The 56,938-nt window shown below is 72.0% G+C and carries 56 protein-coding genes and 1 pseudogene (2 of these 57 only partly in view); 41 read left to right on the forward strand and 16 right to left on the reverse strand.

Annotation, left to right across the window (positions count from 1 at the left end; translation table 11 throughout):
- The 5 genes from VT52_RS03085 to ftsH all read left to right on the forward strand — a co-directional run.
- Positions 1-250: the final stretch of an ammonium transporter gene (locus tag VT52_RS03085; RefSeq protein ID WP_046427319.1), read on the forward strand. The gene continues 1,139 nt to the left of window position 1, outside the view; only the last 250 of its 1,389 coding nucleotides appear in the window; its start codon lies beyond the left edge, outside the window; it ends in the stop codon at positions 248-250.
- Positions 247-585, forward strand: coding sequence for a P-II family nitrogen regulator (locus tag VT52_RS03090; RefSeq protein WP_046427317.1), 339 nt, complete (start codon positions 247-249; stop codon positions 583-585). Before VT52_RS03085 ends, VT52_RS03090 begins: the two co-directional genes overlap by 4 nt.
- Positions 586-631: 46 nt before the next feature.
- Positions 632-3,091: a [protein-PII] uridylyltransferase gene (locus VT52_RS03095; protein ID WP_046427315.1), complete on the forward strand. Its 2,460-nt coding sequence runs from the start codon at positions 632-634 to the stop codon at positions 3,089-3,091.
- A 97-nt stretch (positions 3,092-3,188) separates the two neighbouring features.
- Positions 3,189-4,739: a signal recognition particle protein gene (gene ffh, locus VT52_RS03100; protein WP_046427313.1), complete on the forward strand. Its 1,551-nt coding sequence runs from the start codon at positions 3,189-3,191 to the stop codon at positions 4,737-4,739.
- Positions 4,740-4,837: 98 nt separating this feature from the next.
- Positions 4,838-6,781, forward strand: a complete 1,944-nt coding sequence (gene ftsH / locus VT52_RS03105; RefSeq protein WP_079174800.1) for an ATP-dependent zinc metalloprotease FtsH — start codon at positions 4,838-4,840, stop codon at positions 6,779-6,781.
- A gap of 13 nt (positions 6,782-6,794) precedes the next feature.
- On the opposite strand, the gene VT52_RS03110 is transcribed toward ftsH, so the two are convergent.
- Positions 6,795-7,634 carry a methyltransferase type 11 gene (locus VT52_RS03110; protein WP_046427311.1) on the reverse strand — a complete coding sequence of 280 codons (840 nt, stop codon included), beginning with the start codon at positions 7,632-7,634 and terminating at the stop codon, positions 6,795-6,797.
- Positions 7,635-8,159: 525 nt separating this feature from the next.
- Here VT52_RS03110 and VT52_RS03115 point away from each other — a divergent pair.
- The 17 genes from VT52_RS03115 to VT52_RS03195 all read left to right on the forward strand — a co-directional run bounded on the left by VT52_RS03115 (position 8,160) and on the right by VT52_RS03195 (position 21,338).
- On the forward strand, positions 8,160-8,756 hold the full coding sequence (locus VT52_RS03115) for a hypothetical protein (RefSeq protein ID WP_037654570.1): 597 nt from the start codon (positions 8,160-8,162) through the stop codon (positions 8,754-8,756).
- A 343-nt stretch (positions 8,757-9,099) separates the two neighbouring features.
- Positions 9,100-9,519 (forward strand): 30S ribosomal protein S16, encoded by a 420-nt coding sequence (rpsP, locus tag VT52_RS03120; protein WP_046427309.1) that lies wholly within the window; start codon positions 9,100-9,102, stop codon positions 9,517-9,519.
- 5 nt (positions 9,520-9,524) lie between these two features.
- Positions 9,525-9,764 carry an RNA-binding protein gene (locus VT52_RS03125; protein WP_029385578.1) on the forward strand — a complete coding sequence of 80 codons (240 nt, stop codon included), beginning with the start codon at positions 9,525-9,527 and terminating at the stop codon, positions 9,762-9,764.
- A gap of 104 nt (positions 9,765-9,868) precedes the next feature.
- Positions 9,869-10,465, forward strand: a complete 597-nt coding sequence (gene rimM / locus VT52_RS03130) for a ribosome maturation factor RimM (RefSeq protein WP_046427305.1) — start codon at positions 9,869-9,871, stop codon at positions 10,463-10,465.
- The gene (gene trmD / locus VT52_RS03135; RefSeq protein WP_046427304.1) at positions 10,465-11,298 is read left to right on the forward strand and encodes a tRNA (guanosine(37)-N1)-methyltransferase TrmD; all 834 of its coding nucleotides are present in this window, start codon (positions 10,465-10,467) and stop codon (positions 11,296-11,298) included. Before rimM ends, trmD begins: the two co-directional genes overlap by 1 nt.
- A gap of 135 nt (positions 11,299-11,433) precedes the next feature.
- On the forward strand, positions 11,434-11,784 hold the full coding sequence (gene rplS, locus VT52_RS03140; RefSeq protein WP_037654561.1) for a 50S ribosomal protein L19: 351 nt from the start codon (positions 11,434-11,436) through the stop codon (positions 11,782-11,784).
- 45 nt (positions 11,785-11,829) lie between these two features.
- Entirely contained in the window at positions 11,830-12,528 is a 699-nt protein-coding gene (gene lepB / locus VT52_RS03145; RefSeq protein WP_046427302.1) for a signal peptidase I, read from the forward strand.
- Positions 12,521-13,612, forward strand: a complete 1,092-nt coding sequence (gene lepB / locus VT52_RS03150) for a signal peptidase I (RefSeq protein WP_046427300.1) — start codon at positions 12,521-12,523, stop codon at positions 13,610-13,612. Before lepB (VT52_RS03145) ends, lepB (VT52_RS03150) begins: the two co-directional genes overlap by 8 nt.
- Entirely contained in the window at positions 13,500-14,507 is a 1,008-nt protein-coding gene (lepB, locus tag VT52_RS03155) for a signal peptidase I (protein ID WP_079174801.1), read from the forward strand. The genes lepB (VT52_RS03150) and lepB (VT52_RS03155) overlap by 113 nt, the downstream gene beginning before the upstream one ends.
- Positions 14,508-14,618: 111 nt before the next feature.
- Positions 14,619-15,401: a signal peptidase I gene (gene lepB / locus VT52_RS03160; protein ID WP_046427298.1), complete on the forward strand. Its 783-nt coding sequence runs from the start codon at positions 14,619-14,621 to the stop codon at positions 15,399-15,401.
- Positions 15,391-15,909, forward strand: a complete 519-nt coding sequence (locus tag VT52_RS03165; protein WP_046427297.1) for an NUDIX hydrolase — start codon at positions 15,391-15,393, stop codon at positions 15,907-15,909. The genes lepB (VT52_RS03160) and VT52_RS03165 overlap by 11 nt, the downstream gene beginning before the upstream one ends.
- Before the next feature lie 56 nt (positions 15,910-15,965).
- Positions 15,966-16,274, forward strand: coding sequence for a DUF2469 domain-containing protein (locus VT52_RS03170; RefSeq protein WP_003965949.1), 309 nt, complete (start codon positions 15,966-15,968; stop codon positions 16,272-16,274).
- Positions 16,275-16,369: 95 nt separating this feature from the next.
- Positions 16,370-16,762: a YraN family protein gene (locus VT52_RS03175; RefSeq protein WP_107481225.1), complete on the forward strand. Its 393-nt coding sequence runs from the start codon at positions 16,370-16,372 to the stop codon at positions 16,760-16,762.
- The gene (locus VT52_RS03180; protein WP_046427286.1) at positions 16,763-18,388 is read left to right on the forward strand and encodes a YifB family Mg chelatase-like AAA ATPase; all 1,626 of its coding nucleotides are present in this window, start codon (positions 16,763-16,765) and stop codon (positions 18,386-18,388) included.
- A complete protein-coding gene (dprA, locus tag VT52_RS03185) occupies positions 18,385-19,560 on the forward strand; it encodes a DNA-processing protein DprA (RefSeq protein WP_071387351.1) in 1,176 nt (391 codons plus the stop codon). The genes VT52_RS03180 and dprA overlap by 4 nt, the downstream gene beginning before the upstream one ends.
- Before the next feature lie 315 nt (positions 19,561-19,875).
- Entirely contained in the window at positions 19,876-20,718 is an 843-nt protein-coding gene (gene whiG / locus VT52_RS03190) for an RNA polymerase sigma factor WhiG (protein WP_046421046.1), read from the forward strand.
- 65 nt (positions 20,719-20,783) lie between these two features.
- Positions 20,784-21,338 (forward strand): TetR/AcrR family transcriptional regulator, encoded by a 555-nt coding sequence (locus VT52_RS03195; protein WP_046421047.1) that lies wholly within the window; start codon positions 20,784-20,786, stop codon positions 21,336-21,338.
- Between the two features lie 12 nt (positions 21,339-21,350).
- Here the strand turns inward: VT52_RS03195 and VT52_RS03200 are convergent, their stop codons facing one another.
- Positions 21,351-21,920 (reverse strand): murein hydrolase activator EnvC family protein, encoded by a 570-nt coding sequence (locus VT52_RS03200; protein ID WP_046421049.1) that lies wholly within the window; start codon positions 21,918-21,920, stop codon positions 21,351-21,353.
- Between the two features lie 270 nt (positions 21,921-22,190).
- Here VT52_RS03200 and rpsB point away from each other — a divergent pair, with 270 nt between their 5' ends.
- The 11 genes from rpsB to VT52_RS03255 all read left to right on the forward strand — a co-directional run bounded on the left by rpsB (position 22,191) and on the right by VT52_RS03255 (position 34,117).
- Entirely contained in the window at positions 22,191-23,102 is a 912-nt protein-coding gene (rpsB, locus tag VT52_RS03205) for a 30S ribosomal protein S2 (RefSeq protein WP_046421050.1), read from the forward strand.
- Positions 23,103-23,261: 159 nt separating this feature from the next.
- Complete coding sequence (tsf, locus tag VT52_RS03210; protein WP_046421051.1) at positions 23,262-24,098, forward strand: translation elongation factor Ts; 837 nt, start codon at positions 23,262-23,264, stop codon at positions 24,096-24,098.
- A gap of 204 nt (positions 24,099-24,302) precedes the next feature.
- On the forward strand, positions 24,303-25,061 hold the full coding sequence (pyrH, locus tag VT52_RS03215; protein ID WP_046421052.1) for a UMP kinase: 759 nt from the start codon (positions 24,303-24,305) through the stop codon (positions 25,059-25,061).
- A gap of 183 nt (positions 25,062-25,244) precedes the next feature.
- Positions 25,245-25,802 (forward strand): ribosome recycling factor, encoded by a 558-nt coding sequence (gene frr / locus VT52_RS03220; RefSeq protein ID WP_046421122.1) that lies wholly within the window; start codon positions 25,245-25,247, stop codon positions 25,800-25,802.
- Complete coding sequence (locus tag VT52_RS03225; RefSeq protein ID WP_079174802.1) at positions 25,802-27,100, forward strand: phosphatidate cytidylyltransferase; 1,299 nt, start codon at positions 25,802-25,804, stop codon at positions 27,098-27,100. Before frr ends, VT52_RS03225 begins: the two co-directional genes overlap by 1 nt.
- Before the next feature lie 218 nt (positions 27,101-27,318).
- Positions 27,319-28,095, forward strand: coding sequence for a VOC family protein (locus tag VT52_RS03230; RefSeq protein ID WP_046421054.1), 777 nt, complete (start codon positions 27,319-27,321; stop codon positions 28,093-28,095).
- A 155-nt stretch (positions 28,096-28,250) separates the two neighbouring features.
- Positions 28,251-29,357: a dual-specificity RNA methyltransferase RlmN gene (rlmN, locus tag VT52_RS03235; RefSeq protein WP_046421055.1), complete on the forward strand. Its 1,107-nt coding sequence runs from the start codon at positions 28,251-28,253 to the stop codon at positions 29,355-29,357.
- Positions 29,358-29,559: 202 nt separating this feature from the next.
- Entirely contained in the window at positions 29,560-30,630 is a 1,071-nt protein-coding gene (locus VT52_RS03240) for a thiamine ABC transporter substrate-binding protein (RefSeq protein ID WP_046421057.1), read from the forward strand.
- A 47-nt stretch (positions 30,631-30,677) separates the two neighbouring features.
- Positions 30,678-32,279, forward strand: a complete 1,602-nt coding sequence (locus VT52_RS03245; RefSeq protein ID WP_046421125.1) for an ABC transporter permease — start codon at positions 30,678-30,680, stop codon at positions 32,277-32,279.
- On the forward strand, positions 32,276-33,295 hold the full coding sequence (locus VT52_RS03250) for an ABC transporter ATP-binding protein (RefSeq protein WP_046421126.1): 1,020 nt from the start codon (positions 32,276-32,278) through the stop codon (positions 33,293-33,295). The genes VT52_RS03245 and VT52_RS03250 overlap by 4 nt, the downstream gene beginning before the upstream one ends.
- Before the next feature lie 24 nt (positions 33,296-33,319).
- Positions 33,320-34,117 (forward strand): maleylpyruvate isomerase family mycothiol-dependent enzyme, encoded by a 798-nt coding sequence (locus tag VT52_RS03255; protein WP_046421058.1) that lies wholly within the window; start codon positions 33,320-33,322, stop codon positions 34,115-34,117.
- A gap of 88 nt (positions 34,118-34,205) precedes the next feature.
- Here the strand turns inward: VT52_RS03255 and VT52_RS03260 are convergent, their stop codons facing one another.
- From VT52_RS03260 to VT52_RS03280, 5 genes are all read right to left on the reverse strand, one after another.
- The gene (locus tag VT52_RS03260; protein WP_046421059.1) at positions 34,206-35,354 is read right to left on the reverse strand and encodes an LOG family protein; all 1,149 of its coding nucleotides are present in this window, start codon (positions 35,352-35,354) and stop codon (positions 34,206-34,208) included.
- Positions 35,355-35,452: 98 nt separating this feature from the next.
- Complete coding sequence (locus VT52_RS03265; protein WP_046421060.1) at positions 35,453-36,766, reverse strand: hypothetical protein; 1,314 nt, start codon at positions 36,764-36,766, stop codon at positions 35,453-35,455.
- A complete protein-coding gene (locus tag VT52_RS03270) occupies positions 36,748-37,488 on the reverse strand; it encodes an ABC transporter ATP-binding protein (RefSeq protein ID WP_046421061.1) in 741 nt (246 codons plus the stop codon). The genes VT52_RS03265 and VT52_RS03270 overlap by 19 nt, the downstream gene beginning before the upstream one ends.
- A gap of 190 nt (positions 37,489-37,678) precedes the next feature.
- Positions 37,679-39,061 carry an aspartate aminotransferase family protein gene (locus VT52_RS03275; RefSeq protein ID WP_079174803.1) on the reverse strand — a complete coding sequence of 461 codons (1,383 nt, stop codon included), beginning with the start codon at positions 39,059-39,061 and terminating at the stop codon, positions 37,679-37,681.
- Positions 39,046-39,564: an Lrp/AsnC family transcriptional regulator gene (locus VT52_RS03280; RefSeq protein WP_046421063.1), complete on the reverse strand. Its 519-nt coding sequence runs from the start codon at positions 39,562-39,564 to the stop codon at positions 39,046-39,048. Before VT52_RS03280 ends, VT52_RS03275 begins: the two co-directional genes overlap by 16 nt.
- A 205-nt stretch (positions 39,565-39,769) precedes the next feature.
- Here VT52_RS03280 and VT52_RS03285 point away from each other — a divergent pair, with 205 nt between their 5' ends.
- Both VT52_RS03285 and VT52_RS03290 read left to right on the forward strand, forming a co-directional pair.
- Entirely contained in the window at positions 39,770-41,206 is a 1,437-nt protein-coding gene (locus VT52_RS03285; protein WP_046421064.1) for a gamma-aminobutyraldehyde dehydrogenase, read from the forward strand.
- A 192-nt stretch (positions 41,207-41,398) separates the two neighbouring features.
- Positions 41,399-42,562, forward strand: coding sequence for an ABC transporter substrate-binding protein (locus VT52_RS03290; RefSeq protein WP_206306427.1), 1,164 nt, complete (start codon positions 41,399-41,401; stop codon positions 42,560-42,562).
- Positions 42,563-42,586: 24 nt separating this feature from the next.
- Here VT52_RS03290 and VT52_RS03295 read toward each other — a convergent pair whose 3' ends face one another.
- From VT52_RS03295 to VT52_RS38575, 5 genes are read right to left on the reverse strand one after another with little or no spacing between them, the layout of a single operon-like run.
- Positions 42,587-43,468, reverse strand: coding sequence for a carbohydrate ABC transporter permease (locus VT52_RS03295; RefSeq protein ID WP_240509627.1), 882 nt, complete (start codon positions 43,466-43,468; stop codon positions 42,587-42,589).
- On the reverse strand, positions 43,465-44,418 hold the full coding sequence (locus tag VT52_RS03300; protein ID WP_240509628.1) for a carbohydrate ABC transporter permease: 954 nt from the start codon (positions 44,416-44,418) through the stop codon (positions 43,465-43,467). Before VT52_RS03300 ends, VT52_RS03295 begins: the two co-directional genes overlap by 4 nt.
- Complete coding sequence (locus tag VT52_RS03305) at positions 44,415-45,731, reverse strand: extracellular solute-binding protein (RefSeq protein WP_240509629.1); 1,317 nt, start codon at positions 45,729-45,731, stop codon at positions 44,415-44,417. Before VT52_RS03305 ends, VT52_RS03300 begins: the two co-directional genes overlap by 4 nt.
- On the reverse strand, positions 45,728-46,705 hold the full coding sequence (locus tag VT52_RS03310; RefSeq protein WP_046421067.1) for a GNAT family N-acetyltransferase: 978 nt from the start codon (positions 46,703-46,705) through the stop codon (positions 45,728-45,730). The genes VT52_RS03305 and VT52_RS03310 overlap by 4 nt, the downstream gene beginning before the upstream one ends.
- Before the next feature lie 30 nt (positions 46,706-46,735).
- The gene (locus tag VT52_RS38575) at positions 46,736-46,927 is read right to left on the reverse strand and encodes a hypothetical protein (protein WP_053055501.1); all 192 of its coding nucleotides are present in this window, start codon (positions 46,925-46,927) and stop codon (positions 46,736-46,738) included.
- A 717-nt stretch (positions 46,928-47,644) separates the two neighbouring features.
- On the opposite strand from VT52_RS38575, the gene VT52_RS03320 reads away from it, so the two are divergent.
- On the forward strand, positions 47,645-48,196 hold the full coding sequence (locus VT52_RS03320) for a hypothetical protein (RefSeq protein WP_046421068.1): 552 nt from the start codon (positions 47,645-47,647) through the stop codon (positions 48,194-48,196).
- On the opposite strand, the gene VT52_RS03325 is transcribed toward VT52_RS03320, so the two are convergent.
- Entirely contained in the window at positions 48,153-48,575 is a 423-nt protein-coding gene (locus tag VT52_RS03325; RefSeq protein WP_046421130.1) for an ATP-binding protein, read from the reverse strand. The two genes, VT52_RS03320 and VT52_RS03325, sit on opposite strands and share 44 nt — an antisense overlap.
- Positions 48,576-49,064: 489 nt before the next feature.
- On the opposite strand from VT52_RS03325, the pseudogene VT52_RS03330 reads away from it, so the two are divergent.
- Positions 49,065-49,469: pseudogene (locus VT52_RS03330) on the forward strand (PP2C family protein-serine/threonine phosphatase); the annotation flags it as partial.
- Positions 49,470-49,519: 50 nt separating this feature from the next.
- Here VT52_RS03330 and VT52_RS03335 read toward each other — a convergent pair.
- Together VT52_RS03335 and VT52_RS03340 are read right to left on the reverse strand one after the other, a co-directional pair.
- On the reverse strand, positions 49,520-50,203 hold the full coding sequence (locus VT52_RS03335) for a glycerophosphodiester phosphodiesterase (RefSeq protein ID WP_046421132.1): 684 nt from the start codon (positions 50,201-50,203) through the stop codon (positions 49,520-49,522).
- A gap of 20 nt (positions 50,204-50,223) precedes the next feature.
- On the reverse strand, positions 50,224-51,291 hold the full coding sequence (locus tag VT52_RS03340) for an adenosine deaminase (protein ID WP_046421071.1): 1,068 nt from the start codon (positions 51,289-51,291) through the stop codon (positions 50,224-50,226).
- A gap of 268 nt (positions 51,292-51,559) precedes the next feature.
- Here VT52_RS03340 and VT52_RS03345 point away from each other — a divergent pair, with 268 nt between their 5' ends.
- A complete protein-coding gene (locus VT52_RS03345; RefSeq protein ID WP_046421072.1) occupies positions 51,560-52,300 on the forward strand; it encodes a DUF4190 domain-containing protein in 741 nt (246 codons plus the stop codon).
- Positions 52,301-52,371: 71 nt separating this feature from the next.
- Here the strand turns inward: VT52_RS03345 and VT52_RS03350 are convergent, their stop codons facing one another.
- Positions 52,372-52,962, reverse strand: a complete 591-nt coding sequence (locus VT52_RS03350) for an NADAR family protein (protein WP_079174805.1) — start codon at positions 52,960-52,962, stop codon at positions 52,372-52,374.
- Between the two features lie 209 nt (positions 52,963-53,171).
- Between VT52_RS03350 and VT52_RS03355 the strand changes: the two genes are divergently transcribed.
- From VT52_RS03355 to VT52_RS03365, 3 genes are all read left to right on the forward strand, one after another.
- Positions 53,172-54,707 carry a gamma-aminobutyraldehyde dehydrogenase gene (locus tag VT52_RS03355; protein WP_046421074.1) on the forward strand — a complete coding sequence of 512 codons (1,536 nt, stop codon included), beginning with the start codon at positions 53,172-53,174 and terminating at the stop codon, positions 54,705-54,707.
- A gap of 105 nt (positions 54,708-54,812) precedes the next feature.
- Positions 54,813-56,060, forward strand: coding sequence for an ABC transporter substrate-binding protein (locus VT52_RS03360; RefSeq protein ID WP_046421075.1), 1,248 nt, complete (start codon positions 54,813-54,815; stop codon positions 56,058-56,060).
- 8 nt (positions 56,061-56,068) lie between these two features.
- Positions 56,069-56,938: the 5' portion of an ABC transporter ATP-binding protein gene (locus VT52_RS03365; protein ID WP_046421077.1), read on the forward strand. It continues 276 nt past the right edge of the window; 870 of the gene's 1,146 nt are visible here — the first part of the coding sequence; its start codon is at positions 56,069-56,071; the stop codon falls past the right edge of the window.

A 56,938-nucleotide genomic window follows, 5' to 3' on the forward strand; every position in this document is an offset into this window, starting at 1 on the left:
CTCCCTGATCGTCTCCGCGGTCCTCGCCTTCCTCCTCGACAAGACCATCGGGATGCGCGTCACCCAGGACGAGGAGATCTCCGGCATCGACCGCGCCGAGCACGCCGAGAGCGCCTACGACTACAGCGGGGCCGGCGGCGGCGTCCTCGGATCCGCCCTCTCCGCCGCGGCCGGCGCGGCCGGCGGGAAGCCGTCGGAGAATCAGGGCGACAAGAAGAGCGGGAAGCAGACCAAGAAGGTGGACGCATGAAGCTCATCACGGCCGTCGTCAAGCCGTACCGGCTCGACGAGATCAAGGAAGCCCTCCAGTCCTTCGGCGTCCACGGACTGACGGTCACCGAGGCCAGCGGCTACGGTCGGCAGCGGGGCCACACCGAGGTCTACCGCGGCGCGGAGTACACCGTCGACCTGGTGCCCAAGATCCGTATCGAGGTCCTCACCGAGGACGACGACGCCGAGGAACTGATCGAGACCATCGCCAAGGCGGCCCGCACCGGCAAGATCGGCGACGGCAAGGTCTGGTCGGTCCCGGTCGAGACGGCCGTACGCGTCCGCACCGGGGAACGCGGCCCGGACGCCCTCTGAGAATCAGACCTGGAACACCGGAACGGAACGGAACGGGAGTCGCTGGGTGACGGGAACGGATGAGCGGACATCGGCCGAGAGCCCGGAACCCGGCGGCTACGCGGCGGCCCGGCTGCGCCTCCTCACCGAGGGGGCGCGGACCGGGCCGCCGCGCCGCGCCGCCCTCGCCGAACTGACCGACGACTGGCTCGCCGGACTCCTCACCGCCGCGGCCGGCAAGCCGCAGGGCATCTCCCTCGTCGCCGTCGGCGGCTACGGCCGCGGTGAGCTGTCCCCGCGCAGCGACCTGGACCTCCTGCTGCTGCACGACGGCTCCGACCCCGCCGCGGTCGCCGCCCTCGCCGACCGCCTCTGGTACCCCGTCTGGGACCTCGGCCTCGACCTCGACCACTCCGTACGCACCCTCTCCGAGGCCCGGAAGACGGCCGGCGAGGACCTCAAGGTCCAGCTCGGCCTGCTGGACGCCCGCCACCTCGCCGGCGACCTCGCGCTGACCGCCGGACTGCGCACCGCCGTCCTCGCCGACTGGCGCAACCAGGCGCCCAAGCGGCTGCCCGAACTGAGGGAACTGTGCGACGAACGCGCCGAACGCCAGGGCGAGCTGCGGTTCCTCCTGGAACCCGACCTCAAGGAGGCCCGCGGCGGCCTGCGTGACGCCACCGCGCTGCGCGCCGTCGCCGCCTCCTGGCTCGCCGACGCCCCCCGCGAGGGCCTGGCCGAGGCCCGCCGCGCCCTGCTCGACGTGCGCGACGCCCTCCATCTGAGCACCGGCCGCGCCACCGACCGCCTCGCCCTCCAGGAGCAGGACCAGGTAGCGGCCGAACTGGGCCTCCTCGACGCCGACGCCCTGCTCCGGCAGGTCTACGAGGCGGCCCGCGTCATCTCCTACGCCGGCGACGTCACCTGGCGCGAGGTGGGCCGGGTGCTGCGCTCGCGGGCCGTACGCCCGCGGCTGCGCGCCATGCTGGGCGGCGGGAAGCAGCTCGCCGAGCGGTCCCCGCTCGCCGAGGGCGTGGTCGAACAGGACGGCGAGGTGGTACTCGCCCGCGCCGCCCGCCCCGAGCGCGACCCCGTCCTCCCGCTGCGCGCCGCGGCCGCCGCCGCCCAGGCGGGCCTCCCGCTCTCCCCGTACGCCGTACGACGCCTGGCCGCGGCCGCCCGCCCCCTGCCCACGCCCTGGCCCGCCGAGGCCCGCGAGCAGCTGGTCACCCTGCTCGGCTCCGGCCGCCCCACCGTCGAGGTCTGGGAGGCCCTGGAGGCCGAGGGACTGATCAGCAGGCTGCTCCCGGACTGGGAACGGGTCCGCTGCCGCCCCCAGCGCAACGCCGTCCACGTCTGGACCGTCGACCGCCATCTGATCGAGACGGCCGTCCGCGCCGCCGCCCTCACCCGGCACGTCCACCGCCCCGACCTCCTCCTCGTCGCCGCGCTGCTGCACGACATCGGCAAGGGCTGGCCCGGCGACCACTCGGTGGCCGGCGAGATCATCGCCAAGGACGTCGCCACCCGCATCGGCTTCGACCCCGAGGACGCCGCCGTCCTGTCGACGCTGGTCCGCCACCACCTCCTGCTGATCGACACGGCCACCCGCCGCGACCTGGACGACCCCGCCACCGTCCGCTCCGTCGCCGACGCCGTCGGCACCGAGGGCACCCTGGAACTCCTGCACGCCCTCACCGAGGCCGACGCCCTCGCCACCGGCCCCGCCGCCTGGTCCTCCTGGCGCGGCTCGCTCGTCGCCGACCTGGTCCGCCGCGTCGGGGCCCTGCTCGCCGGCGACCTCCCGGACGAGCCCGCGCCGACCGCGCCCACCGCCGAGCAGGAACGCCTGGCCGTCGAGGCGTTCCGCACCGGCGGACCGGTCCTCGCCCTGCGGGCCCGCAGCGAGCCGGTGCCCGCCGAGGAACCGCCCGGCGCGCCCGAGCCGCTCGGCGTCGAGCTGCTCATCGCCGTACCCGACCAGACCGCCGTGCTGCCCGCCGTCGCCGGTGTCCTCGCCGTGCACCGGCTCACCGTCCGCACCGCCGAGCTGCGCACCCTGCGGCTGCCGGGGTACGTCGGCGGCGGCGACGGATCGGTGCTGCTGCTCGACTGGCGGGTCGCCGCCGAGTACGGCTCGCTGCCCGAGGCCGCGCGGCTGCGCGCCGACCTGGTCCGCGCCCTGGACGGCTCCCTCGACATCGCCGGCCGCCTCGCCGAGCGCGACGCCGCCTACCCGAGGCGCCGCGGCCTGCTCGCCCCGCCGCCGCGGGTGACGGTGGCCCCGGCCGCCTCCCACCACGCCACCGTCATCGAGGTCCGTGCCCAGGACGCCCCCGGCCTGCTGCACCGCATCGGCATGGCCCTGGAGAAGGCGGGTGTCCGGGTCCGCAGCATGCACGTCTCGACACTGGGCGCCAACGCGGTCGACGCCTTCTACGTGACGACGGGCGCGGGCGAGGCGCTGCCCGAGCGGGACGCGGGGTCGGTGGCGAGGGTGCTGGAGGAGACGCTGCGGGCGCCGTGACGGACGCCGAATGCGACGGGCGGGGACTGATGACCTGCCGGGCCGGATACCCTGGAGGGCAGCCCAGACCCCTCCGACCCCGAGGACCGACGCCACCGTGTTCGATACCCTCTCCGACCGCCTCAGCGCGACTTTCAAAAACCTCCGCGGCAAGGGCCGGTTGTCCGAGGCGGACATCGACGCCACGGCACGCGAGATCCGCATCGCGCTCCTCGAAGCGGACGTGGCCCTTCCTGTCGTCCGCACGTTCATCAAGAACGTCAAGGAACGTGCCCTCGGCGCCGAGGTCTCCAAGGCGCTGAACCCGGCGCAGCAGGTTCTGAAGGTCGTCAACGACGAGCTCGTCACCATCCTCGGTGGCGAGACCCGCCGGCTGCGCTTCGCCAAGCAGCCGCCCACCGTGATCATGCTCGCGGGTCTCCAGGGCGCCGGTAAGACCACCCTCGCGGGCAAGCTCGGCCGCTGGCTCAAGGAGCAGGGGCACTCCCCGCTGCTCGTCGCCTGCGACCTCCAGCGGCCCAACGCGGTCAACCAGCTCAGCGTCGTCGCGGAGCGCGCGGGCGTCGCCGTGTACGCGCCGGAGCCGGGCAACGGCGTCGGCGACCCGGTCAAGGTGGCCACGGACTCCATCGAGTTCGCGAAGTCCAAGGTCCACGACATCGTGATCGTGGACACCGCCGGCCGCCTCGGCATCGACCAGGAGATGATGCGGCAGGCGGCGGACATCCGCGACGCCGTCTCCCCGGACGAGATCCTCTTCGTCGTCGACGCGATGATCGGCCAGGACGCCGTCAACACGGCCGAGGCGTTCCGCGACGGCGTCGGCTTCGACGGTGTCGTCCTGTCCAAGCTGGACGGTGACGCCCGCGGTGGTGCCGCGCTGTCCATCCGGCAGATCACCGGCAAGCCGATCATGTTCGCGTCGAACGGCGAGAAGCTGGACGACTTCGACGCGTTCCACCCGGACCGGATGGCCTCCCGCATCCTCGACATGGGTGACCTGCTCACCCTGATCGAGCAGGCGGAGAAGACCTTCAGCCAGGAAGAGGCCGCCAAGATGGCCTCGAAGCTGGCGTCCAAGAAGGGCCAGGACTTCACCCTGGACGACTTCCTGTCCCAGATGGAACAGGTCAGGAAGATGGGCTCGATCTCCAAGCTGCTCGGCATGCTGCCGGGCATGGGGCAGATCAAGGACCAGATCCAGAACATCGACGAGCGCGACGTCGACCGCACCGCCGCGATCATCAAGTCGATGACCCCGGGCGAGCGCCAGGACCCGACGATCATCAACGGCTCCCGCCGCGCCCGTATCGCCAAGGGTTCCGGCGTCGAGGTCAGCGCCGTGAAGGGCCTGGTCGAGCGGTTCTTCGAGGCCCGCAAGATGATGTCCCGGATGGCCCAGGGCGGCGGCATGCCGGGCATGCCGGGCCTCCCGGGCATGGGCGGCGGCCCCGGCCGGCAGAAGAAGCAGCAGAAGAAGGCCAAGGGCAAGCAGCGCTCCGGCAACCCGATGAAGCGCAAGCAGCAGGAGCTGGAGGAGGCCCAGCGGCGCGAGGCCGCGGCCCAGGGCGGCAACGCCTTCCAGCTGCCCCAGCAGGGCGCCGAGGAGTTCGAGCTGCCGGACGAGTTCAAGAAGTTCATGGGCTGACGGTCGTGGACGGTCGTACGGCCTGAAGGGCGCCTCCTCCTGCGAGGGGGCGCCCTTCATCATGTGCCGTGTTCCGATATCTGCCTTAACGTCCCTATATGAGCAACGCGCCGCCCCCGCGCAAGGACCCGGAGCAGCCGTGGCGCGCCGAGGGCACCCCCGAAACGCCCCGGCGGTCCGGTGGGGGAGGGCTTCGGGGCGGCAAGTGGTGGGGGCTCCTCGTCACCGCGGTGATCGTCTTCCTGCTGGCCTATCTCGGCCTGAACTACCTCGGCCAGGCGAATCAGCCGACGATCTCCTACACCGAGTTCAGCCGGCAGGTATCCGAGGGCAATGTCGCCACGATCTACTCCAAGGGCGACGCGATCCAGGGCCGGCTGAAGACCTCCCGGAGCAACCCCGAGGGCGGCGGCCGGTACACCCGGTTCAAGACACAGCGCCCCGCTTTCGCGGACGACCGGCTGTGGCAGAACCTGAGCAGCCACGGCGTCACGGTGACCGCTCGCCCGGTGGTGCAGGAGCGCAGCTTCGTCTCCAACCTGCTGCTCTCCCTGATCCCGATCCTCGTCCTGGTCGCGGTGTGGGTGTTCTTCGCCCGTCGGTTCGGCGGCTCGCTGCCCGGCGCGGGCGGTCTGTTCGGCCGCCGGGCGCCGCCCAAGCCGGTGGGGCCCGAGCCGGACACCCGGCGCACCACGTTCGCGGACGTGGCGGGGATCGACGAGGTCAAGGGCGAACTGGACGACGTGGTCGACTTCCTGGAGCACCCCGACGCCTACCGCAGGATGGGCGCGAAACTGCCCCGGGGCGTGCTCCTCGCGGGCCCGCCCGGAACCGGGAAGACACTGCTCGCTCGGGCGGTCGCGGGCGAGGCCGGGGTGCCGTTCTTCTCGGCCTCGGCGTCGGAGTTCATCGAGATGATCGTCGGCGTCGGCGCGTCCCGGGTGCGCGAGCTGTTCGCGGAGGCCCGCAAGGTGGCCCCGTCGATCATCTTCATCGACGAGATCGACACCATCGGCCGGGCGCGCGGCGGCAGTACGGCCATGAGCGGGCACGACGAGCGTGAGCAGACGCTCAACCAGATCCTCACCGAGATGGACGGCTTCTCGGGCTCGGAGGGCGTGATCGTCATCGCGGCCACCAACCGCGCCGACATCCTGGACCAGGCGCTGACCCGCCCCGGCCGCTTCGACCGGGTGGTCACGGTGGCCCCGCCGGACCGCGCGGGCCGCGAGGCGATCCTGCTGATCCACACCCGGGACGTGCCGCTGGAGCCGGACGTCGACCTGGCCCGGATGGCGCGCGCGACCCCCGGCATGACGGGCGCCGACCTGGCCAACCTCGCCAATGAGGCCGCGCTGCTCGCGGTCAAGCGCAAGCAGGAGCGGGTGACCGCCGCGGATCTCTCCGAGGCGCTGGAGAAGGTCCAGCTGGGTGCCGAGCGGACCCTGGTGATGCCGGAGGAGGACCGGCGGCGTACCGCCTACCACGAGAGCGGCCACGCGCTGCTGGGCATGCTCCAGCCGGGCGCGGACCCCGTTCGCAAGATCACCATCGTGCCGCGCGGCCGGGCGCTCGGGGTGACCATGTCCACGCCCGAGGTGGAGCGGTACGCCCATTCGGAGGAGTATCTGCGCGGTCGGATCATCGGTGCGCTGGGTGGCATGGCCGCGGAGGAGGTCGTCTACGGCGTGGTCACCACGGGCGCGGAGAGCGACCTCGAACAGGTGACGAACATCGCCCGCGCGATGGTGGCCCGCTGGGGCATGAGCGAGCGGGTCGGCCGGCTGTCCGCGCTGCCCAGCGACGCCCAGCAGGCCTACGGGCTCGCCGCCGCCCCCGGGACGCTCGACGTGATCGACACCGAGATGCGGCGGATCGTGGACGAGTGCTACGACGAGGCGCGGCGCAAACTCCGGGACCACCGGGGTCAGCTGGACGCGCTGGCGCGGGCGCTGCTGGAGCACGAGACGCTGGAGGAGGCGGACGCCTACCGGATCGCCGGGATCACACGGCTGGTCAAGGACCCCGAGGAGCCGCGCTGACCGCGCCGCACGCTCACGGGACGCGGGCGATCAGGTAGCGGAGGACATTGGGCATCCAGACGGTGCCGTCGGCGCGGCGGTACGGGTGCAGGGCCTCCGCCAGTTCCTTGTCGACCTGCTCGGCGTCGGTCGCCGCGATCGCCGCGTCGAAGAGCCCGGTGGACAGCAGTCCCCGCACCGCGCTCCCCGGGTCGGCGTACCCGAACGGGCAGGAGACCCGCCCCGAGCCGTCCGGGCGCAGCCCCGCCCGCTGGGCGGCCTCCTCCAGGTCGTCCCGCCGGGCCGGCCGCCAGCCGCCGTTGCTGCGCAAAGGATCAGCCAGTTTCGCCGCGACCCGCAGCACGGTGGAGGTGGCGCAACGTTCCTGCGGGCCCCAGCCGGCGAGCACCACGGCGGCACCGGGCGCGGCGTACGGAAGAGCCTCCGTGAGCAGGGCGGCGAGCGCCTGGGGGTCGCCCGAGGGGCAGCGGACGGGGTCGAGCGCGGTGATCAGGCCGTACGGCGCGGCGCTCCGGGCGGCCACCGGTGAGCCGCGCAGGAGCTCCGCGCGCGGGCTGCCGCCGTCGGGCGGCAGCAGCCGTTCGCGGGCGAGGGCCAGCAGGCAGGGGGAGGGGTCGACGCCGGTGACGGCGGCGCCGCGGGCGGCCGCGAGGAGGAGGGCGAGGCCGGAGCCGCAGCGCAGGCCGAGCAGGCGGGTGTCCGGGCCCACGTCGAGCCGTTCGTACACGGCCTCGTGGAGCGGGACGAGCACGCGTTCCTGGATCTCGGCCCAGTCCCGCGCACGTGCCTCCGCGTCCTCGTGGGCCGTGGGATCCACGTGCGGCGGATGCTGCCGTACGAGCGAGGCTGTCATGGATAAGCGCTCCCATCCGCCGACGGTTCGCCGCTGTGTCAGGTCGTGTGGCCCCCGTGGCCGTCCTCGCGGACGTCCCACGTATGCCAGGTAACTCCCGCGCCGCGGCCCCGTCCAGGGGTCGAGGGGGCCCGCTTGGACGCGGTGCGCCGGTGTGGCGAGAATTCACAACCCGGCAATCCCGCCGCCCTTACGGTGATCACGCCGGAGGACGGGCCGGTGCCGGGGGGCGCGGTCGCGCACGGTAACGTCGCGGCCGGCGCGGGCGCTGAGCAAGGTGGGACCCCGGAACCGAGAGCGGCCGAAACGCCCCTTGCGCATCCACGGGTCATCGTCGTCACAGGGTGTACCGGACGGATCGTAGTGCCGTCTACGCACCGGCTTGTTATGAGCTGTGAGGCTTCCTCCGCACATCGGCGCACGCGCCCTCGTCAGGACGCATCAGTGCCAACTGACGGGTACGTGCAAATTATTTGGGATGCCCCGGAATAGGAACACAGCGTGCCCTCCGCTCGTTGTCATTACGTGAGCACGACACAGACACCACCTGTTCTCGCCGCAGAGCTGGCACAGGCGTGGGCCGATATTCAGCGGTACCACCCCGATCTGCCGGATCTCGCCGCGCCAGAGTCCTTGATCGGAGAGTCGTCGTCCGCGTGCGGACACGAGCTCTCCTTCGAACGGCTGCTCCATGAGGCAGTCCACGGCATCGCCGCCGCGCGCGGGGTCCGCGACACCTCCCGTGCCGGCCGCTACCACAACCGACGGTTCCTCTCGATCGCCGAGGAGCTGGGCCTGGACCACCCCGAGGAACCGCATCCCAGCAGCGGCTTCTCGCTGGTCACGCTCAACCCCGAGGCGAAGCGGCGCTACCGTCCGACCATCGAGCGTCTCCAACGCGCCCTCAAGGCGCACTCGGCGGCCACGACGGAGGACACCTCCCGGACCTTCCGGGGTCCCGCCGCCCGCCACGGATCCTCCGGCGGCGGCGTCCGCGTCAAGGCCGTCTGCGACTGCGGTCGCAACGTCCGCGTGGTCCCCTCCGTCCTCGCCCAGGCCCCCATCGTCTGCGGTGGCTGCGGCAAACCCTTCCGCATCCCGGAGATGTCGGGCGCCGCCTGACCCTCGCCCGGCATCTCGTGGGTGCCGGACCCCACACCACGACCACACACCGCGCCCGCCGGCACCCCAGGCCGGCGGGCGCGGCGCGGCGCCCCCGGTGCGGGGCGGCGCGGCCGCCGGGACCCGGGCCGTTCGCCGGGCCCCGGTCAGGCGTGCCCGGCCGCGCTCCGTCCCCCTGGCCGAGAGGGGTCCGCAGGGTATGGCAGAATGGATGGCTGTACTCGACAGCCGCACAGGACCCCTCTCTCCTCCGGCTGACGCGTCCGTCGGGCACACGGGTACCGCAACCCCACGCGGCAACGCGCCGTGCCCCACCACGTCAAAACCAGGAGAATCCACTCCCGTGGCAGTCAAGATCAAGCTGAAGCGTCTGGGCAAGATCCGTTCGCCTCACTACCGCATCGTCGTCGCCGACTCCCGTACCCGCCGTGACGGCCGGGCCATCGAGGAGATCGGCAAGTACCACCCGACCTACAACCCGTCGGTCATCGAGGTGGACGCCGACCGCGTGGCGTACTGGCTCGGCGTCGGCGCCCAGCCGACCGAGCCCGTCCTCGCCATCCTGAAGAAGACCGGCGACTGGCAGAAGTTCAAGGGCGAGCCGGCTCCCGCGCCGCTGCTCGTCGCCGAGCCGAAGTCGGCCCGTCCGTCGTTCGAGGCCCTCGGTGGCGACGACGACGCCAAGGGTGAGGCCATCACCCAGAAGAAGAAGGCTGAGAAGAAGGACGAGGCCGCGGCCGAGTCCTCGTCGACCGAGGCCTGAGCAGCATGCTCGAAGAGGCGCTTGAGCACCTCGTGAAGGGCATCGTCGACAACCCTGACGATGTGCAGGTCGCCTCGCGCAACCTGCGCCGCGGGCGCGTGCTGGAGGTCCGGGTGCACCCCGACGACCTCGGCAAGGTGATCGGCCGCAACGGTCGTACCGCGCGCGCTCTGCGTACCGTCGTGGGCGCCATCGGCGGTCGCGGTGTCCGCGTCGACCTGGTCGACGTGGACAACGTCCGCTGACGCTTCATCGCAACCGGCTCGGGCCGGGGAGGGCCACTCGGCCGTCCCCGGCCCGCAGTCGTATGAGCAGGACACGCGCAGCAGATGACAGGAGAATTGGACAGGTGCAGCTGGTAGTCGCACGGATCGGCCGTGCCCACGGCATCAAGGGCGAGGTCACCGTCGAGGTACGTACCGACGAGCCGGAGCTGAGGCTGGCCCCCGGCGCCGTACTCGCCACGGATCCCGCCGCCACGGGTCCGCTGACCATCGAGACCGGTCGCGTCCACAGCGGCCGTCTGCTCCTGCGTTTCGCGGGCGTGACCGATCGGACCGGCGCCGAGGCCCTGCGCAACACCCTCCTGATCGCCGACGTGGACCCGGAGGAGATGCCGGAGGGCGAGGACGAGTACTACGACCACCAGCTCATGGACCTGGACGTGGTCACCGAGGACGGCGTGGAGGTCGGCCGGATCACCGAGATCTCGCACCTGCCCTCGCAGGACCTGTTCATCGTGGAGCGCCCGGACGGCACCGAGGTCATGATCCCCTTCGTGGAGGAGATCGTCTCCGAGATCGACCTCCGGGAGCAGCGGGCCGTCATCACGCCCCCGCCCGGCCTGATCGACGACCGCGCCGAGATCGCCTCCGGCCGCGAGGCGGAAGAGGCGGAACGCGCGGAAGGCGAGCCGCAGGCGGACGAGCCGGGGGAAGACGCGTGATGCGCCTGGACGTCGTCACCATCTTCCCCGAGTACCTGGAACCCCTGAACGTCTCGCTCGTCGGCAAGGCCCGTCACCGCGGACAGCTCGATGTCCACGTCCATGACCTGCGCGAATGGACGTACGACCGGCACAACACGGTCGACGACACGCCGTACGGCGGCGGGCCCGGCATGGTCATGAAGACCGAGCCCTGGGGCGACGCCCTGGACGCCGTCCTGGCCGACGGCTACGAGAGCGGCGCCCACGCCCCCGCGCTGATCGTCCCCACGCCCAGCGGCCGGCCCTTCACCCAGGAACTCGCGGTGGAGCTCTCCCAGCGGCCCTGGCTGATCTTCACACCGGCTCGCTACGAGGGCATCGACCGGCGTGTCTTCGACGAGTACGCCACCCGGATGCCCGTCCACGAGGTGTCCATCGGTGACTACGTGCTGGCCGGCGGCGAGGCCGCCGTCCTGGTCGTCACGGAGGCCGTCGCCCGGCTGCTGCCCGGCGTCCTCGGCAACGCCGAGTCGCACCGCGACGACTCCTTCGCGCCCGGCGCCATGGCGAACCTCCTGGAAGGCCCCGTCTACACCAAGCCGCCCGCCTGGCGCGGCCGGGACATCCCGGACGTGCTGCTCAGCGGCCACCACGGCAAGATCGCCCGCTGGCGCCGCGACGAGGCCCTGCGGCGTACGACCCTCAACCGGCCCGATCTGATCGAGCACTGCGACCCGAAGACCTTCGACAAGAAGGACCGCGAGATGCTGTCCATCCTGGGCTGGGAACCGGACCCGGACGGTCACTCGTGCGGCCGATTTTGGCGCCGGGCCACCGGCGTGGAAGAATAGGCCGCTGCTGTGCGCTCGTCCGGTGTGCGCCCCTGCCACAGGGGGACAAGACGCCCGACCCGACGCGCGCGGCAGCTTCCCGTACATCTTCACTCCCGTTGATGACCTGTGGCATCAGCGAAGAAAGCAGACGAAATGTCTCACCTGCTCGACACCGTCGACGCCGCGTCGCTGCGCAGCGACCTCCCGTCCTTCCGCCCGGGTGACACCGTCAACGTCCACGTGCGCGTCATCGAGGGCAACCGCTCCCGTGTGCAGCAGTTCAAGGGCGTTGTGATCCGTCGCCAGGGTTCCGGTGTCCGCGAGACCTTCACGGTCCGCAAGGTCTCGTTCTCCGTCGGCGTCGAGCGCACCTTCCCGGTGCACACCCCGATCGTCGAGAAGATCGAGCTGGTCACCCGTGGTGACGTGCGCCGCGCCAAGCTGTACTACCTCCGTGAGCTGCGCGGCAAGGCCGCGAAGATCAAGGAGAAGCGCGAGAGCTGAGCGCCTCCCCGGAGTCACAGCGGGGCCGGATAACATCTCGCCCCGATGGACACCGAAGCACAGCCGACGAAGCGCGACCGCCCCTCCCGCCCGGATTCCCCGGGCCCGGAGGAGCGGTCGCGTTTCGCGTTGCCGACGCGGATCACCGAATGGCTGCCGGGCGGCCGCGTCACCCTCACCCTCTTCGCCTGCCTGGTGTTCCTGCTCCTGCTGAGCACCTTCGTGGTGCAGCCCTTCCAGATCCCGAGCGGGTCCATGGAGCAGGGGCTGCGGATCGGCGACCGCGTCCTCGTGAACAAGCTGACCTACCGCTTGGGTGCCGGGCCCGCCCGCGGAGACGTGATTGTGTTCGACGGAAGCGGGTATTTCGGGGACGGCGACTACATCAAACGGGTCGTCGGGGTGGGCGGGGACCATGTGGTCTGCTGCGACAAACGGGGGAGGATCGAGGTGAACGGCCGCGCGGTCGACGAGTCGGCGTTCCTCTACCCCGGGGACAGCGCCTCCAGCGTGCCGTTCGACATCGTGGTGCCCCCGGGCACCCTCTTCGTCCTCGGCGACCACCGCGGCGACTCCAGCGACTCCCGGGACCACCTCGGCTCGCCGGGCGGCGGCATGATCCCGGTCGGCCGGGTCGTCGGACGGGCCGACTGGATCGTCTGGCCGTACCCCCACTGGGCCCATCTGACCCGGCCGTCCGCCTACGCGCGCGTGCCCGCCACGACGGGCGGCGCCCATGGGTAACCGAGGCAAGCCGCGCGCGGGCTCCGGACCGGCCGGCGCCGGGCCGTCCGCCGACGCCTGCCCGCGCAGCTCAGCGCCCGGCGGCGGCCGCACCCGCGCGGAGCGGCGCAAGCTCCAGCGCAAGGTCAAGCGCAAGCGCAGACGTTCAGCCGTTCAGGAGATCCCCCTTCTGGTGGGTGTCGCGGTGCTGATCGCGCTGGTCCTGAAGACCTTCCTGGTCCAGGCGTTCGTGATCCCGTCCGGCTCCATGGAGCAGACGATCCGCATCGGCGACCGCGTCCTGGTCGACAAGCTGACGCCCTGGTTCGGCGCCGAGCCGCACCGCGGCGACGTCGTCGTCTTCCACGACCCGGGCGGCTGGCTGGCGGGCGAACAGGCCGCCCAGAAACCCGACCCGGTCGTGGTCAAGCAGCTCAAGGAGGGCCTCAGCTTCATCGGGCTGCTGCCGTCCGACAACGAGAAGGACCTGATCAAACGGGTCATCGGGGTCGGCGGTGACCACGTCAAGTGCTGCGACGCGCAGGGCCGGATCACCGTCAACGGCGTGCCGCTGTCCGAGAAGGACTATCTCTACCCGGGCAACGACCCGTCCGACATGCGCTTCGACATCGTCGTCCCCAAGGGCCGGCTCTGGGTGATGGGCGACCACCGGGCCGACTCCGCGGACTCCCGCTACCACCGGGACTCCCCGTACGGCGGAACGGTGTCGGTCGAATCGGTGGTCGGGCGGGCCATGTGGATCGGCTGGCCGGTCGGCCACTGGACGCGCCTGGAGGAACCTAAAACCTTTGCAAGCGTTGCCCGTGCCGGGACGCGGACGGCTGCGGCCCCGCCCCTGTCGCATAGGGTTGACCATGAGAATCCGAACGGAATGACCCGACTCCCGACCCCTGCGGAACTCCCGCTCGTTATGGGAGTGGTGGGCCTGCGCCGTCTGTGGCGCGGGCGGCGGCACGGAGTAAGGAGTTGGCGTGGGGGATGTGGCGGTAGGCGCACGGTCGGGTCACGACGGCGAGGAGCCCCGCGGGAACGCCGCGGAGGCGGACGACTCAGGTTCGGACGGCGCTATGACCACCGGGAATGACGCGACGGGCGAGGACGGCGCACCGCGCGAGGGACAGGGCCTCGACGGCGGCACGGGCGACGCCCCGCCGCCGCCCAGGAAGCCGCGCTCCTTCTGGAAGGAGCTGCCGATCCTGATCGTGATCGCGTTGGTCCTCGCGCTGCTGATCAAGACCTTCCTGGTCCAGGCGTTCTCGATCCCCTCCGCCTCGATGGAGAACACCCTCCGGATCGGCGACCGCGTCCTGGTCGACAAGCTGACCCCGTGGTTCGGCTCCAAGCCCGAGCGCGGCGAGGTCGTCGTCTTCCACGACCCGGACGACTGGCTGGCGGGCGAGCCCGCGCCGAACCCGAACGCGGTGCAGAAGGTCCTCAGCTGGATCGGGCTGATGCCCTCCGCCAACGAGAAGGACCTGATCAAGCGCGTGATCGGCGTCGGCGGCGACACCATCGAATGCAAGGGCACAGGCCCCCTGCTGCTCAACGGCAAGGCGCTGAACGAGACGTCGTACGTCTACCCCGGCAACACCCCGTGCAGCCAGGACGACCAGGGCGGCCAGTTCAAGGTGAAGGTCCCCAAGGGCTACATCTGGGTGATGGGCGACCACCGGCAGAACTCCCGGGACTCGCGCTACAACCAGACCGACAAGAACCACGGCTTCGTGCCCGTCGACAAGGTCGTCGGCCGCGCCATCGTCAAGGCATGGCCCATCAACCACTGGGGCACCCTGCCCGTCCCGGACACCTTCGACCAGCCCGGCCTGAACAACCAGCGGTCCTCCGCTGCCGCCTCCCTGACGGTCGCCCCCGAGGGGGTCGGCGTCGCGGCCGTGGTGCCCCTCCTGGTGTGGCGGCGCAGGCGCGCGGACCGGCTGCGTTCGGACGCCCTGCAGAAGTCGGTCGGCGGACGGCGCTGATCTCCGCGCCGACGCTTTCCCGGGCCGTGTGTGAAGCTCCGGGAAAGCTGTGCCCCAGGTCGTGGAAGAGGGGCTGACCTCGCTCGGTACCGACAGGTAGGGTGCGGGTCCATGGGTGGTGAGAGTACGACGCGTACGGCCCCGCGCAGCGGCGGCACCGGGACGGCGGCGAGCGGCGGCCGGCTCGGGCAGCGGCTGTCCTCGGTGGCCGTGGCCCTGGGCCTGGTGCTGTTCCTCGGCGGTTTCGGCTGGGCGGCGCTGAGCTATCGGCCGTACACCGTGCCCACCAGCTCCATGACCCCCACCATCGACGCGGGCGACCGTGTACTGGCCCAGCGCGTGGACGGTGGCGAGGTGCGCCGCGGCGACGTGGTCGTCTTCCACGACAGCAGCTGGGTCACCGGCTCCGACGTCGTCAAGCGCGTGGTCGCGGTCGGCGGCGACACCGTGTCCTGCTGCACGGACGGCAAGCTGACCGTCGACGGCAAGCGGATCGAGGAGCCGTACCTGCCCAAGGGCACCCTGGCCGAGAACCAGGACTTCGCCACCGTGACCGTCCCCAAGGGCCGGCTCTTCCTGCTCGGCGACGAACGCCAGGGCTCCCTGGACTCCACCGCCCACCTCACCGACGCCGCCAAGGGCACCGTCGCCCGCACCGCCGTGATCGCCCGGGTGGACGCCGTCGTCTTCCCGTGGAAGGGCGGGCTGAAGCGTCCCACCGGATTCGAGGCGCTGGGCGCCCTCTCGCAGCCGGGTCCGCTGCCCACCATCGAGCTGCTGGTCGTCGTCGGCGCCGTGCTGGTGCTGGGCGGCGGCGCCTGGGGCCCGATCGCCAAGCGGGCCGGCCGCTCCCGGGCCCGTGCCGCCCGCGCGGAGGCGGCCGGTGCCCGCTGAACCCGAGCGCGGACAGCCGTACGAGGGCGGCCTGCGCAAGGTGGCCCGCGTCGTGCTGCTCGACCCCCGGGACCGCATCCTGCTGCTGCACGGACACGAGCCCGACGACCCAGCCGACGACTGGTGGTTCACCCCCGGCGGCGGGGTGGAGGGCGCCGAGACCCGCGCGGAGGCCGCGCTGCGGGAACTCGCCGAGGAGACCGGCATCACCGAGGTCGACCTCGGCCCGGTGCTGTGGCGGCGCCGCTGCTCCTTCCCGTTCGCGGGCCGCCGCTGGGACCAGGACGAGTGGTACTACCTGGCCCGTACCACCCGGACCGCGACCGCGGCGACGGGTCTGACCGAGCTGGAGCGGCGCAGTGTCGCCGGAGCGCGCTGGTGGACGTGCCGGGAACTGACCCGGGCACATGAGACGGTGTATCCGACCAGGCTCGCCGAGCTGCTGCGCACGCTGCTCGACGAGGGTCCCCCGGCCGGCCCGGTGACCCTCGACACGGAAATCGTCTGAGGGCCCGCGGAACTGGCGCACAATGGGTGGACCGCACGGCTGAAGGGGAACATGCCATGAGCGCCGAGGACCTCGAGAAGTACGAGACCGAGATGGAGCTGAAGCTCTACCGGGAGTACCGAGATGTCGTCGGTCTGTTCAAATACGTGATCGAGACGGAACGGCGCTTCTACCTCACCAACGACTACGAGATGCAGGTGCACTCCGTCCAGGGCGAGGTGTTCTTCGAGGTGTCGATGGCCGATGCCTGGGTCTGGGACATGTACCGGCCCGCCCGGTTCGTCAAGCAGGTCCGGGTGCTCACGTTCAAGGACGTGAACATCGAGGAGCTGAACAAGAGCGACCTGGAACTGCCGGGCGGCTGACGACCCGGGCGTCTCGCCCCCTGAGCCGTGCGGGTGACGAGGTTTTCCACAACCTCCCAGTGGTCCACCAAGATCCACTCGGCGGGGCGGGATGCGTGACGGTTGGCGCCGGAGGTGGTGCCGACATGAACGCACGGGAAGCGATCGGCAGGTACGGAGAGGACCTTGCCGCCCGCCGGCTGGCCGAGGGCGGGATGACGATCCTGGCGCGCAACTGGCGCGCCGGACGCGGCGGCGAGATCGACATCGTGGCCAGGGACGGCGAGGTCCTGGTCGTCTGCGAGGTCAAGACCCGCGCGGGCGGCCGCTACGAACATCCCATGGCCGCGGTGACCCCCGGGAAGGCCGCCCGGCTGCGCCACCTCGCCGAACACTGGATCCACGCCCACGGCGGCGCCCCACCGGGCGGGGTCCGCATCGACCTGGTCGGCGTCCTCGTCCCCGGCCGCGGCGCCCCCCAGGTCGAGCACGCCCGGGGGGTGGCCTGAATGGCGTTCGCCCGCACCTGTTCCGTCGCCCTCGTCGGCGTCGAGGGCGTGGTCGTCGAGGTCCAGGCCGACCTCGAACCCGGCGTCGCCGCCTTCACCCTGGTCGGCCTCCCGGACAAGAGCCTGTCGGAGAGCAGGGACAGGGTGCGCGCGGCGGTGGTGAACTCCGGCGCCCAGTGGCCCCAGAAGAAGCTCACGGTCGGGCTCAGCCCCGCCTCGGTGCCGAAGGCCGGCTCCGGCTTCGACCTCTCCGTCGCCTGCGCGGTGCTCGGGGCCGCCGAACGCGTCGACCCCCGGGTCCTCGCCGACATCGTCATGATCGGCGAGCTGGGCCTGGACGGCCGGGTGCGTCCGGTGCGCGGCATCCTGCCCGCCGTGCTGGCCGCCGCCGAGGCGGGCTACGAACAGGTGGTCGTGCCCGAGTGCGCCGCCGCGGAGGCCGCGCTGGTCCCCGGCGTGTCGGTGCTCGGCGTCCGCAGCCTGCGCCAGCTCCTCGCGGTGCTGGCCGAGGAACCCGTGCCCGAGGAGGAGCCCGACGAGCCGGGCCGCCCGGATCCGCTGCTGGCCGGACTGCGGGTGCCGGGCACCGGCGCCGCCACCGGCATGCGCGGCCTCGGCGCCGTCCAGCAGGAATCCGATCACGACCTCGCGGACGTCGTCGGTCAGACCTCGGCCCGTACGGCCGTGGAGGTGGCCGCCGCCGGCGGGCACCACCTCTTCCTGGAGGGCCCGCCGGGCGCGGGCAAGACGATGCTGGCCGAACGGCTGCCCGGGGTGCTGCCGAGGCTGACCGGGCAGGAGTGCCTGGAGGTCACGGCGGTGCACTCGGTGGCCGGGCTGCTGCCACCGGGCAGGCCGCTGATCGACGTCGCCCCCTACTGCGCCCCGCACCACTCGGCGACGATGCAGTCCCTCGTGGGCGGCGGCCCCGGCATCGCGCGGCCGGGAGCGGTGTCCCTCGCCCACCGCGGTGTGCTGTTCCTGGACGAGGCGCCCGAGTTCCACAGCCAGACCCTGGACGCCCTGCGGCAGCCCCTGGAGTCCGGGCACGTCGTGATCGCGCGCAGTGCCGGAGTGGTCCGCTTCCCGGCGCGCTTCCTGATGGTGCTGGCGGCCAACCCCTGCCCCTGCGGCCGCTTCTCCCGGCGTGACGCCCTGTGCGAGTGCCCGCCCTCGGCGATCCGCCGCTACCAGGCCCGGCTCTCCGGCCCCCTCCTGGACCGGGTGGACCTGCGCGTCGAGGTCGATCCGGTCACCCGGGCCCAGCTCACCGCGCGGGGCACCCCGGGCGAGTCCACGGCGACGGTCGCGGACCGGGTGCGGGGAGCCAGGGAGCGTACGGCCGCGCGCCTCGCCGGAACACCCTGGCGCACCAACAGCGAGGTGCCCGGCCGGGAGCTGCGCAGCCGGTTCCAGGCCGTCGGCGGCGCGATGGACGAGGCCGAGCGCAACCTGGAGCGGGGCGTGCTCACCGCCCGCGGCATCGACCGGGTGCTGCGCGTCGCCTGGACGGTCGCCGACCTCGTCGGGCACGACCGCCCGGACGCGGCCGACGTGGCCCTCGCCCTGCAGCTGCGCACCGGCGTCCCGCGCGGGGTCCCGACGGCCGTCGGCGCGCTGACATGAGCGAGGGGGCGCGGGACCCGTCCCGGGAGCCGGACGAGGAGACCCGCGGCCGGGTCTTCCTGGGGCGGGTGATCGAACCCGGGGACGAGGCCGGGGGGCGGTGGGTGCGGGAGCTCGGGGTGACGGAGGTGGTGAGGCGGGTCCGGGAAGGGGGCGGGGCGTTGCCGGGGGTGAGCGAGGCGCGGTGGGCCGGGCTCGTGGCGCGGGCCGCGCGGGCCGAGCCGGAGCGGGATCTCGCACGGGCACGGGCGGCGGGCGCCCGCTTCGTGGCGCCGGGAAGCGCCGAGTGGCCCCGGCAGCTGGACGACCTCGCGGACGCCCGCCCCCTCGGGCTCTGGGTCCGCGGCCGCCCGAGCCTGCGCATCTGGGCCCTGCGCTCCGTCGCCGTGGTCGGCGCCCGCGCCTGCACCGAGTACGGCACCCATGTCGCCGCCACCCTCGCCGCCGGTCTCGCCGAGCGCGGCTGGGTCGTCGTCTCCGGCGGCGCCTACGGCATCGACGCCGCCGCCCACCGCGGCGCGCTCGCTTCCGGCGGGGCCACCGTCGCCGTCCTGGCCAGTGGCGTCGACCGCCCCTACCCCCGCGGCCACACCACCTTGATCGAACGGATCGCGGAGCAGGGCCTCGTGATCGGCGAGCTGCCCCCGGGCGACCACCCGACGCCGAGCCGCTTCATCCTGCGCAACCGTGTCATCGCCGCCCTGACCAGGGGCACCGTCGTCGTGGAGGCCGCCTGCCGCAGCGGCTCGCTCGCCACCGCGCGGGCCGCGCAGCGCCTGGGCCGGCACACCATGGGCGTGCCCGGCCCGGTCACCAGCGCGCTCTGCGCGGGGGTGCACGAACTGCTGCGCGGCGAGGCCACCCTCGTCACCGACGCCGCCGAGGTGGCGGAGCTCGTCGGCGACATGGGCGACCTGGCCCCGCCCCGCACCGGCCCGGTGCTGCCCCGCGACCTGCTGACACCGGCCGCCAGGGGCGTCCTCGCCGCGCTGCCGGGCGAGGGCGCGGCCCCCGCCGGGGAGATCGCGGCGGCCGCCCGTACCACCCCGGACGAGGCGATCGCGAGACTGTACGAACTCCGAGCACTTGGATACGTCGAACGACACGGCGATGGCTGGAAGTTGACACGCCAGGCGGTGATCTCGGCCCGGACCGGCCGCCCCCCATGCTGACCGAGCGTGTTCGGCCGTCCGGGGGAACACCCGACGCCCTTGGGGTTTCCCGGAGTTGGCGCCCGTCGGCCATCACACAGAGCGAGCTGCGGAAGGTGATGCCGAAGGGGCCTCCGGGACCCGCGCAGGGGTGGTGCCTCGCCGTTCGCACACCGCGACTCCTCAGTCACGCTACGCTCACGAAGACGTCTCCACAGAACAGCCAACTCGACATCAGATCGACACCTCACCCAGGCGGCCCCTTTCCACCCCTCGATCCCCCCGCACCGCACTCACGGTCACGGCACTTCACGGCAGAACGGCACAAGGCGACGAATGCCCCAGCACACCTCCGGGTCCGACCGGGCGGCGATCCCCCCAGCCGCCCGCGACGGTGGCAGCGTGCGGCCGCCCGCTCCCTCGACGCTCGACGAGCTGTGGCGGTCGTACAAGGCGACGGGGGACGAACGGCTGCGGGAGCAGCTGATCCTGCACTACTCGCCGCTCGTGAAATACGTGGCGGGCCGGGTCAGCGTCGGCCTGCCCCCGAACGTGGAGCAGGCCGACTTCGTCTCCTCCGGGGTGTTCGGGCTGATCGACGCGATCGAGAAGTTCGACATCGACCGGGAGATCAAGTTCGAGACGTACGCGATCACCCGGATCCGCGGCGCCATGATCGACGAGCTGCGGGCGCTGGACTGGATCCCGCGCTCGGTGCGGCAGAAGGCGCGCAACGTCGAGCGCGCCTACGCCACCCTGGAGGCCCGGCTGCGGCGCACCCCGAGCGAGAGCGAGGTGGCCGCGGAACTGGACATGGAGGTGGAGGAGCTGCACGCCGTCTTCAGCCAGTTGTCGCTCGCCAACGTGGTCGCCCTGGAGGAGTTGCTGCATGTCGGCGGCGACGGCGGGGACCGGCTCAGCCTCATGGACACGCTGGAGGACACCGCCGCGGACAACCCCGTGGAGGTGGCCGAGGACCGGGAGCTGCGGAGATTCCTCGCGCGGGCCATCAACACGCTGCCCGACCGGGAGAAGACGGTCGTCACGCTCTACTACTACGAGGGCCTCACGCTCGCCGAGATCGGCAACGTCCTCGGCGTCACCGAGAGCCGGGTGAGCCAGATCCACACCAAGTCGGTGCTCCAGCTGCGGGCCAAGCTGGCGAGCTTCGGACGCTGAACGGACGCCGCTGCGCGCGGGCGCGTCCTAAAGTGGTCGACGTGCCAAGGATTCGAGCGGCCTCCGTGGCCGAGCACCGGTCGATGCAGCGAGCCGCCCTGCTGGACGCGGCTCGTACCCTGCTGTCCGAGGGCGGGACGGAGGCGCTGACCTTCCCCGCGCTGGCCGAGCGCACGGGTCTCGCGCGCTCCTCCGTGTACGAGTACTTCCGGTCCCGGGCGGCCGTGGTCGAGGAGCTGTGCGAGGCCGACTTCCCGCTGTGGGCGGCGGAGGTGGCCGCGGCCATGGAGCACGCGGGTTCGCCCGAGGAGAAGGTCGAGGCGTACGTCCGCCGGCAGCTGGCCCTCGTCGGGGACCGGCGGCACCGGGCGGTCGTGGCGATCTCCGCGAGCGAGCTGGACGCCGGGGCGCGGGAGAAGATCAGGGCGGCGCACGGCGAGCTGGTCGCGATGGTCGTCGAGGCGCTGGGGGAGCTGGGGCAGGCGCAGCCGCGGCTGGCGGCGATGCTGCTCCAGGGCGTCGTGGACGCGGCCGTACGGCGGATCGAGATCACCGCGGAGGACCCTGCGGCGGTGACGGAGGCCGCGGTCAGGATGGCGCTGCGGGGCGTGCGGGGCTGAGCGTCGCCGGGATCAGCCGGTGAGCACCGGCAGCAGCCTCGCCGGCCCCCGCCCCAGCAGCCACGGCGGCAGCAGGGACAAGGGGTTCAGATAGGCCGCGCCCCGCAGCAGGCCCCAGTGGACACAGGCCGCGTCACCGCAGTGCGCACCCGCCGCCACCGTCCCGACCACGTCGCCCGCCCGCACCCGCGCCCCCGCCTGCACCGAGGGGCTCACCGGCTCGTACGTCGTCCGCAGCCCCGTCCCCGTCAACTCCACCGTCACCACTCCCCGCCCGGCGACCCGGCCCGCGAAGGACACCCGGCCCGCGGCCACCGCCCGTACCGGGCTCCCGGGCGCGGCCGCCAGGTCCACCCCCCGGTGTCCGGGGCCGTACGGCGTCGCCGGCGGCTCCCAGCCGCGCAGGACCGGCGGCCGTACGCCCACCGGCCAGAGTCCGGCGAGCGCCGGCACCCCGGCGTCGGCCCCGGCCGGAGCCGGTCCCTGCGCGGGCGGCGCCCAGGCCCGGCTTCCGTACACGAGCACCGCCAGGGCCGTCACCAGGACCGCCCGTAACACTCCGCACCACACCCGTCGTCGCATGCGCCCACCGTCCCGCACATCGCCGACCCGGCCTCTTCACCTGTGGGCCACTCCCCGGTTGTGGACAGCTGCGTCACCCGGTGGCCCGGCGGTCCCGTACAATTCTTCTGGCGATCCGGGTCACCGGGTCGACTTCGCACGCCCCGGTACGGCATCCGGAAACGGTTCGTACCAGCGCCTCTCGGTCCTTCGTGGCACGGCGCACACGGGCGTCAGGCGCGGCCGCCGTCCGGCGGGCGCGGCACAACCGAGAATCTCAAGGAGATGGCAATGGCCGTCGTCACGATGCGGGAGCTGCTGGAGAGCGGCGTCCACTTCGGTCACCAGACCCGTCGCTGGAACCCGAAGATGAAGCGCTTCATCTTCACCGAGCGCAACGGCATCTACATCATCGACCTGCTCCAGTCGCTGTCGTACATCGACCGCGCCTACGAGTTCGTCAAGGAGACCGTCGCCCACGGCGGCACGGTCATGTTCGTCGGCACGAAGAAGCAGGCGCAGGAGGCCATCGCCGAGCAGGCCACCCGCGTCGGCATGCCCTACGTCAACCAGCGCTGGCTGGGCGGCATGCTCACCAACTTCTCGACCGTCTACAAGCGTCTGCAGCGCCTCAAGGAGCTTGAGCAGATCGACTTCGAGGACGTCGCGTCCTCCGGTCTGACCAAGAAGGAGCTGCTGGTCCTCTCCCGCGAGAAGGCCAAGCTGGAGAAGACCCTCGGCGGTATCCGCGAGATGCAGAAGGTGCCCAGCGCCGTCTGGATCGTGGACACCAAGAAGGAGCACATCGCCGTCGGCGAGGCCCGGAAGCTGAACATCCCGGTCGTCGCGATCCTCGACACCAACTGCGACCCCGACGAGGTCGACTACAAGATCCCGGGCAACGACGACGCGATCCGCTCCGTCACCCTGCTCACCCGCGTGATCGCCGACGCCGTCGCCGAGGGCCTCATCTCCCGCTCTCGCGTCGCCACCGGTGACAAGGGCGAGAAGGCCGCGGGCGAGCCGCTCGCCGAGTGGGAGCGCGACCTGCTCGAGGGTGAGAAGAAGGGCGAGGCTCCGGCTGCCGAGGCCCCCGTCGCCGAGGCTCCCGCCGCCGAGGCTCCGGCCGCCGAGGCCGCCGAGGCCCCCGCCGCCGAGGCCGCTCCGGCCGAGGAGAAGGCCGCCGAGGGCGAGCAGGCCTGATCCGCCGCGTCAGCGTTTGACAGCGGGGGCGGCGACATCGACTCCGCCCCCGCTGTTCACCCATAGGTCGGTACGACGTATGCGCTCTGCGCCTCCATGTGGATCGCAAACCGTGCGGATCTGAAGATCTCCCAGACTTCGAGAAAGACTCACTGACTCATGGCGAACTACACCGCCGCCGACGTCAAGAAGCTCCGTGAGCTCACGGGCGCCGGCATGATGGACTGCAAGAAGGCGCTGGACGAGGCCGAGGGCAACGTCGACAAGGCCGTCGAGGCGCTGCGCATCAAGGGCCAGAAGGGCGTCGCCAAGCGCGAGGGCCGCTCCGCCGAGAACGGCGCCGTGGTCTCCATCATCGCCGACGACAACTCCTCCGGCGTCCTGGTCGAGCTGAAGTGCGAGACGGACTTCGTCGCCAAGGGTGACAAGTTCCAGGCCGTGGCCAGGACCATCGCCGAGCACGTCGCCAAGACCTCCCCGGCCGACATCGAGGCCCTGCTCGCCTCCGAGATCGAGGCCGGCAAGACCGTCCAGGCGTTCGTGGACGAGGCCAACGCCAACCTCGGTGAGAAGATCGTCCTGGACCGCTTCGCGCGGTTCTCCGACGGCTACGTCACCGCCTACATGCACCGCACCATGCCCGACCTGCCCCCGCAGATCGGTGTCCTGGTCGAGCTGGACAAGCCGAACGCCGAGGTCGCCAAGGGCATCGCCCAGCACATCGCCGCGTTCGCGCCGAAGTACCTGGCCAAGGAGGACGTCCCGGCCGACGTCGTCGAGTCCGAGCGGCGTATCGCCGAGGAGACGACCCGCGCCGAGGGCAAGCCCGAGGCCGCGATCGCCAAGATCGTCGAGGGTCGCGTCAACGGCTTCTTCAAGGACGCCACCCTGCTCGGCCAGCCGTACGCGCTGGACAACAAGAAGTCGGTCCAGAAGGTGCTGGACGAGGCCGGTGTCACCCTGAAGCGCTTCACGCGCATCAAGGTCGGCATCTGAGTCCGTACCGCGATCGACGCGCGACCCGCGGGGAAATCCCGATAGGGTCGACAGCAGTCGTCCGCGACCACCGCCACACCCGGGTGTGGGGCGGACGGCAGCAGATCTGACGAGGAGGCCATTGCCGAGTATGGGAGCGAATAGCGACCCCACCGGCAATGGCCTTCTTCGTATGTGCAACACGTGAAAGAGGCGGGATCTCCCATGACCGACAAGGCCCAGAAGAGCGACGACGGCAAAGTACGCGGCCGGTTTCTGCTGAAGCTGTCCGGAGAGGCGTTCTCCGGTGGCGGCGGCCTGGGCGTCGACCCGGACGTGGTGCACAAGATCGCTCGTGAGATCGCGGCCGTCGTACGGGACGGCGCGCAGGTCGCCGTCGTCATCGGCGGCGGCAACTTCTTCCGCGGCGCCGAGCTCCAGCAGCGCGGCATGGACCGTGCCCGCTCCGACTACATGGGCATGCTCGGCACCGTGATGAACTGCCTCGCCCTCCAGGACTTCCTGGAGAAGGAGGGCATCGACAGCCGGGTGCAGACCGCCATCACCATGGGCCAGGTCGCCGAGCCCTACATCCCGCTGCGCGCCGTGCGCCACCTGGAGAAGGGCCGCGTGGTCATCTTCGGAGCCGGTATGGGCATGCCCTACTTCTCCACCGACACCACCGCCGCCCAGCGCGCCCTGGAGATCGACGCCGAGGCGCTGCTCATGGGCAAGAACGGTGTGGACGGGGTCTACGACTCCGACCCCAAGACCAACCCCGACGCCGTCAAGTTCGACGCCCTCGGCTACGGCGAGGTCATCACCCGGGACCTGAAGGTCGCCGACGCCACCGCCATCACGCTGTGCCGCGACAACAAGCTCCCGATCCTCGTCTTCGAGCTCCTCGCGGAGGGCAATATCGCCCGTGCCGTCAAGGGTGAGAAGATCGGCACGCTGGTGGGTGACCACGGCAGCCGGAACTGACCGGCACGCCCCCGTCGCCCGGGTACGACACCTGTCCGAGGGACGGACGGGACGCGCCTCGGCCGGGGGATGGACAATGTCCTGCCGGTCGGGAACCGTGCAGGAAGAAGACGCGACGCAGCCGGCCGGCGAACCGCTGAGGAACCGCAGCCGGGCCTTACTCAAGACACGCAGGAGCAAGTGGTGATCGAAGAGACCCTCCTCGAAGCCGAGGAGAAGATGGAGAAGGCCGTCGTGGTCGCCAAGGAGGACTTCGCCGCGATCCGCACCGGCCGTGCGCACCCGGCGATGTTCAACAAGATCGTGGCCGACTACTACGGTGCCCTGACGCCGATCAACCAGCTGGCCTCGTTCTCCGTGCCGGAGCCGCGGATGGCGGTCGTCACGCCGTTCGACAAGAGCGCGCTGCGCAACATCGAGCAGGCGATCCGCGACTCCGACCTGGGCGTCAACCCCAGCAATGACGGCAACATCATCCGGGTGGTGTTCCCCGAGCTGACCGAGGAGCGCCGTCGCGACTACATCAAGGTCGCCAAGGGCAAGGCCGAGGACTCCAAGGTCTCCATCCGTTCCGTGCGCCGCAAGGCCAAGGACGCCATCGACAAGATGATCAAGGATGGCGAGATCGGTGAGGACGAGGGCCGCCGTGCGGAGAAGGAGCTGGACGACCTGACGGCGAAGTACGTCGCCCAGGTGGACGAGCTCCTCAAGCACAAGGAATCGGAACTGCTCGAAGTCTGATGAGCGACTCTTCCTGGGGGGCGCCGCCACCGGCGGGGCAGACCGGCTACTGGGGGCCCGCCGAGGGTGGGCCCGTCCAGGGCGGGGCCGCCCCGGCGGGTCCCGCGTACGATGCGCCCGAGGCGCAGCAGACGCGCCCCATGCCCATCGTGCCCGACGTACCCGCGTATGGCGGAGACCAGGACGACACCCGGGGGGCTGCTCGGCTGAGCGGCCCCTTGTTCCGGGACGAGCCCCAGTCGCAGTACGGGACACCGCCGCGGTACGCCGCGGAGCCCCCTTACGGGACCCAGCCGCCGTACGAGCAGCCGCGGCAGCCGCCGTTCGAGCAGCAGCCGGTCGAGCAGCGGCCGCAGCACGGGCAGCAGCCCTACGGGTCGCAGCCGCTGCCCCCGTACGGGACGCCCCAGCCGACCCCGAGCCCGATCCAGAATCCGGAGCCCATGCCCGACGCCCCGCAGCCGACGCCGGCGCCGCAGAAGAAGAGCGCGGGCCGCGACCTCAGCGCGGCCATAGGCGTCGGCGTGGGTCTCGGTGTGGTGATCATCGCGTCGCTGTTCATCGTCAAGGCGGTGTTCGTCGGCGTGATCGCGGTCGCCGTCGTCGTCGGCCTGTGGGAGCTGACCAGCAGGCTCCAGGAGCGCAAGGAGATCAAGGCACCGCTCGTGCCGCTCGCGGTCGGCGGTGCGGCGATGGTGGTCGCCGGGTATGTGCGCGGCGCCGAGGGCGCCTGGGTCGCCATGGCCCTCACCACGCTCGCGGTGCTGGTCTGGCGGATGACGGAACCCCCGGAGGGCTACCTCAAGGACGTCACGGCCGGTGTCTTCGCGGCGTTCTACGTCCCCTTCCTGGCCACCTTCGTCGCCCTGCTGCTCACCGCGGACGACGGCCCCTGGCGGGTCCTGACCTTCCTGCTGCTCACCGTCGTCAGCGACACCGGCGCCTATGCCGTCGGCTGGCGCTTCGGCAAGCACAAGCTCGCTCCGCGCATCAGCCCCGGCAAGACCCGCGAGGGCCTGTTCGGCGCCGTGTCGTTCTCGATGGTCGCGGGCGCGCTGTGCATGCAGTTCCTGATCGACGGCGGCCACTGGTGGCAGGGTCTGGTGCTGGGCCTCGCGGTCGCGGCCAGCGCCACCCTGGGTGACCTCGGCGAGTCCATGATCAAGCGCGACCTGGGCATCAAGGACATGGGCACTCTGCTGCCGGGCCACGGCGGCATCATGGACCGCCTGGACTCCCTGCTGCCCACGGCGCCGGTGGTCTGGCTGCTGCTGGTGCTCTTCGTCGGCTCCACCTGACGAAACCCGCTGCCGCCCGCCGTCACGGCCGTTCGGGCCCCGCCCTGGTAACAGGGCCGGGGCCCGTCGTCGTACGGCCCTCCGCTCGTCCCGCCCCGCGGGGGTTCGTCCCCGACGGCGGCGCATCCGTGTCCCCGACGCGCGGGCGATCACGTTTGGCGACACCATGGTGACAAAGAGCGGCCCGTGGCGTGGCCCACTGGTAGGGAGAGCGAGAGATGCCCGAAGTCACCACCCCGTACGCGACCGGCACCCCCTGCTGGGTCGACCTGATGGCCTCGGACCAGCAGGCCGCGCTGGACTTCTACCGCGACCTGCTCGGCTGGCAGGGGCAGCCGGGACCGGCCGAATTCGGCGGCTACACGGTCTGCGAGCTGCACGGCAAGGCCGTGGCGGGCCTCGGTCCCAAGCCCCAGGACATGCCGGAGCCCCCGCCGACCGTCTGGACCAGCTACCTGGCCAGCACCGACGCCCAGGCCACCCAGGACGCGATCGTCTCGGCGGGCGGCACCCTGCTCGTCCCGGTGATGGACGTCGGCGGCCTCGGCCGCATGCTGATCGCCGCCGACCCGCAGGGCGCCGTCTTCGGCGTCTGGCAGCCCGGCGAGTTCCCCGGCGCCCAGGTGGTCAACGAGGCCGGCGCGCTGACCTGGAACGAGCTGCACACCAGCGACGTGCCCGCCGCCACCGGCTTCTACGGCGAGGCGTTCGGCATCGAGATCCAGCCCATGGAGGGCACGGACTCCTACTGGACGCTGACGGTCGGCGGCCGCGCGGTCGGCGGCGTCACCCAGCTCGCCGACGACCCGCCCGGCACCCCGGCCCACTGGCTGGCCTACTTCGCTGTCGACGACGTCGATTCCACCGTGGACGCCCTGGTCAAACGCAACGGCACGGTCCTCGCCCCGCCCTTCGACATGATGGCCGGCCGGATGACCGTGGTCGCCGACCCCCAGGGCGCCCCCTTCGCGATGATCAAACCGTCCCCGATGTGAGCCGCGCCCGGGTCGACCTCCGGCGGCGGACCGCGGACCCGCGGGACCGACCCTCGCGCTGTGCACGGCGTCACTTCCCGGGCCGCACCCGCCACCGGCCCAGGGCGACGGCACGCCGCAGGTCACCCGATTGGATCTGCGACACTGGTACCACCATGCCCATTCCCGGAGAACTCACCTTTGTCGCGCCGCGCGGAGCCAAGAAGCCGCCGCGGCATCTCGCCGATCTCTCGCCCGCCGAGCGCAAGGAAGCGGTGGCCGGGATCGGTGAGAAGCCGTTCCGTGCCAAGCAGCTCTCGCAGCACTACTTCGCGCGGTACGCGCACGACCCCGAGCAGTGGACCGACATCCCGGCCGGCTCCCGGGAGAAGCTGCGCGAGGCCCTGTTCCCGGAGCTGATGACGGTCGTCCGGCATCTGTCGACCGACGAGGGCACCACCCGCAAGACGCTGTGGAAGCTGTTCGACGGCACCCTCGTGGAGTCCGTGCTGATGCGGTACCCGGACCGGGTCACCATGTGCATCAGCTCGCAGGCGGGCTGCGGGATGAACTGCCCCTTCTGCGCGACCGGGCAGGCCGGTCTGGACCGCAACCTGTCCACCGCGGAGATCGTCCACCAGATCGTGGACGGCATGCGGGCGCTGCGCGACGGCGAGGTGCCGGGCGGCGCGGCGCGCCTGTCCAACATCGTGTTCATGGGCATGGGCGAGCCCCTCGCCAACTACAAGCGGGTCGTGGGCGCCATCCGCGCGCTCACCGACCCGGCGCCGGACGGCCTCGGGCTGTCCCAGCGCGGCATCACCGTCTCCACCGTCGGGCTGGTGCCGGCCATCCACCGGTTCGCCGACGAGGGCTTCAAGTGCCGCCTGGCGATCTCCCTGCACGCCCCCGACGACGAGCTGCGCGACACCCTCGTCCCCGTGAACACGCGGTGGAAGGTGCGCGAGGTGCTGGACGCCGGGTTCGAGTACGCCGAGAAGAGCGGGCGCAGGCTGTCGATCGAGTACGCGCTCATCCGCGATATCAACGACCAGGCGTGGCGCGGCGACCGGCTCGGCCGGCTGCTGCGGGGCAGGCCCGTGCACGTCAACCTCATCCCGCTGAACCCGACTCCGGGCTCCAAGTGGACGGCGTCGCGGCCCGAGGACGAGAAGGCGTTCGTGGAGGCGATCGCCGCGCACGGGGTGCCGGTGACGATCCGGGACACCCGTGGGCAGGAGATCGACGGAGCCTGTGGTCAGCTCGCGGCCACCGAGCGGTAATCTGGGCCCGTTCCATCACATCTTCATATTCCGACAGGGGAGCGCCACAGCGCTGAGAGTGCGGCAACGGGCCGCAGACCCTCTGAACCTCGCCCAGGTCATTCTGGGTAGGAAGTTCGGTCACTACTCAAGCTGTTGCGCCCTGTCCGGATTCTCCGGACAGGGCCGCGTTCTTCCTGGCCAACCCCAGGAGGACAACCAAGTGCACAACAAGACCTTCGTGGCCGCGGCGGCCGGGCTCGGCCTGCTCGCGCTCTCCGCGTGCGGCTCGACGCAGGGCCAGGACAAGGCGGACGGCAAGACCGTCACCCTGGTCAGCCACGACTCGTGGGCGGTCTCCAAGAGCGTGCTCGCGGACTTCGAGAAGCGGTCCGGGTACAAGGTCCGCGTCCTCAAGGACGGCGACGCCGGACAGGCCGTCAACAAGGCCATCCTGACCAAGGACAACCCCCAGGGCGACGTCCTCTTCGGCGTCGACAACACCCTGCTCTCCCGAGCCCTCGACAACGGGCTGTTCCAGCCCTACACCGCCAAGGGCCTGGACAAGGTCGGCGCCCGGTTCCAGCTCGACGGCAAGCACCGCGTCACGCCCGTCGACTACGGCGACATCTGCGTCAACTACGACAAGGCGTACTTCAGCCGGCACCACCTGACGCCGCCGCAGTCGTACGCCGACCTCGCCAAGCCCGAGTACAAGAACCTCCTCGTCACCGAGAACGCGGCCACCGCCTCGCCCGGCCTCGGCTTCCTGCTGGGCAGTGCCGCGCGGTTCGGGGACCAGGGCTGGCAGGACTACTGGAAGAAGCTCAAGGCCAACGGCGTCAAGGTCGTCGACGGCTGGGAACAGGCCTACTACCAGGAGTTCTCGGGCTCCTCGGAGGGCAAGAAGGCCGGCGGCGACCGCCCGCTCGTCGTGTCGTACGCCTCCTCCCCGCCCGCCGAGGTGATCTACGCCAAGAAGCGCCCCGCCACCGCCCCGACCGGCGTGGCGACCGGCACCTGCTTCCGGCAGATCGAGTTCGCCGGGCTGCTGAGCAACGCCAAGAACCCCAAGGGCGCCAAGGCGTTCATCGACTTCCTGGTCTCCAAGGAGTTCCAGGAGGACATGCCGCTGAACATGTACGTCTACCCGGTCGTCGCGGGCGCCGAGGTGCCGGCCGACTTCACGAAGTACGGTCCGGCCGCCAAGCACCCCGAGACGATGGCCCCCGGGAAGATCGCCGCCAACCGTGATCAGTGGGTCAAGACGTGGACGTCACTCGTACTGAAGTGACCGCCCGCGGGCGCGGCCCGCGCGGGAGCGCGGCGCGGCTGGGCCTGATGGCCCTGCCCGTCGCGTTCTTCGCCGTGTTCTTCGCCTGGCCCGTCGCCGCGATCGTGGCGCGCGGGCTGCGGACCGACGGCGCCTGGCGGTTCGGGCGGATCGCGGACGTGGTCACCCAGCCGGACATCCGGCACGTGCTGTGGTTCACCACCTGGCAGGCGCTCGCCTCCACCGCGCTCACCCTGCTGCTCGCGCTGCCCGCCGCGTTCGTCTTCGCCCGCCTCGACTTCCCCGGCAAACAGGTGCTGCGGGCCGTCGTCACCGTCCCGTTCGTGCTGCCCACCGTCGTCGCCGGCAGCGCCTTCCTCGCGCTCGTCGGCCACGGCGGTCTGCTCGACCAGCTGTGGGGCGTCCGGCTGGACACCACCGTGTGGGCGATCCTGCTCGCGCACGTCTTCTTCAACTACGCGGTCGTCGTGCGGACCGTGGGCGGACTGTGGGCCCAGCTCGACCCGCGCCAGGAGGAGGCCGCGCGGATGCTCGGCGCCTCGCCCCTCGCCGCGTGGCGGAAGGTGACGCTGCCCGCCCTGGCGCCCGCCGTGGCCGCCGCCGCGCTGATGGTGTTCCTGTTCACCTTCACCTCCTTCGGCGTGGTCCAGATCCTCGGCGGTCCCACCTTCTCCACCCTCGAAGTGGAGATCTACCGCCAGACCTCCGAGGTCTTCGACCTGACCACGGCCGCCGTGCTCACCCTCGTCCAGTTCGCCGCCGTCGGCACGATCCTCGGCGTCCACGCCTGGACGGTACGGCGCCGGGAGAGCGCGCTGCGCCTGGTCGACCCCGCGCTCACCGCGCGGCGGCCGCGCGGCGCCGGGCAGCGGGCACTGCTCGCCGGCGTCCTCGCCACCGTCCTGCTGCTCCTGGTGCTGCCGCTCGCCGTCCTCGTCCGCCGCTCCCTGGACGCCCCCGGCTTCGGCTACTACCGGGCGCTGACCCGCACCGACGGCGGAACGTTCCTGGTGGCGCCGGTGCACGCGGTGTGGACCTCGCTCCAGTACGCCGTCGCCGCCACCGCCATCGCCGTGGTGATCGGCGGCCTCGCCGCCGCCGCGCTGGCCCGCCGGGACGCGGGCCGCCTGGTACGGGGTTTCGACGCGCTGCTGATGCTCCCGCTCGGCGTGTCCGCCGTGACCGTCGGCTTCGGCTTCCTGATCGCCCTCGACCGGCCCCCGCTGGACCTGCGCCAGTCCTGGATCCTGGTGCCGCTCGCCCAGGCCCTGGTCGGTGCCCCCTTCGTCGTCCGCACCATGCTGCCGGTGCTGCGCGCGGTCGACACCCGGCTGCGGGAGGCGGCGGCCGTGCTCGGGGCCTCGCCCTGGCGGGTGTGGCGGGAGATCGACCTGCCGCTGGTGCGGCGGGCGTTGCTGGTCGCGGCCGGGTTCGCGTTCGCCGTCTCGCTCGGCGAGTTCGGTGCGACCGTGTTCATCGCCCGGCCCGACAACCCGACCCTGCCGGTCGCCGTGGCCCGGCTGCTCAGCCGGCCCGGCGATCTCAACTACGGCCAGGCGATGGCCCTTTCGACCATTCTGATGGTGGTGTGCGCCGCCGCCCTGCTTCTGCTGGAGCGGCTGCGCACCGACCGGACGGGGGAGTTCTGATGCTGAGCCTCCAGGGCGCGACCGTGCGCTTCGGCGGGCGGGCCGTGCTGGACGCGGTGGACCTGGAGGTCGCCGAGCACGAGGTGGTGTGTGTGCTCGGCCCCAGCGGCAGCGGCAAGTCCACCCTGCTGCGGGCGGTCGCCGGGCTCCAGGCTCTCGACGCCGGGCGGGTGTCGCTCGCCGGGCGGGACCAGGGCGGGGTGCCCGCGCACCGGCGCGGGGTCGGCCTGATGTTCCAGGACCACCAGCTCTTCCCGCAGCGCGACGTCGGCGCCAACGTGGCGTTCGGGCTGCGGATGCACGGCGTGACCAAGGGCGAACGGGACGACCGGGTGGGCGAGTTGCTGGAACTGGTCGGGCTGCCGGGCGCGGCCCGCCGGGCGGTGGCCGCGCTGTCCGGCGGCGAGCAGCAGCGCGTCGCCCTCGCCCGTGCGCTAGCCCCCCGGCCCCGGCTGCTGATGCTGGACGAACCCCTCGGCCAGCTCGACCGCTCCCTGCGCGAACGCCTCGTGGTCGAACTCCGTGAACTCTTCGGCCGGCTGGGCACGACCGTGCTCGCCGTCACCCATGACCAGGGCGAGGCGTTCGCGCTGGCCGACCGGGTGGTGGTGATGCGGGACGGCCGGATCGCCCAGTCGGGCACGCCACTCGAGGTCTGGCGGCGTCCCGCCGACGCGTTCGTGGCCGGCTTCCTCGGCTTCGACAACGTGGTCCCGGCGACGGTCGCCGGCACGGTCGCCGACAGTCCCTGGGGCGAACTGCCGGTGCCGCGGGACGCCCCGCAGGGGGCCCGGACCCTGCTCGTGCGGCCCGCGGGGGTGCGGCTCGTCCCCGCCGGCACCGGGCTGGCCTGCACGGTTTCCGCCCGCACCTTCAAGGGCACCCATGTCGCCGTCCACCTCCAGCCCCCGGACGGCCCCCGGCTGGAAGCCGCCTGCGCGCTGCGGGAGGCGCCGGAGACCGGGGACGCGGTGGGCGCGGAGTTCGACGCGGCCGAAATCGTCGTGCTCGACTGATCGTCCGCCGCCTAGGGTGGGCCCATGAGCTACCTCGCGCATGAGCGTTACTGTGACGAAATCGCCCTGCAAGTAGGGCAGTTGAGAGAGCTGATCACCGCCGGCGCGGATCTGTCGGCCACCGTGCCGACCTGCCCGGAGTGGTCGCTGGAACGGCTCGTACGGCACATGGGCGGCGCCCTGCGCTGGTCCGGCACGCTGGTGCGGGAACGGGCCCGGGAAATGCTCCCGCGGGACCGGGTCCCGCTCGGCGGCGGCCCCGAGGAGCAGGGCGACCCGGCCGCGCTGGACGCCTGGCTGGCCCAGAGCGGCGAGCTGGTCGTCGGGGCGCTGCGCGAGGCGGGACCCGAGACCGCGGTGTGGAGCTGGACCGGCATGGCCACCAGCGGGTTCTGGGCGCGCCGGATGGCCCACGAGATCACCGTCCACCGCGCCGACGCGGCGCTCACCGTCGGGGCGCCGTACGACGTCGCGCCCGACATCGCCGCCGACGCGCTGGACGAGTGGCTGGAACTGGTGGAGTGGGTGCAGCGCACCGGCGTCCGCGAGTGGGCCGCGGATCTGTACGGGTCCCCCCGCAGCATCCATCTGCACGCCACCGACGCCGAGCCGGCGCTGAACGCCGAGTGGCTGGTGGAGATGGACGAGAAGGGCGTCAGCTGGCGGCGCGGCCACGAGAAGGCGACGGTCGCCCTGCGCGGGCCGCTCACCTCGGTCCTGCTCGCCTTCTACCGCCGGCTCCCGCTGGACACCCCGGGCCTCGACGTCGTGGGCGACCGCGAGGTGCTGGAGTTCTGGCTGGAGAACTCGAACTTCGGCTGATCACGCCGGGGGTGCTTCGGCGGTGCCGGGTGCGGGCCCTGACGCGATCAGCCGCGTGCCCGCCGCATCCGGTGGCCGGGAAGTGCCCCTACGGTGATCCCTGAGGCGCCCCGTCCCCGGATCGGGCGAGTGCCTCCGGGACATCCTCGATCCGGTCCACCAGGGTGATCCGGGACTCCATGTCCCGCCCGCGCGCCAGCGATCGCAGCAACGGCCACGCCGGCAGCTCCTGTGTCCAGTGCTCCCGGTCCACGAGCACCATCGGCCGCGGCGCGCCGTACGACTCGTAGTAGTTGGGCGTCGCGTTGTCGAAGATCTCCTGTACGGTCCCGGCGGCGCCCGGCAGGAACACCACTCCGGCGGTGGAGCGGGCCAGCAGGCCGTCCTCGCGGGGGGCGTTGGCGAAGTACTTGGCGATGTGCGAGGCGAAGGCGTTCGGTGGCTCGTGGCCGTAGAACCAGGTCGGGATGCCGATCGAGGTGCCCCCCTCGGGCCAGCGGGCGCGCACCTCGAAGGCGGCCCGCGCCCACTCCGTGACGGACGGCCGGAAGGAGGGCGTCTTGGCGAGCGGCACCAGCGCCTCCTCCAGCACCGCGTCCGCGAACGGGGCGGTGTACGCACCGAGGTTCGCCGCCTCCATCGCGCCGGGGCCGCCTCCGGTGGCGACCGTGAATCCGGCGCGCGCGAGCGAGCGGCCGAGCCGTGCGGCACCGGCGTACCCGACCGTGCCCCGGGCCATCGCGTGACCGCCCATGATCCCGACCACCCGGCATCCGCCGAGGACTTCGTCCAGCGCGTCGGAGACGGCGTCGTCGTGGATCGCGCGCAGCATCGAGGCGAACACGTCGCCGTCGGCCGTCGTCCGCCTGGACCAGCCGTAGGCCCGCGCGTCCGGCGTCGCCTCGTACCCCTGCTCCAGCGACGCGAACAGCTCGTCCGGCGTGTACGGGTGGGCCCGGTACGGGTCGAAGGGCAGGCCCGGGACCGGCGGGAACACCAGGGCGCCGGACGCGCGCACCCGGGCGGCGGCCTCGGGAGCCATCGGACAGCCCAGGAAGACGGCGTCCGTGGTGTCGAGCCGGAGCAGGGCGTCGGTACGGCCCGTCAGGTCCACCGCCTGGACGCGGTAGCCGGCGAGCGAGCCGTGCTCGGCGACGGCCCGGTCGAACTCGGCGAGCGACTCGATCTCCTGGGCGCGGCCGGCGCGTCGCCGCGGCTGGGCGGGTGGGGGAGGCATCCGCCCATGCTAGGGACCGGTACCGCCCCCGCCGCGGCCGGGTCCGGCGACGTCCCGGACGGCCCCTTGGCGAGTCGGCGAGTCGGCGGGGCAGCGGGTCAGCGGGTAAGCGGGAAGGCGGCCAGGGCGGCGATCGCCAGGGTGAGCGGCGCGAAGAAGGCCAGCAGGGCGAACGCGCGCAGGGCCGCGGCGCCGCGCAGGACGGTCACGGGGGCGCCGAGGCGCAGCAGGGCGGCGGTGGTCTCGGTACGGCACTGGCGGGTTTCGACGGCCGCGGTCAGCAGAGTGGCGAAGGCGCAGCCGGCGACGACCAGCGCGCCGAGGGCGCTGAGCGGGCCGAAGGGGCGGGCGGGGGCGTCGTACAGGGTGGTCATCGCGTACCCGGCGGCGGTGACCGCGCACAGGATGCCCAGGGGGCGGCCGATCCTGGTGGCCTCGGCCATCAGGCCCCGGCCCGCGAGGAGGCGGAGGGCGCCGGGGCGGGCGCACTGCAGGAGGCGGCCGCAGAGGTGGGTGAGGCCGGGGGTGGCGAGGATCAGGCCGACGGCGGTGAGCAGCCAGCCGAGGAGGAAGAGGCCGGCGCCGCTGGGGACGGCGGTGAAGGTGAAGGCGGGGGTGGGAGGCGTGCGTCCCGCGTACGCCTGGGCGGTGAGGCCGGTGGCGACGAGGGCCACCGCCCAGGGGAGGCCGGCGGGGGCGCCGCCGTCGGTCTCGTCGGTGCCCGGCGCCGGCGCGGGCCGGGCGCCGGTCGCGCCGGCCCGCGCCCGCGGGGTGTCCTCCCCGGCGGGCGCACCCTCCGCGCCCCCCGCTTCCGCCTCGCCGGTACGGCCTTCCACGGCCGGACCGCCGGCCTGCCGGACGAACGGCAGGTACCTGCGCTGCGGCCGCGCCACCGGCTGTGGATCCCTCGGCCGCAGTGCCAGCGCCACCGCTCCCGTCGCCACCCCCGGCACCACCGCCAGTAGGGTCAGGGTCGCCGCGAGGGGCAGGGACTTGCCGGCGGCCAGGAAGGACGCGGCCGCGCCGTCGAAGGGCATTTTGGTCAGGTCGCCGCGCAGATACAGGAAGAGGGAGAGGGCGACGAGCGAGCCCAGGAGCGTGGAAAGGGCCGTGACCAGGGCGGAGATGACCATCAGCCGGGCCGGGCCGAGGCCGATGGCGGAGAGGCCGGGGCGCGGGCGGGTGCCGGGGTCGGTGCGGGCCACGGCGAGGGCGAGGTACACCGTCGCGGCGGCCGGCACCCCGCACCAGGCCAGCCGCAGCGCGCCCGAGCCCGCGGCCTCGGGGTGGTTCAGTGCGTAGCCGAGGCAGGACAGCAGCAGGAAGCCGGTGCCCGCCGAGGCCGCTGCCACCAGCAGGCGGCGCAGCTGGACGGCGGGGCGGGCCGCGCGGGTCAGACGGAGATCGAGCACGCGGCCCGGCCTTCCGCGTCGGGGACCTCCGGCAGGTGTACGGTCCGCACCGGCCTGCCGTCCAGCAGGTTCACCGTGCGGTCGGCGAGGGCGGCGGTCTCCGGGTCGTTGGTGGCGAGCAGCACGGTGATGCCGTGCGAGCGGGCGGCGCTGGTGAGGGTGCGCAGCACATGGCCGCGGTCCGCGCGGTGCAGCGGCGCCGTCGGCTCGTCGGCGAAGAGCACGGTGGGCGCCGGGGCCAGCGCGCGGGCGATCGAGACGCGCTGGCGTTCGGACTGGATCAGCCGGTGCGGGAGCTTGCGGGCCGCCTCTCCGACGTCCAGGCGCTCCAGCCATTCCAGTGCGGTGGTCTTGGCCCGGCGGCGGCTGGTGCCGCGCAGCATGAGCGGCAGCGCGGCGTTCTCCCAGGCGTTCAGCTCGGGCACCAGGGCCGGTTCGGGGCCGATCCAGCAGAAGCGGTCGCGGCGCAGCCGTTCGCGGTTCGCCGGGCCGAGGGTGTGCAGGGGTGTGCTGTTGAACCAGATCTCGCCCTCGGCCACCGGCTCCAGTCCGGACAGACAGCGCAGCAGGGTCGTCTTGCCGCTGCCCCGGGGGCCGCTGACGGCGAGGATCTCGCCCTCCCGTACGGCGAGCGTGACCCCGGAGAGCCCGGGGGAGCCGTCGGGGTGTGTGAAGTGCAGGGACCGTGCCCAGAGCACGTCGTTGTCCGGCGGAGCCTCCATGGGCGTACACCTCGGTTCTGATCCGTTTTCCCGTGCCCGTTCCTCCATACGAGGGAACGAAGGCAGGGCCGATCGGTCACTGGCACGCTAGGCAGCCGCCGCACGGTGGCCGGACAGCACACGGCCCCGGGCCCCCGTTCTCACTCGAACGGGCGGCTCCGGGGCCGGTCGCGGTCACACCGTCAGCTGATTACAGCTTGGTCCACGCCTCCGTGAGGGTGGCCCGCAGGATCTGCTCGATCTCGTCGAACGTCTCCTGGTTGGAGATCAGTGGCGGGGCGAGCTGGATGACCGGGTCGCCACGGTCGTCGGCGCGGCAGTAGAGGCCGTTCTCGAACAGCGCCTTGGAGAGGAAGCCGTACAGGACGCGCTCGGTCTCCTCGTCGCTGAAGGACTCCTTGGTGGCCTTGTCCTTCACCAGCTCGATGCCGTAGAAGAAGCCGTTGCCGCGGACGTCGCCGACGATCGGCAGGTCGTGCAGCTTCTGCAGGGTCTGGAGGAAGCTGCCCTCGTTGTCCAGCACGTGCTGGTTGAGGTTCTCGCGCTCGAACAGGTCGAGGTTGGCGAGACCCACGGCCGCGGAGACCGGGTGGCCGCCGAAGGTGTAGCCGTGCAGGAAGGTGTTGTCACCCTGGTAGAACGGCTCCGCCAGGCGGTCGGAGACGATGCAGGCGCCGATCGGGGAGTAGCCCGAGGTCATGCCCTTGGCACAGGTGATCATGTCCGGGACGTAGCCGAACTTGTCGCACGCGAACATCGTGCCCAGGCGGCCGAAGGCGCAGATGACCTCGTCCGAGACGAGCAGCACGTCGTACTTGTCGCAGATCTCGCGCACGCGCTGGAAGTAGCCGGGCGGCGGCGGGAAGCAGCCGCCGGCGTTCTGCACCGGCTCCAGGAAGACCGCGGCGACGGTGTCCGGGCCCTCGAAGAGGATCTGCTGCTCGATCTGGTCGGCGGCCCAGCGGCCGAAGGCCTCCGGGTCGTCACCGAAGATCGGCGCGCGGTAGATGTTGGTGTTCGGCACCTTGTGCGCGCCCGGCACCAGCGGCTCGAAGGGGGCCTTCAGGCCCGGCAGGCCGGTGATGGACAGGGCGCCCTGCGGGGTGCCGTGGTAGGCGACCGCGCGGGAGATGACCTTGTACTTGGTGGGCTTGCCGGTCAGCTTGAAGTACTGCTTGGCCAGCTTCCAGGCGGTCTCGACCGCCTCGCCGCCGCCGGTGGTGAAGAAGACCTTGTTCAGGTCGCCGGGTGCGTAGTCGGCGAGGCGCTCGGCGAGCTCGACGGCCTTCGGGTGGGCGTAGGACCACACCGGGAAGAAGGCCAGCTCCTGGGCCTGCTTGAACGCGGTCTCGGCGAGTTCCGTGCGGCCGTGCCCGGCCTGGACCACGAACAGGCCCGCGAGACCGTCGAGGTAGCGCTTGCCCTTGTCGTCGTAGACGTAGGTGCCCTCGCCCCGGACGATCGTCGGGACGGGGGAGTTCTCGTACGAGGACATGCGGGTGAAGTGCATCCACAGGTGGTCGTACGCGGTGCGGCTGAGGTCCTTCTGGGTCACGGTTATCGGGTTCCCCACATGTAGGTCTGCTTCTTCAGCTTCATGTACACGAAGCTTTCGGTGGAGCGCACGCCGGGCAGTGCCCGGATGCGTTTGTTGATGACGTCCAGCAGGTGGTCGTCGTCCTCGCACACGATCTCGGCGAGGATGTCGAACGAGCCCGCGGTCATCACCACGTACTCGACTTCCGACATGTCAGTCAGCACGTCGGCGATCGACTCGACATCGCCCTCGACGTGGATGCCCACCATCGCCTGCCGGCGGAAGCCCACGGTGAGCGGGTCCGTGACGGCGACGATCTGCATCACGCCCTGGTCCAGCAGCTTCTGGACGCGCTGGCGCACGGCCGCCTCCGACAGGCCGACGGCCTTGCCGATCGCGGCGTACGGCCGGCGGCCGTCCTCCTGGAGCTGCTGAATGATGGCGAGGGAGACGGCATCCAGCTGCGGGGTGCCGTTCCTGGACTCGCGGGACGAGTCCCTCTGGTCTGCGCTTCGACTGGCCACGCGCTCACTCTGCACGAGGTCTCGTCAGTTTCGCAAGCCCCGATCGATGAAATTCGTTGTCTGAGGGATCTGGGGTTGCGGATTTCGCAGATGTGGCGGCACCGGGGGTGTTGAAAACGTGGGGGTGCCGACTAGGGTGGGGTGTCTCAGTGATCGGACAGCCGCACGGGCCGTCCGGACTGGACCGCTCGAACCCTCGAACCAGATCAGGAGGCCGGCAGTGAGCACCGAGCTGCGTCGTCTGCGCAACTACATCGACGGTGAGTTCCGGGACGCCGCCGACGGACGGACCACCGACGTGGTCAACCCCGCGACGGGCGAGGCGTACGCGACCGCGCCGCTGTCCGGGCAGGCGGACGTGGACGCCGCCATGGAGGCCGCCGCCCGCGCCTTCCCCGCCTGGCGCGACGCCACGCCGGCCGAGCGCCAGCGGGCCCTGCTGAAGATCGCGGACGCGTTCGAGGAGCGGGCCGAGGAGCTCATCGCGGCCGAGGTGGAGAACACGGGCAAGCCCACCGGGCTCACCCGCTCCGAGGAGATCCCGCCGATGGTCGACCAGATCCGCTTCTTCGCCGGTGCGGCGCGGATGCTGGAGGGCCGCTCGGCCGGCGAGTACATGGAGGGAATGACCTCGATCATCCGCCGCGAGCCGATCGGCGTCTGCGCCCAGGTCGCGCCGTGGAACTACCCGATGATGATGGCCGTGTGGAAGTTCGCCCCGGCGCTCGCCGCGGGCAACACGGTCGTCCTCAAGCCCTCGGACACCACCCCCGCCTCCTCGGTGCTGATCGCCGAGATCATCGGCTCGGTGCTGCCCAAGGGCGTCTTCAACGTCATCTGCGGCGACCGTGACACCGGCCGCCTGATGGTCGAGCACGAGACCCCGGCGATGGCCTCCATCACCGGCTCCGTGCGCGCCGGCATGTCGGTCGCCGAGTCCGCTTCCAAGGACCTCAAGCGGGTCCACCTGGAGCTGGGCGGCAAGGCGCCGGTCGTCGTGTTCGAGGACACCGACATCGCCAAGGCCGTCGAGGACATCTCGGTGGCGGGCTTCTTCAACGCCGGCCAGGACTGCACGGCCGCCTGCCGCGTCCTCGTCCACGAGTCGATCCACGACGAGTTCGTGGCCGCGCTGGCCAAGGCCGCCGAGGAGACGAAGACCGGGCAGCCGGACGACGAGGACGTCCTCTACGGCCCGCTGAACAACCCCAACCAGCTCAAGCAGGTCGAGGGCTTCATCGAGCGCCTGCCCGCGCACGCGCGGGTGGAGGCCGGTGGCAAGCGGGTCGGCGACAAGGGCTACTTCTTCGCGCCGACCGTGGTGTCGGGCGTCAAGCAGGACGACGAGATCATCCAGAAGGAGGTCTTCGGACCGGTCATCACCGTCCAGTCCTTCACGGACGAGGACCAGGCCGTCGAGTTCGCCAACGGCGTGGAGTACGCCCTGGCCTCCTCGGTGTGGACCAAGGACCACGCCCGCGCGATGCGCATGTCCAAGAAGATGGACTTCGGCTGCGTGTGGATCAACACCCACATCCCGCTGGTCGCGGAGATGCCCCACGGCGGCTTCAAGAAGTCCGGCTACGGCAAGGACCTCTCGGCGTACGGCTTCGAGGACTACACGCGGATCAAGCACGTGATGACGTCGCTGGGCTAGCGGACCCGGGACGTCACCGGCGGCCCCCGCACGGGTTGGTTCACCTCCCTGTGCGGGGGCCGCTTTCCGCCTAACGGCACTGATCGACAAGGTGTCGGACAGGGCGCTCCCCGCTCGACGCAGCGTCGATTGTGTGCCCGGACGGGGGAGCGGCATCCTTCCGGGGTGCCCCAGACTTCCTCGCGTACGTCCATGTCCCGCCGTTCCCTGCTGAGCGCGCTCGGCGGCACCGCCGCGCTCGGCGCGCTGGCCGGCTGTGGAGTGCCCGCCGCCTACGTGCGGCCCGGCGATCGCCCGGTGAGCGACGAGTCCGCCACCGATCGCCGGCTGACCTGGGCGAACTGGCCGCTGTACATCGACACCGACGACAAGAACCCGAACCGTCGGCCCACCCTCGACACGTTCACGAAGCGCACCGGTATACGGGTGGAGTACGCCGAGGAGATCAACGACAACGACGAGTTCTTCGGCAAGATCAGCCCCGCGCTGATGAACCACCAGTCCGCCGGCCGCGACCTGATCGTCATCAGCGACTGGATGTGCGCCCGGTTCGTACGGCTGGGCTGGGTCCAGGAGATGGACCGCGCGCACCAGCCGAACGTGGCGAAGTACCTCGACCCGCTGCTGCGCACGCCCGCCTTCGACGAGGGCCGCAGGTTCACCGTGCCGTGGCAGTCCGGCATCACCGGCATCGCCTACAACCACAAGAAGCTCGGCCGCGAGATCCGTGCGGTCAAGGACCTGTGGGCGGACGACCTCAAGGGCCGGGTCACCCTGCTGTCCGGCCTGGACGAGTCCTTCGCGCTGCTGATGCAGGGCAACGGCGTGGACATCACCAAGTGGACCGCGCACGACTTCCACACCATGTGCGACGAGGTGGAACGGCAGGTCCGCCGGGGCCGGATCCGCCGCTTCACCGGCAACGACTACACCAAGGACCTGGTCAGCGGCGACGTCCTGGCCTGCCAGGCGTACTCGGGCGACGTCATCCAGCTCCAGGCGGACAACCCCGACATCCGCTTCGTCGTCCCCGAGGAGGGCGCCGAGCTGTGGTCGGACTCCCTGATGATCCCCGACCGGGCCGCGCACAAGGCCAACGCCGAGCGCCTGATCGACTACTACTACGAGCCCGAGGTCGCCGCGAGGCTGGCCGCCTGGGTCAACTACGTCTGCCCGGTCCCGGCCGCCAGGGAGATCCTGGCCGCGTCCGCCGACAAGGACACCGCGGCCCTCGCCGGCAATCCCCTGATCTTCCCCGACGCCACGATGCGCTCCCACCTCGCCATCGCCCGCGACATCACCTCCGTGGAACGCGTGGAGTTCGCCCGGCGCTGGAACCGGATCGTGGGTCTCTGACCCCGGCGTGTCCGCCAGGTGGCCTCACTTCAGGCCGCTGAGCACCACGCCCCGGATGTAGTGCTTCTGGAGCAGCAGGAAGAGGACGAGGACCGGGAGGACGCTCAGGACCAGGGCCGCCATGACGACCGGCATGGTGCGGGTGGGGTCGACGTGGTCCTGGAGGAGCTGGATACCGACCGGGAGCGTCATCACGCCCGGGTCGGCGGTGGAGATCAGCAGGGCCCAGATGTACTCGTTCCAGGCGTCCACGAAGGTCAGCAGGGCCAGGGTGACGAGGACCGGTTTGGTCTGGGGCAGGACGACGCGCCACCAGAGGGTGAACTCGCCCGCGCCGTCGAGGCGGGCGGCCTCCAGGATCTCGTCCGGGACGGAGATCATGAACTGGCGCATCAGGAAGATCCCGAACCCGTTGACGAGGAACGGCATCGTGAGCGCCACGATGCTCACGGTCAGCCCCGCGCCGCCCCGCCCGAGCAGGTCGTTGCCGCCCGCCAGCGGCCAGTGCACCAGGATCAGGAAGTGCGGGATGAAGAAGAGGAACGGCGGGAACATCATCGTCGTCAGCACCAGCCGGAAGATGAGGTCCCGCCCCCGGAACCGGAGTTTGGCGAGCGCGTAGCCGGCGAGCGACGAGGTGAGCAGCACCGAGCCGGTGATCAGCGCAGTCGCGGTGACGCTGTTGCGGAACAGCACCGGGAGATCCAACTGGTCCAGCGCCGCACGGTAGTTGCCGAAGCCGAAGCCGAAGCCGCGCGGGAGGAAGCGGTACGGCAGCCTCCCCGCCTCTCCCGGTCCCTTGAAGGAGGTCATCACCATGTCGAGGAACGGCACCACCATGAGCACCGCACCCGACACGACCAGGAGATACGACACCCACGGCAACCGGTGACGGCGGCGGATCACGCGTCCTCCCCCTTGCGCCGCAGCACCCACAACTGCACCAGCGTGATCACCAGCACCACCACGAAAAGCACGAACGCCGCCGCGCTCGCCGTGCCCCAGTCGCCGTACGAGAACGCCTGCCGGTACATCTCCAGCGCGGCCACCGCCGTAGCGTCGCCGGGTCCGCCCTTGGTCATCACCGTGATCAGCGCGAACGACTGGAGCCCGGTGAGGAATTGGGTGATGCACACGAACAGCAGCGACGGCCGCAGCAAGGGCAGCGTGATCTTCCGGAAGACCGTGACGGCACCGGCGCCGTCCAGTTCCGCGGCCTCGTAGTACGAGCGCGGGATCGACTTCAGCCCCGCCGTGAGGACGAGGATCGCCGACCCCGCGGAGGCCCACGCCTGGACGACCACCACGGCGGGCAGCGCCGTGTGCGGGTCCTGGAGGAAGGCGACCGAGGCGAGCCCGAGGGCGTTGAGGACTCCGTCGACGAGGCCGCCCGGCTCGTACATGTACTTCCACACATTGCCGACGGCGACCACGGTGGTGACCATCGGCAGGAAGTACAGCGTCCGCCACAGCCCCTGGAACCGCAGCCGGTCGATACAGGTGGCGACGAGCACCGAGCCCGCGAGCGCGACGGCCACCGTCCCCAGCGCGAACAGCACCGTGTTGGCGAGGATCGGCGTCAGGAACGTCGATCCGCGCGCGAACAGCCCGGTGAAGTTGTCCAGGCCGACCGGCCGGATGTCCCCGAGGTCGAACCCCGCCCAGCGCGACATCGACAGCAGCAGCGCGAAGCCGAGCGGCAGGACGAGGAAGACCGCGAAGAACAGCAGGGTCGGTGCCAGGAAGAGATAGGCGACCACCGTCTGGCGGCGGCGGGCGCGGGCGGCGAGGCCGGGTCCGGCCGGCCGTGCGCGGGACGCCGGATGTTCGGCCCGCTCCGGCGCGAGCGTGTTCACCACAGGCGCGACACCTCCTGATCGACCTGCCGGCGTGTGCTGCGCAGCGCCTCCTCGACCGACCGCTGACCGGTCCACAGCGCCTCGATGTTGGTGCGCAGCAGCGTCTTGGCCTGCTGGGCGCCCGGCACGTTCGGTTCCGGCACCGCGTACGCCAGCGCGTCCAGGAACGGCCGCAGATTCGGGTCCCCGCCCGTGCCGAGCAGCGCCCGCATGTCGTCGGCCCGGCCGGTGAGCGAGCCGACCGAGACCTGGAGGGCGCTCATGCGCGTCACGCCCTTCGCGCCCGTCCGCTCCGCGTTGAGCCAGCGCAGGAACTCCCATGCCTCGCGCGGGAACCGGCTGGCCGCGTTGACCCCGAGCAGGAATCCGGTGGACAGGGTGGCGGGCCGGTCGCCCGCGCGGGGGACGGGCACGGGGGCGACGCCGACCTCCCGGTAGGCGGCGCCCATCAGGGGCCTCAGGCTGCCGGTCCACCAGCCCGCGCTGATCACCATGGCCACCTGCCCGGCGGGGAACGCCTGGTAGACGTTGACACCGGGGGCGCTCGCTCCCTCGGCCACCAGCCGGTGCTCCAGCTCGAACACCGCCCGCCCGGCCGGCGAGTCGATCGCGGTGCCCCGGCCGTCCGCGCTGACGAAGGTGCCCCCGGCGGCGTTCAGCAGGGCGAGGGTCTGGCCGACGGTGGTGGAGTCGTCGTACGAGGAGAGGCCGAACCCCTGCACCAGCATGTTGCCGTACCGGTCGCGGCGCGTGGTGCGCAGCGCCGCCTCGGTCAACTCCGGCCAGGTGCGCGGGGGCTGATCGATGCCGGCCGCGCGCAGCAGCCGCCTGTTGTGGTACAGGGCGTACGTCTGCACCTCGGTGGGGTAGCCGTAGACGCGGCCCCCGACGGAGGCGGCGCCGACCGCGGCCGCGGTGTAGCCGCGCCGGATCTCCGCCGTGTGCTCCGGCGGGGCGGGCCGCAGCACACCGGCCCGGACGAGCTGGCCGGTCCACAGGCAGTACGGCTGGATGATGTCGGCGCCGCGTCCCGCGGCCTGCCGGACCATGAAGGTGGTCAGCAGATCCGTGAACTCCACCGCCTCCGTACGGATCTTGACCCGGTCGTGGGTGGCGTTCCACTCGTCCACCGGGTCCTGGAGCGCCTTCCTCAGCGCCCCGCTGGAGTAGTGCGAGAGCAGGGTGAGGACGATCGGGTCCCCGGGCCGGCCGGTGCCCCGGCGCGGCGCGGCACAGCCCGCGGCTAGCAGGGCGGAGGGCAGCGCGAGGGCGAAGTGCCGCCGGTCCAGGCCGTGCCGGGGCCGCGTCACCGGGCGGTCTCCCGGCGCAGGACCCGGAACACCCGGGTCGTGGTGAACCCGGCGGCGCGGTACAGGTGGCCCGCCGGTGACCGCTCGCCGGTCCACAGGAACCACGCCCCGTGCGCGCCGCGCGCTCGCATCCGGGCCAGCGCCAGGTGCAGCAGGATCTTGCCGAGCCCGGTGCCGCGCATCTCCTCCATCACCCCGAACGGTCCGAACCGCTCGACCGCCGACTCGTACGCCCCGTGCATCGCCCACCCCACCAGCCGCCCCCCGGGCTCCCGGGCGACGACGATCCGGTCCAGTGGGGCCCCGCCCGCCAGGCACTCCCGGATCGCGCGCGCCCAGTCCGGGGTGAAGCGGGTCCCGGCGAGTGCGATCAGCTCCACCAGGTCGTCGTCGGCCGGAGTGCTGAACCGGTAGCCCCGCGAGGTGAGTTCGTCGCGGCGCCGGGCGACGGGGTCCGGCATCCGGTGGCCGACGAGCGAACGGTCCATCGCGGCCGCCTCGTACAGCGTCCGGAACCCGTGCGAGTCCAGGAGTTTCGCCGCCTCCGGGTAGGTCTGGGCGTCCAGGCCGGGGAGGATGTAGTGAGGGGTGTAGGAGGAGAAGTCCACGGTGGTACGGCCTCGCGCGCGCAGCCAGTCGAGGGCCTCGGTCAGCAGCAGCCGGCCGAGCCCCCGCCCGCGGGCGGCGGGGTCGACGAAGAGGAACGGGATCCAGCCCTGCTCCGGCTCCAGGTCGGTGCCGCACATCGGGGTCAGCCGGCGCACCGCGTACGCGGCCCCGAGGACACGGCCGCCGGCCACGGCGACCCGGAGCCCCTCCGGGTCGAAGTTGGCGTCGAGCAGCACGAGGGTGCGGAAGCGGTCCGGCGTGATCGGATCGGCCGGTGCGCTCCGGCACCAGGCGGCCACCAGCGGCGGCCCGTCACCCGCCCGGAACCCGCGGATCTCCTCATGGCCGACCGGAGTCGATGTCATCGACGGGTCCGTCCTTCCCGGCGGGGCGGCTCAGGAGCACAGCGGCAGGTCGCCGCCCGCCCAGGCCGGCGGCGCGGGCGGGTCGCACAGCGGCAGCGGGTCCGCGCCCGCGCCGAGGGTGCGCCGGAGCCGGCCGGAGCCCCGGAGCGGGTCGGTGGCGTACGTGCCGTCAACGGTGTGCCGGGCGAAGGCCGGGACCTCGCGCAGATCACGGAAGCGCACCTTGGGCAGGGTGAGTTCGGCGGGCGCGGGCGCGCGGCGGGCGTCGACGCGGGGGGCGCCGACGAACCCGAAGGGCCGGGTGGTGCCACGGCGTTCATGGCGCGCCGCCGGCCGGTCGCCTCGACCACGCTCAGTACGACCGGCGCGCCCGCGTGGCGCGCCACGGCCGCGGTGGCGGAGCGGCGCGCCGGCTCACCGGTGGTCAGGCCGTGCCGTGCGGGGACGGGGACCGGTCCGGCGAAGCTCGCCCACGCGGGGCCGGGCAACGGGCCCTCGCCGACGGTCCCGCCGACGACCCCGCTGCCGGCCGGCAGTCCGTCACCGGCCCGCCCGCTCCCGTCCACTGCGTGCTCGGTCCCGAACAGCGCGGGCGTCGCGCACAGCCGCGCGATCCCGGTCACCACCGCGCCACGTCCGTCCGCGCTCATCCCATGCCCCGTCCGCCGGTCATCTCTCGAAGCGGTGGTCCGAAATGTACAGGCGTGTGGGGGAGTGTCGCGTGATTGACGGCCGGCCGGGGCCCGGCGTGGGCCGTGCGGGCCGGCGCGGCGGACCGCCCCGGGAACGGCGCCCCCGGCCGCCGTCCGCCCCGCTCGCCGGGTTTCCGTGCCGCGCCGCTGCGGCGCTCCGGCCCGTGCCGCGATTGTGTGCGACGAGTGACGCGCGTCCTTCGGAATTGAGTTTTGAACGCGTTCAATTCAAGCGTACGCTCTGCCCATGAGCGACAGAGCCGCCCTCCTGAAGGGCATTCGCGGCTGGCTGGTCTTCTTCGTGGTGTGCCTGGTGCTGAGCGGCGCCACGGCGTTTCCGCTGGTGCACGAACTGCGCTGGACGGAGGACGTGTTGCGGGCGCTGGGGATGCCGGACCGGCTGCCCGCCCTGATGGGCTGGATCGCGCGGGTGCGGGACGGGCTCGACGCCGTCGACGCGAAGTACCCGTTCGTCCTCTACGGCACGGACTGGCTCGCCTTCGCCCATCTCGTCATCGCGGTCGCCTTCTACGGCCCCTACCGCGACCCGGTGCGCAACATCTGGGTGGTCGAGTTCGGCATGATCGCCTGCGCCGGCATCGTCCCGCTCGCCCTCGTCTGCGGCCCGATCCGGGGCATCCCGTTCTGGTGGACCCTGATCGACATGTCCTTCGGCGTCCTCGGGGTCGTCCCGCTGTGCGTCGTACGCGCGAAGATCAAGCGGCTTGAGGCGCTGACCGCCGCGCCCGCGGCGCTCACGCCGCCGACGGGTGGGCGGGCGGCCGGAAGCACGCGATGACGTCCTTGCCGCGCGGACAGCGGTGGATCTCCCAGTCATGGGCGAGGGCGTCCACCAGGAGCAGACCGCGCCCGCCCGGGGAGTCGGTGCCGGGGCGCCGCGGGCGGGGGAGTCCGGGGTCGGCGTCGTGCACGGTCACATGGAGGCAACCCTCGTCGCAGGTGAGGATCAGCTGTGCGGTGCTGCGGGCGTGGACGTGGGCATTGGTCACGAGTTCGGAGACGATCAGCACGATCGAATCCACCAGTTCCGGCGCGGTCCGGGTCCAGCCGAGCGTCTCCAGATGAGCCCGTGTCCAGTCCCTGGCCGCCTTCGCCCCGCTGTGCAGGGGCAGAGTGCGCGCCCAGCCCACGGCCTTCAGCGATGACCTGTCTTCCATCTTCTCCTCCTCCGGCGGTCGGCCATGTCCCTTCCGTCTGCCCGCGTTCGGCGGGTAGGGCACCATGCATCGCACGGACCCGTTCCCGCCTGCTTCTTCCTGCTCGGACCGGGCGGGGAGCGGGGCGCCGGCTGTCGTGTCGTTCCTCCGGCGGTACATAAGACGGAGATGGAGCGGGGACAACGTGACGGCTGGGACCAACACGCGCCTTCTGGTCGACAGATCGACCGCACAGCGTGACGAATTCCTCGCTCGCTGGACGAGGACGATCGACGAGGACCTCCAGGGCCGGCTCAGCCTCGCGGAACTCGACTACGAGCTGGGGGAGCCGTACGAGGCCACCGCGCACGCAGAACCACCAGTTGCCGGCCGCCATGGAGGAGTCCCGGCGCCGGCAGGAGGAACTCCAGCGGCTGAACGCCGAACTGGAGGAGACGAACGCCGGTGCCATGGCGCTGTACTCCGAGCTGACGCGCGACCGTCACGCTCTGCGTCCTGCTCGTCGAGTTCGACACGGACCTCGTCCATGTCGCGAACGCCGGCCATCTGCCGCCCCTGCTGAGGAGCCCGGACGGCACGACCCGCCGTGTGCGCGAGCACGGCCCCCTCCACGGCCTCGGACCTCCCCATCCGCCCGCCCTCAAGTTCGCCGCGGAGCCCGGTTCCCTGATCGTCCTCGCGACCGACGGCCTGGTCGAACGCCGGCACGAGGACCTCGAACGGCTCGCCGCGGCGGTCGAGGAGGCGTCCGGGTTCCCGGAGGAGGCGTGCGTACACCTCCTCGAAGGCATGACCCCCGACGGCGGCGGCGACGTGGCCCTGATGGCGGTACGGCTGAACCGGCTCCCCCGTGCGGCCCGGCGGCCGGAGCCGGGACCGGGGCGGACGCGCTGAGGGCCCCCGGCCCGGGGCCGCCGCGTCACCAACCTGCCCGGCCAGCACCCCTAGCGGGTGCGCAGGTCGTGCAGGACGTCGACGCGGTTCGTCGTGATCGAGTCGACGCCCAGGTCCATCAGCCGGCGCAGGGAGCGCCGGGTGTCCGGGGTCCACACGGAGACCAGCCGGCCGGCGCGGTGCACATGGGCGATCAGGTCGCGGTCGACCAGGGAGAAGCGGTAGTTGAGCCAGCGGGGGCCGATCGCGGCCAGCAGGGCGGGGCGGGGCGGGGCCAGGGTCGTCCAGGTCAGCGCGATCTCCGCGGCCGGGTCGGCGGCGCGCACGGTGAGCATCGTCTCCGCGCCCGCGCTGTAGTACACGCGGTCGCCGGCCCCGCTCTGCCGGACCACGTCCAGGATCCGCTCCGTCGCCCGCCGCGTCACCCGTCCGCACAGATCCACCATCACCCGGCTGTCGCCGGTCGCGGCGAGCGCCTCGGCCAGCGTCGGCACCCCGCCGTCGGTGAGCCCGCGCACCTCCTCGGCGGACAGCGCGCTCAGCGGGCGCTCGACCCGCCACAGCCGTTCGAGCGTGTCGTCGTGCAGCAGCACGGGCACGCCGTCGCGGGTGAGCCGGACGTCGAACTCGACGGCGTCCGCGCCCCGGTCCAGACCGGAGCGCAGCGAGTCGAGGGTGTTCTCACGGAAGCGGTAGGGGTCGCCGCGGTGGGCCACGGCGGTCACGGTCTGCATGGCCCCCATTGTGGTGCGCCTCAGCCGGCGAGCCGGCCGGCGGTGTACGTGTCGATCTCCGCCGCGAGCCGCGCCTTGCCCGCCGTGTCCAGGAAGGACGCCTCCACCGCGTTCTTGGCGAGGTCCGCGACGCCGCGCTCGTCCAGGTCGAGCAGGCGGGCGGCCACCGCGTACTCGTTGTCGAGGTCGGTGCCGAACATCGGCGGGTCGTCGGAGTTGATCGTGATCAGCACCCCGGCCTGCGCGAACTGCTTGATCGGGTGCTCGTCCAGGGTGCGCACCGCGCGGGTGGCGATGTTGGAGGTCGGGCAGACCTCCAGCGGGATGCGCCGCTCGGCGAGGTGGGCGAGCAGCGCCGGGTCCTGGGCGGAGCTGGTGCCGTGCCCGATGCGCTCGGCGCCCAGCTCGTTGAGCGCGTCCCACACCGACTGCGGGCCCGTGGTCTCACCGGAGTGCGGCACCGAGCGCAGACCGGCCGCGATGGCCCGGTCGAAGAACGGCTTGAACTGCGGGCGGGGCACGCCGATCTCGGGCCCGCCGAGCCCGAAGGACACCAGGCCCTCCGGCCGGATGCGGTCGTCGGTGGCCAGCCGGACGGTCTCCTCCGCCGACTGCAGGCCGGCCTCCCCGGGGATGTCGAAGCACCAGCGCAGCACGGTGCCGAACTCGGCCTCCGCGCTCTTGCGGGCGTCCTCGATCGCCTCCATGAAGGCGCGTTCGTCTATGCCCCGCCGGGTGGACGAGTACGGGGTGAGGGTCAGCTCGGCGTAGCGCACCTGCTGGCGGGCCAGGTCACGGGCCACCTCGTAGGTGAGCAGCCGGACGTCCTCCGGGGTGCGGATCAGGTCCACCACCGACAGGTACACCTCGATGAAGTGCGCGAAGTCGGTGAAGGTGAAGTACTCGGCGAGGGCCTCGGGGTCGCTGGGCACCTTGGAGTCGCGGTGGCGCGCGGCCAGCTCCGAGACGATGCGGGGGGAGGCGGAGCCCACGTGGTGGACGTGCAGTTCGGCCTTGGGCAGTCCGGCGATGAACGCGCGCAGGTCGCGGCCGTCCGGGCCGGCGGCGGGTACGGAACTGTCGGACAAGGGGTCCTCCGCGAGCAGGGCGCCGACGGGCCCTCTCGGGCGCGGCGCGGGTGATCGGCTGATCGTCAGGGGACATCGTAGGCGGGCAGGGGCGGGGGACCCGCGAGGGGGAGTGACGGGCGGGGCGCACCCGGGCGGCGGGCGGGGGAGCCCGTACGAGCCGTGCGGCCGGGGCGGGCCCCGGCGCCGGGACGGCGGGACCGGCCGGTCGGGGCGGGGCGGGAAGGCCGTAGCATGGCGGGACGATCGACCGAGGGGGAAGTAACGCGTGTCAGACGGAACGCAGTCGAGTGGGGCGGCCGGCGGTCACGATCCGTGGGCGCCGCCCGAGCAGGGGTTGTCGCTGAACAAGGACCAGCCCGCCGCGCCGGGTGCGGGGCAGCCTCCGGCGCAGCCGCCGTCGGTGCACGAGCAGGCCACCGTGACCGACCTGCCCACCGGCGGGTACGCCCAGCCCAACTTCGCCCCGCCCGCCCCGCCGACCCAGGGCGCACCGGGCTTCGGCGCGCCCACCCCGCCCGCGTTCGGCGCCCCCGGCACGGGTGAGCCCGTGCCGCCCCCGCCGATCGCGCCCACCGGCCCCGGCGTGCCCCCGGCGCCCGCGCCGCCCGCGGGCGGCTACGGCTACCCCGGCTACCCGGCCGCCGGGAGCTACGGCTGGACCGGTATGCCGATGACCCCGCAGAACGGCATGGGCACCGCGGCGATGGTGCTCGGCATCCTCTCGATCTGCCTGTTCTGCCTGTACGGGGTCGCCTCCGTGATCCTTGGCATCCTCGCGGTGGTCTTCGGCGTCAAGGGGCGGCGCCGCGCCGAGCGCGGCGAGGCGACCAACCACGGCCAGGCCCAGGCCGGTCTGATCATGGGCATCATCGGCATCATCGTCGGCGTCGCGGTGATCGTGCTCCTCGCGATCGGCATCACCGCCGCGATCAACGACGACTCCGGCTCCGATCCGTACTACGGCTCCCTGCACTCCGTCCCGGCGGCGGTGGCGGCACAGCGCTGATCGTCTCGATCCATGCCCGCCGGACCGCGGAACCCGGTCCGGCGGGCATCGTCGTACCCAGCCCGCCGCACTCAGCCCCCCGCCGTGTCCGGCCCCCGCCGTATCTGCTGCCCCGCCAGTTCCGCCCGCGCCTCCATCAGCGCGAAGCCCAGCAGATTCAGCCCCTGCCAGCGCTCCGGGTCCGAAGCCGCCTCGTCGTCCGCGGCCAGGCCGATGCCCCACACCCGGTCCACCGGGCTCGCCTCGACCAGCACCCGCTCGCCCGTTTTCAGCAGGAACGCGCCGAGCGCGGGGTCGGCTGCGAACTTGTGGACGCTGCCCTCGACCACGATCCGGAACCGCTCCCGCTCCCATATCGCCTCGTCGAAGCCGCGGACCAGGCGGCCCGCCTTCTTGGCCTGGGCGGGATGTGCCGCCGCGAGGACATGACGCTCCGCCTCGGCGTCGCCGAACAGCCGGGCCTTCGCGGCCATCATCCAGTGCTCCGCCGTCGCGTACCGTCTGTCGGCGACCACGAAGGGTGAGGGCCACCACTGGCTCAGACAGCTCGCGCCGATGCTTCCGTCCGGCCGGGGGCGGTGTCCCCAGAAGTGCAGGTACTTGATCCGGGACCCCGCCCGGACCTCGCTGACCAGGGCCTGAAGCCCGTCGATCCTCCCCATGCACGCGAGTCTGGCACGCACCACTGACACTCCGTCCGGCATTTCCTCGGCCGACTCGACACCTGGTCGACAGATTCCGTCGCGTAACCAAATGGAAACAACGGAATCACTTGTTGGAGGCTGCTGGCTCTGTCAGGATCGGCACTCAAATCGAGCTGGAGCTACGCCACCCACCCCCGGGACGGGGGTGATCGGCGGAGGAGAGCGACATGCACAACCCGGGCACCGCCGGCCAGGAACGATTTCCCGCAGAGGACCGTTTCGCGGAAGGCGCGCAGTTCATCGCCGGCCGTCTGACCAAGGGCACCTCCGGTCGCCGCCACGCCGTGGTGGACCCGGCCACCGGCGACGAGGTGTACACCTACGACCTGGCCGGCACCGAGGACGTCGACGCGGCCGTCGCCGCCGCGCGCGCGGCGTTCCCGGGCTGGGCCTCGGCCACCCCGGGCGAGCGCTCGGACGTCCTGCACCGCTTCGCCGCCGTGCTCGCCGACCGCGCCGAGGACCTCGCCGCCGCGGAGTCGCTCCAGTGCGGCAAGCCGCTCAAGCTCAGCCGCGAGTTCGACGTCCCCGGGACCATCGACAACACCGCCTTCTTCGCGGGCGCCGCCCGACACCTGCAGGGGCAGTCCGCCGGTGAGTACTCCGGCGACCACACCTCCTACGTCCGGCGCGAGCCGATCGGTGTCGTCGGGTCCATCGCGCCGTGGAACTACCCGCTCCAGATGGCCGCCTGGAAGGTGCTCCCGGCGATCGCCGCCGGCAACACCATCGTGCTCAAGCCCGCCGAGCTGACCCCCCTGACCTCGCTGCTCTTCGCCCAGGCCGCCACCGCCGCGGGCCTCCCGGACGGCGTGATCAACATCGTCACCGGCACCGGCCGGGAGGCCGGTGAGCACCTGGTCGGGCACGCGGACGTCGCCATGACCTCCTTCACCGGCTCCACCGGCGTCGGCAAGCGCGTCGCCGAGGTCGCCACCTCCACCGTCAAGCGGCTCCACCTGGAGCTGGGCGGCAAGGCCCCGTTCGTCGTGTTCGACGACGCCGACCTGGACGCCGCCGTCAACGGCGCCGTGGCCGGCGCGCTCATCAACACCGGCCAGGACTGCACCGCCGCCACCCGCGCCTATGTCCAGCGGCCGCTGTACGAGGCGTTCGTGGAGCGCACCGCCGCCCTGATGGAGACCGTGCGGCTCGGTGACCCGTTCGCCCCCGGCACCGACCTCGGGCCGCTCATCTCGCACGCCCAGCGCGACCGCGTCGCCGGCTTCGTGGAGCGCGCCCGCTCCTACGCCCGCGTGGTCACCGGCGGCGAGGCCCCCGGCGGCGACCTGGCCAAGGGCGCCTACTACCGGCCCACCCTCATCGCCGACGCCGCCCAGGACAGCGAGATCGTCCAGTCCGAGATCTTCGGACCCGTACTGGTCGTCCTGCCCTTCGACACCGACGACGAGGGCATCAGGCTCGCCAACGACACCCCGTACGGCCTCGCCGCCTCCGCCTGGAGCGGCAGCGTCTACCGGGCCAACCGCGCCACCCGCGACATCAAGGCGGGCTGCGTCTGGATCAACGATCACATCCCGATCATCAGCGAGATGCCGCACGGGGGCTACAAGGCCTCGGGCTTCGGCAAGGACATGTCGGCGTACTCCTTCGAGGAGTACACGCAGGTCAAGCACGTAATGTTCGACAACACCGCGGTGGTCCGCAAGGACTGGCACCGCACGATCTTCGGGGACCGGTAGAGCGACCCCCGGCCGCGGGACCCCCGCCCGCGGTCCGCTCCGCCAGGAACGCCGCCCGTCCCCTCCACCGGGCACCCCCTCCCCTCCCGAAAGGCCACCACGCGCATGGAGAGTTACGAGCCCGACCGCCTGACACCGGTCGAAACGGCCGCCGTACGCCGGAGTTTCCGCAGCGGCAGGGCCGCGCTGACCCGCCGTTCGCTGCTGCGCGCCTCCGCCGGGGGCGCGCTCGCGATCGGCGGACTCGGGACGCTGAGCGCCTGCGGCATCCCCGCCGCGACCAAGAACCAGGGCGGCGTGTCCGCCGACGACCACTCGGCCACCGAGAAGGTCGTCAACTTCTCCAACTGGCCCGAGTACATCGACGTCGACGACTCGGGCAAGCACCACCCCACGCTCGACGCGTTCGCCGAGCGGACCGGCGTCCGGGTCAAGTACACCGAGGACATCAACGACAACGACGAGTTCTTCGGCAAGATCCAGCCGGAACTCGCCGCGGGCCAGGACACCGGCCGCGACCTGATCGTCCTCACCGACTGGCTGGCCGCCCGGATGATCCGGCTCGGCTACGTCCAGAAGCTGGACGCGGCCAACCTGCCGCACGCCTTCGCCAACCTCTCGGACCAGTTCCGCGACCCCGACTGGGACCCGGGCCGCGCCTACTCCTACCCCTGGCAGGGCATCTCCACCGTCATCGCCTTCAACAAGAAGGCCCTGGACGGCGTCGAGGTGAAGTCGGTCTCCGACCTCCTGGACAACCCGAAGCTCAAGGGCCGCGTCAGCTTCCTGACCGAGATGCGGGACACCATCGGCATGACCCTGCTGGACCTCGGCAAGGACCCGGCGAAGGTCACCGACGACGACTACGGCGCGGCCATCGCCCGCCTCCAGAAGGCCGTCGACAAGGGCCAGATCCGCCGCTTCACCGGCAACGACTACACCTCCGACCTGGCCAAGGGCGACATCGCCGCCTGCGTCGCCTGGGGCGGCGACATCGTCCAGCTCCAGGCCGACAACCCGGACGTCGGCTACCTCATTCCGGACAGCGGCTACATGACGTCGACCGACAACCTGCTGGTCCCCAACAAGGCGCGCCACAAGACGAACGCCGAGCGGCTCATCGACTACTACTACCAGCCCGAGCCCGCCGCCGAACTCGCCGCCTACGTCAACTACGTGAGCCCCGTCGCGGGGGTCGTTCCCTACCTCGCCAAGATCGACAAGTCGGCCGCGACCAACCCGCTGATCGTGCCCGACAAGGCCATGCAGGCGAAGTCCCACCCCTTCCGCGCCCTGACGCAGAAGGAAGAGACCGCCTACCAGCAGAAGTTCTCCAAGCTCACAGGGGCGTGACGACCACGATGACGACAGACAACAGCGGCGACGTCCGCCTCTCCGGTATCGGCAAGACCTACGGCGCCTTCACCGCCGTGCACCCGCTCGACCTCACCGTGCCCCAGGGCTCCTTCTTCGCCCTGCTCGGCGCCTCCGGCTGCGGCAAGACCACCACCCTGCGCATGATCGCGGGCCTGGAGGAGCCGACCAGCGGCACCGTGCACCTCGGCGACCAGGACGTCACCCACCTGCCGCCGTACAAGAGGCCCGTGAACACGGTCTTCCAGTCCTACGCCCTCTTCCCGCACCTCGACATCTTCGAGAACGTCGCCTTCGGACTGCGCCGCCGCGGCCTCAAGAGCGTCAAGAAGCAGGTCGAGGACATGCTGGACCTGGTCCAGCTCGGCGAGCAGGCGCGCAAGAAGCCGCACCAGCTCTCCGGCGGCCAGCAGCAGCGCGTCGCCGTCGCCCGCGCGCTGATCAACCACCCCAAGGTGCTGCTGCTCGACGAACCGCTCGGCGCCCTCGACCTCAAGCTGCGCCGTCAGATGCAGCTGGAGCTCAAGCGCATCCAGACCGAGGTCGGCATCACCTTCATCCACGTCACGCACGACCAGGAGGAGGCCATGACCATGGCCGACACGGTCGCGGTGATGAACGGCGGCCGCGTCGAGCAGCTCGGCGCCCCCACCGACCTGTACGAGAACCCGAGGACCACCTTCGTCGCCAACTTCCTCGGCACCTCCAACCTGATCGAGGCCGAGGTCGACACGAAGAGCGGCGACGACATCGTGCTCAAGGCCGCCGGCGACAAGCTGGTGCTGCCCGCCGCGCGCTGCGGCGCCCCCGCCCCGGCCGGCGGCAAGGTGCTGGTCGGCATCCGCCCCGAGAAGATC

The organism is Streptomyces malaysiense, assembly GCF_000980885.2.
GTDB lineage: Bacteria > Actinomycetota > Actinomycetes > Streptomycetales > Streptomycetaceae > Streptomyces > Streptomyces malaysiense.

Coding starts and splice junctions, on each gene's coding strand:
- VT52_RS03360 (WP_046421075.1), top strand. CDS start 54,813: ATGGAGAGTTACGAGCCCGACCGCCTGACACCGGTCGAAACGGCCGCC.
- trmD (WP_046427304.1), top strand. CDS start 10,465: ATGCGCCTGGACGTCGTCACCATCTTCCCCGAGTACCTGGAACCCCTG.
- lepB (WP_046427298.1), top strand. CDS start 14,619: ATGGGTGGTGAGAGTACGACGCGTACGGCCCCGCGCAGCGGCGGCACC.
- VT52_RS03180 (WP_046427286.1), top strand. CDS start 16,763: ATGGCGTTCGCCCGCACCTGTTCCGTCGCCCTCGTCGGCGTCGAGGGC.
- VT52_RS03255 (WP_046421058.1), top strand. CDS start 33,320: ATGAGCTACCTCGCGCATGAGCGTTACTGTGACGAAATCGCCCTGCAA.
- VT52_RS03090 (WP_046427317.1), top strand. CDS start 247: ATGAAGCTCATCACGGCCGTCGTCAAGCCGTACCGGCTCGACGAGATC.
- VT52_RS03110 (WP_046427311.1), bottom strand. CDS start 7,634: ATGACAGCCTCGCTCGTACGGCAGCATCCGCCGCACGTGGATCCCACG.
- VT52_RS03320 (WP_046421068.1), top strand. CDS start 47,645: ATGAGCGACAGAGCCGCCCTCCTGAAGGGCATTCGCGGCTGGCTGGTC.
- VT52_RS03170 (WP_003965949.1), top strand. CDS start 15,966: ATGAGCGCCGAGGACCTCGAGAAGTACGAGACCGAGATGGAGCTGAAG.
- VT52_RS03270 (WP_046421061.1), bottom strand. CDS start 37,488: ATGGAGGCTCCGCCGGACAACGACGTGCTCTGGGCACGGTCCCTGCAC.
- pyrH (WP_046421052.1), top strand. CDS start 24,303: ATGACCGACAAGGCCCAGAAGAGCGACGACGGCAAAGTACGCGGCCGG.
- VT52_RS03310 (WP_046421067.1), bottom strand. CDS start 46,705: ATGACATCGACTCCGGTCGGCCATGAGGAGATCCGCGGGTTCCGGGCG.
- ftsH (WP_079174800.1), top strand. CDS start 4,838: ATGAGCAACGCGCCGCCCCCGCGCAAGGACCCGGAGCAGCCGTGGCGC.
- VT52_RS03125 (WP_029385578.1), top strand. CDS start 9,525: ATGCTCGAAGAGGCGCTTGAGCACCTCGTGAAGGGCATCGTCGACAAC.
- VT52_RS03260 (WP_046421059.1), bottom strand. CDS start 35,354: ATGCCTCCCCCACCCGCCCAGCCGCGGCGACGCGCCGGCCGCGCCCAG.
- VT52_RS03200 (WP_046421049.1), bottom strand. CDS start 21,920: ATGCGACGACGGGTGTGGTGCGGAGTGTTACGGGCGGTCCTGGTGACG.
- whiG (WP_046421046.1), top strand. CDS start 19,876: ATGCCCCAGCACACCTCCGGGTCCGACCGGGCGGCGATCCCCCCAGCC.
- rplS (WP_037654561.1), top strand. CDS start 11,434: ATGTCTCACCTGCTCGACACCGTCGACGCCGCGTCGCTGCGCAGCGAC.
- VT52_RS03225 (WP_079174802.1), top strand. CDS start 25,802: ATGAGCGACTCTTCCTGGGGGGCGCCGCCACCGGCGGGGCAGACCGGC.
- VT52_RS03355 (WP_046421074.1), top strand. CDS start 53,172: ATGCACAACCCGGGCACCGCCGGCCAGGAACGATTTCCCGCAGAGGAC.
- VT52_RS03325 (WP_046421130.1), bottom strand. CDS start 48,575: ATGGAAGACAGGTCATCGCTGAAGGCCGTGGGCTGGGCGCGCACTCTG.
- VT52_RS03335 (WP_046421132.1), bottom strand. CDS start 50,203: ATGCAGACCGTGACCGCCGTGGCCCACCGCGGCGACCCCTACCGCTTC.
- VT52_RS03230 (WP_046421054.1), top strand. CDS start 27,319: ATGCCCGAAGTCACCACCCCGTACGCGACCGGCACCCCCTGCTGGGTC.
- rpsB (WP_046421050.1), top strand. CDS start 22,191: ATGGCCGTCGTCACGATGCGGGAGCTGCTGGAGAGCGGCGTCCACTTC.
- VT52_RS03245 (WP_046421125.1), top strand. CDS start 30,678: ATGGCCCTGCCCGTCGCGTTCTTCGCCGTGTTCTTCGCCTGGCCCGTC.
- VT52_RS03350 (WP_079174805.1), bottom strand. CDS start 52,962: ATGGGGAGGATCGACGGGCTTCAGGCCCTGGTCAGCGAGGTCCGGGCG.
- dprA (WP_071387351.1), top strand. CDS start 18,385: ATGAGCGAGGGGGCGCGGGACCCGTCCCGGGAGCCGGACGAGGAGACC.
- lepB (WP_046427300.1), top strand. CDS start 12,521: ATGGGTAACCGAGGCAAGCCGCGCGCGGGCTCCGGACCGGCCGGCGCC.
- lepB (WP_046427302.1), top strand. CDS start 11,830: ATGGACACCGAAGCACAGCCGACGAAGCGCGACCGCCCCTCCCGCCCG.
- VT52_RS03290 (WP_206306427.1), top strand. CDS start 41,399: ATGTCCCGCCGTTCCCTGCTGAGCGCGCTCGGCGGCACCGCCGCGCTC.
- tsf (WP_046421051.1), top strand. CDS start 23,262: ATGGCGAACTACACCGCCGCCGACGTCAAGAAGCTCCGTGAGCTCACG.
- rlmN (WP_046421055.1), top strand. CDS start 28,251: ATGCCCATTCCCGGAGAACTCACCTTTGTCGCGCCGCGCGGAGCCAAG.